The organism is Zhongshania aquimaris, from assembly GCF_019312595.1.
GTDB lineage: Bacteria > Pseudomonadota > Gammaproteobacteria > Pseudomonadales > Spongiibacteraceae > Spongiibacter > Spongiibacter aquimaris.
Window position 1 is genome coordinate 230686 of sequence record NZ_JAHWDQ010000001.1, and the last position, 57671, is coordinate 288356.

Consider the following 57671-nt stretch of genomic DNA (forward strand, 5'->3'; position numbering starts at 1 on the left):
AACAGACTCTTGTTCTAACTGGAACTGATTGCGCAGCTCTTTGCCGTCGCCGTCCAATTGCTGACGGCGAGCCAAGACTTGTTCAACGCGCGCCTGCTGGGCACTTAGCTTGGCTTTCAGCTCACTGTATTGGCGATTAAATTGCTGCACTTCGCGGTTGAGGTTTTCCCGATCTTGCTCCTGTGTCTTTAGCAAGCCGCGATCGGCATCTAAGCCATCAACAATAGTTTGAATACGCAACTCAGCAGCGTCTATTGCTTCACGCAATTCCTGCAGGTCCTGCTGACGCTGCAATACGCCACCCTGCTCGGTGTTGCCGCGGCTAACACGCAGCCAATTTGCACCTAGCCATAAGCCCTCGGGGGTAATCACCGACTCGTGCGCTGCCAGTCCAGAGCGCATTGCCAGAGCTGCAACTAAATCATCTGCAACACGAACACTGCTGAGAACGCCAAGCAACGCTGCATTACCGCTAACCTTGTCAGCTAGAGTGACAGTAGAGGAAGTGGAGCTTGCCGCGCCTTCAACAAAGCAAACACTACCTTCTTTGAGTCCGTCTAAAATCCCACAAACACCGTCCAACGAATCGACGCACAGGGCTTGTAATTGATCACCTAGTACGGTCTCAACCGCCTGCTGCCAGCCATCGGCAACGTTGAGCTGCTCCGCCAAGCGCGGCGTGTTCGCCAGCCCCTGCTCCTCAAGCCACTTCGCGGTAGTTTTGTCACCCTGACCCAGCGCGGCCTGTTGCAAGGCTTCCAGTGATGCCATGCGACCACGCATACGCTGCAACTCACTGCGGCAACTGTCTAGCTCGTCGCTCGCAAGTTTAATCCGTTCCCGGCACTCGCTAATCTGCGGAATAATCTGCTCGTGACGCTCCTGCGCAGATGACGCCTCTAACTCAACCTCTGCCGTTTCCTGTTGAAGTAACTCGATATCATCGTCGCTTTCGTCGAGATTCAGGCCACGACGCTCTTGGTCCAGCTTTTCAATGCGCTCTTGCAAACGCTGCAAACTCAGCTCCAAATGCTGAATTCGAGATTGTTCGACTTCTGCGCGCTGACGAGGGCCGGCCGCCAATTGGTTAAACTCGTCCCAACGCTGCTGCCAAGACTGCATGGCATCTTCTGCATTAGCCAAGGCATCGGCCGCACTTTCTTCAGCGGCGTCGGTGATTTCCAACTCCGGCTCTATCTCGGTAATTTCCTCTTCCCAGAGGGCAATCTTTTCACGATCACTTTCCAAATGCCGCGTGGTTTCAAGCATGTTCACACTGAGCTGTTGCAGGTCTGCATCTAACTGCTGACGGCGTTGCTGCTGATGCTGAATACCCTGTTCTGCCCGCGCGATTTCTGCGCCAATACTGTAAAACCGGCCCTGCACTTCGTTAAACGCGTCATTCAACTGGCTGTGCTGGTCTCGCGCCTGCTCGATCCCGGTATTTAAGCCGACCTGCTCTGTAACAATCGCTTCACGTTCCAGCTCTAAGGCATTGATTTCCCTTTCTTTTAAACCAGCCTTATCGTCCAGCGCCTTCCACTGTAAAACCTGTAGCTGGGCTTTTAGTAAACGCTCTTCTTTCTTGTATTCTGTGTATTTTTCCGCCGCTGCCGCCTGTCTCTGCAAATGCTGCAACTGCCGTTCGAGTTCGTCGCGAAGGTCGGTCAAACGCTCCAAATTCTCTTGGGTTCGACGCATGCGGTTTTCAGTTTCGCGACGACGTTCCTTATACTTCGATATGCCCGCCGCTTCCTCAATAAATACCCGCAACTCCTCCGGCTTTGATTCAATCAAGCGCGAAATCATGCCCTGCTCGATAATGGCATAACTGCGAGGCCCTAGACCGGTGCCTAGAAATATATCGGTGATATCGCGACGACGGCATTTGGTGCCATTAAGATAGTATTCGGAGAGACCTTCACGGGTCACTTTGCGGCGGATAGCTATTTCGTCGTAAGCCGCGTATTCGCCGCCCAGCTTCTTATCGGTATTATCAAACACCAACTCAATACTGGCTTGACCAACAGGCTTGCGATTGACCGAGCCATTGAATATGACGTCTGTCATTGACTCGCCACGCAGGTTTTTAGCCGAGCTCTCCCCCATTACCCAACGCACGGCGTCGATAATATTTGATTTGCCGCAGCCATTCGGGCCAACCACCGCCGACAAATTTGTTGGGAAATGAGCTGTCGTCGGATCTACAAACGATTTAAAACCCGCTAATTTGATACTTTTAAGACGCATAAACCAATAACCAACACTTTATTGTGTCGCCACGCTGAGTTTTATTGTGTTCTCGAGGCAACAACAGGAAAAATTTGTGCAATGCGCGATTATAGCGATAGCAGCAAGGACTGACAGCAGAATTTGAGAATTTGTGAACAGAGAGCGCGTCTCACACTATTTTCCCTGCACTGCCGTAATCGACAAGGTCAATGGATCGGCCACGTTACTCACATCAACCTGAATTGACTCGCCAACCCAATCACCATCACGACGGATGGCTGTCCCTGACCTACTAATATGTGCCGACAGCGTAAGCTCTGAGAAATCGGCTAGCTGCTTACCCTGCCTAATCACGTCCGCATCTGTTAGCAGAAGATTAATCGGCCATTCCTGCTGGGTCAATAAAGGGACGCGCAAGGCAGCCACCGGCATCGGATTGCCGTCGCTACTTTTAGCGACAACAAACAAAACGCCCTCTGGCGATGCGCCTAGCTCAGCCGCCACACTCACATTCACTTGCAGCGTTTGCATATTACCCGCAGCGGTGGCTAGTCGCTTAGCTTCGGCAATACCGCCACTAATGACGCCTATCTCTGCTGAACCAGCTGGCAATTGCATCAGTAGTTTCTGCCAATACGATATCGCATCTACATACTGCTTATTAGCAAAGGAATCGATACCCAAAACGCCCAAGGCGGTTCCCTGTGTAGGATTAATCGCCAACGCCCTTTCGAGCAAGCTTCGGGTCTCTTGATCAACTTGTCGACCACCAACTAAATAACGTGCCTGTGCCAATTGCGCCAGGACATTAGGATCTTCAGGAAACAACAGCGCCAAACGCTGGTAATAAGGCAAGGCACCAGCAAAATCATTCTGCTGACGAAACAGCGTCGCCATCATCACCAAGTGCTCACCACTATCTGGCCGCAGCACCAGAATAGCGTCCACAATATCTTGATAGCGCTGCCAACGCTCGTCACTGAAGCCCTCGCTTAAAATTTCGGACTGCAACTCCCGCAACTGTAAATCTTGTCGATAGCCGAAATGCTCATACAGTGTTATCGCAAGGAGTGGGATGGATATCAATACTGCTAGAATATAGCCGCGCTTAGCACTTGAAGAAGTTGTGGTGCTATCGCCGCTGGACTCGGCGACTAACTGCCTATCCAATTCCCGCTCAAGCTCAGCAAGTTGCGCTTGATCAATTAAGCCTGACGCGAGATCGCTCGCTAATTCATTTTGACGCTGACGATAAAAATCACGCTGTGCCCGGCGATGTAGTTCCTGATCATTCTGAGATGGGCCGCGGTTACGCATTGATAACAGCACAAATATTGCGGCTATCAACAGCAAACAGCCAAAGCCAGTGTATAAACTTATCATCGCCGGTCCCCCGACTTTTCGCCGCTGGCATCATCACCCAGCAATTCATTTAGGCGCTGTTGCTCCGCCACTGACAGCGAAGAATCCACAGTCGATTTACTGCGCTTCCGACCGCTTGCCATACGCCACCAAACCAATAAGCCAAGTAATAGTAAGGCGATTGGGCTAAGCCACAACACCGCTGTTTGGCCATTAAACTGGGGGCGATATAAAATAAAATCGCCGTAGCGAGCGACCATATAATTAGTTATTTCTATATCTGATTTATCATCCATGATCATATGATGAATCTGACGACGTAAGTCTTTCGAAATTGCCGAATCCGAGCCCGAAAGATTTTGATTCTGGCACTTGGGACAGCGCAGTTCTTCGATAAAAGCCTGATAGCGCTGCTGTTGCAGTGGTGTGTCAAATTGGTAGGTTTCAATAACCGCCGACGCGACCGCACTGTATAGCATCAACACTATACATAGTATTAATCCCCTCATTGCACAGCGCCCCGAACGTTCAGTTCGGCAATTCGATGAGCAAACTCACGATCCCACACAGTTTGATCAAGTGCACCCTGATAGCGAAACCGGACAATGCCTTCAGCGTCAACCAAATAGGTTTCCGGCGCCCCAGTCACGCCAAGATCTAAACCGAGAGAGCCATCTTCATCGAACAAAGTTACTGTGTAAGGATCACCTTTCTCAGCCAACCAGCGTCGTCCGGCCTCGGCGTCATCCTTGTAATCTATACTGACAATTTTAACGCCCTGCGCGGCAAGCTTGACGAGAAATGGATGCTCATAATGGCAGGTCGGGCACCAGGTAGCCCAAACGTTAAGCAAGAAAACCTCGCCTATAATATGCGACTTATTGACTATGCGGCCGTCATCAAGAGCTGGTTCAGAAAACTCAGGCAGTGGCTTGTTTACTAGCGCCGACGGCAAATCAGTAGGCACATAGTCGCCGGTCAGTACACGACGTTCTACGCCGAAGAAAATAGCCGCCAAAATAGCAAAAATAATTAAGGGCAAAAATAATTTAAACCGTTGCACTGCGATCTCCATTCCCGTCGACTATCGCTCTTGGTTTTGGCCGGTAACGCTTGTCACAGATTGCAAGCAATCCGCCAAGCGCCATTAACAAAGCGCCTAACCAAATCCACCGAATAAAGGGTTTGACGTGAACTCTAACGGCCCAGGCATCTTTACCAACAGGCTCGCCCAGGGCAATAAAGACGTCGCGCATTAAACCCGCATCAATTGCCGCCTCAGTCATGACCTGACTACTTCTGGCGTGGTAGCGGCGCTTTTCAGGATGCATCTCAGCTATAAACTCGCCGTCCTTCCACAGCGAAAAAGTGCCGCGCTGCCCCTGATAATTTGGACCGGATATCGCTTGAATTGAGTCAAAACTTACCGAGTAAGAGAATGCACTCTCCGTGCGCTCCCCCACTGTCATACGAATATCTTGTTCGTGATTGAAACTAGTGACCATCGCCACGCCTAACACGCTACAGGCAAAACCAATATGCGCTGTTAACATGCCGTAATAAGAGGGCGTAAGTCGGCGCAACCCCTGCACAAGTGTTGCTGCATTGCGAACCTTGTCCCGTAGATTCACGACACTGCTCAACACAATCCACGCCGCCAGTAACACCCCGATAATCGCCCCGATGTGCAAGCCATCACCAAAGGTTTGCGGCAGTAGCAAACCCAAAATCACGCTGCTTACAAAGGCAATCAACACCGGTTTGAACCAAGACTCCGGCTTACTTCGCTTCCACTGTGATAGCGGACCAATACCAACCACCAAAGCCAGTAAACACATCAAGGGCACAAATATGGCGTTAAAATACGGGGGCCCCACCGAGTATTTACCTAAGCCGGCGAAATCCATTATCAGCGGGAATAATGTGCCGATCAAAACGGTCATTGCCGCGACCAGCAGCAAAATATTATTGACGAGTAACAAGGCCTCGCGAGATAGCCACGTGAATGAGGGTGCCGTCTGTGACGTTGGTGCGCGAAAAGCGTAAAGCGTTAGCGAGCCCCCCACCACCACGACCAAAAAGCCAAGAATAAACATCCCCCTGGTTGGGTCTGCGGCAAACGCGTGGACTGAGGTTAAAACCCCCGACCTGACCAAAAAGGTACCGAGCAAGCTCAGTGAGAATGCAAAAATTGCCAGCAGCAAGGTCCAGCTCTTAAATACGCCCCGCTTTTCAGTGACAGCCAGTGAATGAATTAAGGCGGTGCCAACTAGCCAAGGCATGAAAGACGCGTTTTCAACCGGATCCCAAAACCACCAGCCGCCCCAACCCAGTTCGTAATAGGCCCACCAGCTGCCCAAGGCGATACCTACGGTCAAAAACAGCCAGGCAATGTTAGTCCAGGGCCGCGACCACCGCGCCCAGCTTGCGTCCATTCGGCCACTCATTAACGCCGCTATCGCAAAGGCAAAAGCCACCGAAAATCCCACGTAGCCGACATACAGCATGGGCGGATGAATCACCATACCCGGGTCTTGTAGCAAGGGATTCAAATCTTGACCGTCAGCTGGTGTATTCAATAAATGACGGGTGAAGGGGTTGGATGTGAAGAGCGAAAAGCCGAAGAAGCCCACCGCAATCATCCCCATTACAGATAACACACGGGCTAGAATATCGAGGGGTAACTGCTTTGAAAAAATCGCGACAGCAACCGTCCAAAGCGCGAGTATTTCCAGCCACAGTAATAGCGAACCTTCGTGACCACCCCACAAGGCACTGAATTTATAGGCCGTTGGTAACAGGGTATTCGATTGAGCGGCAACAATATCGACGGAGAAATCATCGCTTAAGAAAGCATAAAACAAGCTGGCAATGGCGACTGTCGTGAACAGGAATTGCGCAAAACTTAAATAGCGACTCGCGCGCATAGCCAAATGATCGCCGCGAAACACGCCCCACAATGGCAGGATCGCCAGCGAAAGGGCAAAACAAAAGCCTAGTATTAAAGCAAAATGGCCAATTTCAACTATCACTGGCTACCCTTCTCTTGTTGCGCAGCTCGACTAGCAGCAGACTTTTCCAAAGCATCGCTAACCTCGGGAGGCATATAGGTTTCATCGTGCTTTGCCAGCACTTCGCTGGCATAAAAAATGCCGTCCTCGCCTAACTTACCCGACGCGACAACTCCTTCCCCCTCGGCGAATAAATCCGGCAGAATGCCCTCGTACTCCACCGTCACTACCGCACTAAAATCGGTGACCACAAACCGAACCTTTAAGCTGTCGCTGGCCCGCTCTACGCTTCCTTCCTGCACCATCCCGCCCGCTCGCATAAACTTGCCCACCGGCGCTTTACCAGAGGCAATTTCCGCCGGGGGATAAAACAAGTTAATATTTTCTTTTAGGGCGTAACCCAACAACCCAGCGGCAAGCCCCGCGACCAGCAAAATAAATACAACAATCAATAAGCGCTGTTTGCGCTGTGGATGCATCGCCATAACACTCTCTTAAACAGTACCGCTAGCGCTGAGCACAAACGGAGAAATTTTCAATCAATTTGATGTCGTCGCGTCTTTGCGTCTAACTAGAGCGCGAATATGTTGTTCAGCCGCGGCACGTCTACGCCGTGCAATAATGACTAAAGTCGCTAAAACCAAAGCCGACACGCCGTAACTAAACCAAACATAGCTACCGTGACCACTCATAGAGAACAATTCGCTAACGCTATTGAAATACATTTAGCGTGACTCCCCGCAAATAAGATCTTGTACCCAGCGCGTGTTTTTTTCTCGTTCTAAAATTTCGATTCGGGTATACAGCAAAAGCAACCATCCGAAAAACAGATACATACCGCATAGCGTTGCCATGAGGGGGCGAAGCATACTCGGGTGAATTGTCGACTCGCCAGTAAAACTAATACTCGCTGGTTGATGCAGGCTGTACCACCACTCTACTGACCAATAAATAATGGGTATGTTCACTGCACCGACAATTGCCAAAACCGCGCAGGCTTTCGCCGCCGCGTCTCGATTTTCAAAGGCTTGATGCAGGGCAATCACACCGAGATATAAAAAGAATAAAATTAAAACCGACGTGATACGCGCATCCCACACCCACCATGTGCCCCAGGTCGGTTTACCCCACACCGCGCCTGTGAGTAGCGACAGGAACGTTAGGGAAGCGCCGATGGGTGCGATGGCTTTCATCACCATGGCCGCCAACTTCATCCGCCAAATCAAATGGATTGCGCCGGCAGTCGCCATCGTCATGTAAGCGCCCATCGCCACCGCAGCCGCGGGCACGTGAATATACATAATGCGAAAACTATTACCCTGCTTGTAATCAGCCGGCACAAAGGCCAAGCCCCAAACGGCACCGCCCACCAACAACAATAGCGATAAGATCGCCAGCCACGGTAGTAAACGACCGCTAAACTGGTAAAACCAGCGCGGAGAGCCCCATTTATGAAAGGTTGAGCTAATCGACAAAGCAATAATCTCTTTTAAAATTCAATTCAAACGCCAATCTGCTCAACGTAAAAGTCGAGCAGTATACCGCAGCCTCGCGGCAAGTTATAAAGCATTGGCACACGGCTATTGATCAACACTAATTCGCAGCGCTCCGCATATCGCTAAAGGCGCAAACGCCAAGGCCCCGAGAAAAAACACGCCCAACATAGCGAGCTGCGGTAAATAGGCGGCACCTTCTATTGCCGCTTTCACCGCGCTGCTGCCAAAAATAAGCACGGGAATATATAGCGGCAATACGATTAGCGACAAAAGCAGGCCGCCTTTGCGCAGGCCCACCGTTAATGCCGCACCAATAGCACCGATAAAACTGAGCACACTTGTGCCCAGTACCAAACTCAACATCAACGGCACCGTCCCCTCACCGGGCAAATGTAATAGCAAGCCCAACATTGGCGACAGCAGGCTCAGGGGCAAACCTGTCACTAGCCAGTGCGCCAGTGTTTTAGCTAGTACTTGCGGATAAAGGGACTGATGAGTTAACAGCATTTGCTCTAGGGTAGCATCGTCAAAATCCCCACGGAACAAACTGTCTGTGGCAAGCAGGGAGGCCAGTAACGCCACCACCCACAAAATACCGGGTGCCAAGTCGGCGAGGCGGTCTGGCTGCGGGCCAATACCGAGGGGGAACAAGGCGCACACCATGACAAAAAATACCAGTGGATTCGACCACTCGCTACCACGTCGCAGTGAAGCGACAATGTCGCGATGCAAGACGGCTATGACTAGCTTTAGCAGTTTGGGCTCAGACATTGCTGGCCCCCAGCGCAATAACACTAAAATCTTGAGAGACACTAAGTTTGTGATGCGTGGTTAGCAACACTGAACCGCCGCCACTCACAAATTCGCTAAGCCACTGTTCTATCTCGCACACACCACCTTGATCTATCGCGGTAAAGGGTTCATCGAGAATCCAAAGCTGCGCCGGAATACAGAATAAACGCGCCAAATTTACTCGGCGCTGCTGCCCCGCCGATAGTGAGAAACACGGCTGTTCTTCAAAGCCACGCAGACCAACTTTATTTAAAGCGTCAAGAAGCACGACATCGCTATTTTCCGCACCGCGCAGGGCACATGACCATCGCAAATTTTCAAGTGGGCTAAGTACTGCTTTGATACCAGCGCCGTGACCGATATAAAGCAATTGCTGTAAATAGTCATGACGGTTCTTTTGTAGGGATTTTCCCTGCCATAAAACCTCACCACTGTAGCGGCTCGATAAGCCAGCCAAAATACGCAATAAACTGGTTTTACCGCTGCCGTTGGGACCGGCAATTTGTAACAGCTGGCCTGCATTGAGCTGAAAGCTCAAATCGGAAAACAGCACCCGATCATCACGATCAGTGTATAGCTGTTTAACTTCCAAGCCCGAATTTAGCAAAATCGCTCCCGTCTATTCACCCGCCAGCACGCATATGACATGCGTAAAAATGGCGCTAAGTATATACGAAACAGAAGAAATTAAGTGCGAAAAACGCGCGGTCGTACGCTAAGCACAAGCTCAATAGCGTTGCTTAGGTCCGGCTTAAACGAGCGCAAAAGCAGGGTTAACGGCAGTAAATACGCCATTTTCGACGTTAACGCTGACGTGGTAAGCATAATTGTTACGCTGAACCCCTAGACCAAGGTAGCAGCATTTAGGTACCTAGGGACAATAGGTGGCGGGATCAATTCGGTTTGGTATCGCCGTCACTGCTTCGATCATGCGCCCAAGCTTCAAAGTCCTGAGTCACCAAATCGAGATACGTCAGCGCTTTGTCTAGCTCTTCAGAATATCCCTTGGCATGAAACTTCATTAACCGCTGCCTCACCCAACTCAACTCGCGCACTAAATTAAGGGCATCGCCCTCTGCCGTTCCGGGCGTATCGCTGAGCCCGCTCAAGGTAGCCAAGGACTCACGGGTAAGCGTAGCGACCGCACTATCTATCGACTCGAATCCTTTCGGTGAGTCCAGCGGAAAGTTATCCGCAGTGCCTTGCTCAAACTGCCGGGTTGCAAGCACATCAGTGCCTTGCTTTGCTTGCAGGGGTTCAAAACGCGTCTTTTCATAATGTAAAACTGAGGGGGCTATGCTCGCGAGCTGATTGTCGCGAGGCTGTAAACGACCATCAAAAAAGACACCCATGGTATCAAGTGATGATTCCACTGGGTTATTAGCCGCTGCTTCATTATTGTTGCGCTCCGCTGCTCGCAATAAACGCGCTTTTAATTCTTTATCGACTGGCCGCGGCGGCTGATGGTTTATACGACGCGCCAACATCAATTCCAGGCTACCAATTGCCGCCACTAATAATGACACTAAACTCGGTGTTATTGACACACGGCGAGTCCGCACTCGCTCCATTACTCGTTCCGTCAACTGAGCGCATTCAGCCAATTCGGGCATATTCAACACGGTTGCACCACCGTGCAGAGTATGAAATCCACGATGAATATCATCGAGTATGCGCTGACCGTCGTAACCGTAATGCAATTCCGCCAACTGTTCCGACAGGCGTTGAACAATCTCCTCCGCTTCCGCAAGGAAAATCGCCAAAATACCTTCGTGTTCGTGCTCGTTCACACAGGGGCCTATTTAAAATGGTGTCGCCGAAAATCCGAGTTGGCGATGTCAGACATCAATGTCACTCAGGGTAGGTACGCCCTTCGTCCAATCGGTATTAATACTAATTATCCACATTTAATTGGCGCTAGGCTGCAAGGTCGGTCACATTCCAGCATTTTCGGCCAGACAATTTGAGCTAGGAGTCATGTTTCTAGATAGAAGCTTGCTTATTGCTTGGAAAAGGCACTGCCAAGACTTACGCTTGCCGATCAATAATCGAAAGTATTTTGCTTTCCAACGTCGCGGCAGTAAAAGGTTTCACCATATAAGCGTTCACACCAGCTAGCGCAGCTTCAATAATTTGTTCGCGCTTGGCATCGGCGGTGATCATCAACACGGGGATATGACTTAAGTTTGCATCGGCCCGAATCGCTCGCAGCAAATCTAATCCAGACATTCTTGGCATGATTAAATCGGTAATCACAAAGTCAAAACGCTGATTATGAAGCATAGGTAGTGCCGACAGGCCGTCCTCTGCCTCGCTAATATAGCGATAGCCTAGGTCGGTAAGTAAGTTGCAAATAATACGTCGCATAGTCGAGAAGCTCTCCACCACCAAGATACGCATCTCAGCCGGTGAGGAAAACACCGAATTAATTGGATCACTCTCGTCACTACCTATGCCAAATGGATTCGGCGATAAGTTGTCTAGATCTTCATCGCTCATTTGCTATTTGCCAACGCGCCACCGGAACGCGAGCTTGCCGCTAGCAGTTGCTCAACAAAAAACACCAAATGACCTTCCGCCTTGGCAGGTAGCGGCCACCGCTTAGCCTGCTTTGCAAAATCGCGCAGCGCTCTCGCCGAAATACTACTTGGCGCAGCCAGAACAACCGCCGTCTGCTGGCGCACCGAGTCTCGCAATTTAGTATCGAAGGGTACGGCGCCAGCGTAGATCAAACCCACATCCAGAAACTGGCCGCAAACCTGATTTAAACTGTCAAAAAGTTGCCGACCTTCTTGTTCGTCTGCAACCATATTTGCCAAAATTCGGAATCGGCTGCGGCCAAAGTCGCGGCTAAGCAGCTTAATCAGTGCATAGGCGTCAGTAATGGAACTCGGCTCATTGCAAACCACCATGACCACTTCGTGTGCAGCGCTGAGAAAATTCACTACCGAATCTGAGATTCCTGCGGCGGTATCAATTACCAGCACATCTAATTGATTGGCGATATCGCTAAAGGCGCGAATCAATCCAGCGTGCTCAAGCGAACTCAGCATACTTAAACGCCTTGTACCCGACGATGCTGGAATAATTTTGATGCCCGCGGGGCCATCTAACAATACTTCTTCGAGTGTGCACTGGCCATCAAGCACCTGCTCAATAGTATTGCTCGCCTTTAAACCAAGTAAGACATCCACATTAGCCAAGCCAAAGTCGGCATCCAATAACACCACGCGCGCGCCACCTTCAGCCAGCGCGACGCTAAGATTTATAGCGACATTGCTTTTACCAACGCCGCCTTTGCCACCACTTACCGCTATGACTTGGATTTGGCGTGTCATGAGGGCTCCGCAGTAGATTTAGGTTTGCTGTAAATATTTTCTCGCCAGGGAAAACCCCACATCCTGTGAGTGTGCTCGCCAATTTGCTCCACTTTACACATCGCCATAATCTTCTTTAACAGACGCTGATCTACTTCTTGAACATCAATTAAAAGCACGAACAAATTATTTTCTGCATATGGCCGGTAGTCATCTAGCGCTGAATTTTCTTGCATTAACCCTAACAAGCCCCCCTCCCACGCACCAAAAAACAGTAGGGTCAGGGGTAGCGAATACAGAACAATATCGCGAGCTATGCCTGCATCAATTTGAAACAGCGCAAACGAAATCACCACCAGCAGCCACCCTAAACAAAGCCCCCAAAAGCCACCACGCCATGCGCCACCAAGCATATTGGTCAACAGAAGCGGGCTTGCCAATGGCAGCCCGAGACGCTGAACCTCTGCCCTTGCTTCAGTAAATATTCGCCACCGCCAACCCTGTAAATGGGGTTGATTTAACATTTCCACAATCTCGCAGAGATTTGCTGTATCACGACTCAAAAACACCAGCCTACGCCTCATTATTTTTGTTCTCCCACCTATGGCCATTTGGTATTCGCCACCCACATCTAACTATGCGGACATATCATCATCGCAAGGATTGTAAACGCTCCGCTTGACTGACCACCTCTGTAAGCCGAATGCCCAATTTATCTTCAATCACTACCACTTCTCCGCGAGCGATAAGCGTGCCATTTGCCATCACATCCAAAGGCTCGCCCGCCATACGATCAAGCTCCACAATAGCGCCTTGATGCAGCTGCAGTAGATCTCGAATCGGCATATCACTCCCCCCTACCTCCAAGGTAAGTCTCACGGGAATATCCATCACCATTGATAAATCTGGACCGGGCGAATTTCGATCGCGAAGTCTCGCTGCGGGGCCGTCGACCTCCACCTGCCTCTTACGCCCAGCCTCGCCTGCGTGTTGAATACCGGCTCGGTCGGCCGCTTCCATTTCCTCTTTCAAATTTTGTCGCTGACGACGAAGCTCGTCTTGCTTATCCATAATATTTCAATCTCTTGGTAACCATTTAACAATCAAGGTCCGGATCACTATACAACCGTTTTACGTATACTTAGGCAGTACATACAAGGCAACTTACTCAGCAATTTTGAGGGCTAAAAAACCATTTACCACGCCCAGCTGTGCCCGTGCCATTGGCACCCCAGACACTTTTATCACCGATAATTCACGACTACTAAAGGGGATCACATCGCCAACCTGCAGGGCAGCTATCTGCCCTAAACTCATCACTGGCTCCGCCAATGTGCAGCGGGTAGGCACACTCATATCCATCACAGATTGGCTCAAGTTGGTATGCCACAGCGAGTTGCCACCGAGCTGCTCAGCAGATTCAGTCTTACTTAATGATTCCAACACAGGTTCTAGCATCGCCAACGGCAGGGCAATATTAAATTCACCGCCACCGCCACTATCCAGCTCAATCTGAAAACGGCTAACAACGACAATTTCAGACTGACCAGCAATTGACGCCATGGCCGGATTCACCTCCATTGCCAGCGACTCGCAGCTGATCGCACTCACCAAGCGCCAAGCGCGGTCATAGTCTTGATGGGCGCGGTCGATTAACCTGCTAATAACTCGACGTTCTACCTTACTAAAATCCCTGCCGTCAGCATGACCCTGAGTACCGTTGCCGCCGAAAAACATATCCACCAAACGAAATACCAAGCGCGCGTCAAAAACCACCATCGCCGTCCCGTTTAAAGGATGTAAACGCATGAGGTTTAGCGATGTGGGAACATACAATGAATGCAGGTATTCGCTGTAGGGTAAAAACTGAAGGTCAATAGCGGCGACATCTAGGCTTTGCCCTAAAACTTCGGAAATACTATCGCGGAAATATTCTGAAAATCTTTTATTGATGTGCTCTAAGCCCGGTAAGCGGCGTTTTTTCAAGCGTCGCCGGCTAGCTAAATCAAAAGAGCGGGCATCGACAGAGGATAAAGTACTAGCCTCGGCTCGCGGCGTTTGCGCCTGCACATTCGCCAACAACGCATCGATTTCTGCTTGGGAGAGTAAATCCTTCACCATTACGCCTATACCGCACTTTCTAGGAGAGTACAGCGTATTTAGCAAGACTCACGCCAATTATTTATTATGTAAATCAATGACTTAAAAAATCGGAATGCGTCAAAAAATTGACTCTCCTATTTGACGCCCTCTAACCAGCGGCGAATTGAGAGCATCGCTTCCGCAAAGCTACGCTGGGTATTACTGAAATCCTGCTGAATATCACAAAAGCTCGCATCTCGGCCACGCAACTCCAATCCACGGAAATGTTGAGATAGATTTTCTGCGCCCAAGGACGCGGCACCGCCTTTCATGGTATGTGCCATTGTTCGCAGCGTCTCTGCATCTTGATCTTGAATTGCTTTCTCGACCAGGCTTAAGCGCTCTTGAGTATCAATTTCAAACTCATCAATGAGGGTAAAAACATCTTCTTCCATAAAATCACGGAGCTCTTCGAGTACCGCAAAATTCAAAGTAGGCATATGCTTAAACGTCCTTGTTTAACTCTGTTTATTTAAAATATTAATAGGTGTTACAAAAAGCGTTATTGTGGAGGAAAATTCTGTATTTTAGTATTCAAAACTAACCTCTCATGACATTTCGTCAATACAATCCGATAGCGAGACTAAAACACATCTATTTTACGTGCGTCTAGAATGATTTCCCCCACCGCGGCCATTTGTCTCGCCACACTGACAACCTCCGCTTGCGCAGCATGAGCTTCTGCCTGTGTAAATCGACGAGACAAGGCCATGATTTCATGTTTTTTATCGTCACTTACCGCACTTAAAAATCGACGGCGGAGCAGCGCGCCGGCTTCTGCTAAGGCTGGCGCCATTATCTCTGGGGCAAGCTGCTTTGCGAGAATCACGATATCCTGCTCTGCCATATTCGCAATTTGGGCAAAGCCGAACATTAACTCTTCGACTCTCGCAGCCTGCTCAGGCTGGCTCGCTCGCAAACCATTGAGCAAATTACTTTCCGCACCAACGTCCATTTCATTGAGGAGAGCCGCCGCCAAAGAGTCGCCTGTCATTGCCCGACCAAGTGGCCTACCCACATCACTAAAATAGTGCTCCAACAACCAATCCAACTCTTCAAGTGCAGCCGGAGTTAAATTTCTTAAACTTGATAAGCGACCCAGCAAGTCTAAGCGTCGCGACTCCTCGAAAGCGAGCAACACCTCGCTGCCCTGCCTCGGCGCCAAACAGGCGATCACAACCGCCTGAATTTGTGGATGCTCGCGACGAATGATATCCACAATGGTATTGGGTTCTAACCATTTTAGTTTTGTGATCTGCCGAGACTGGCTGTGCAAAGCCAAGCGATCTCCCAGCAGAGCTGCCCGCTCCTCGCCCAATGCTTCCTCTAACAAGCTAAGCACCGCATCACTGGCACTGGGTTTTACGCCGGAAAAGCTTTTAACATCAAGATGAAAACGAGCAAGAACCTGCTTAAACTCACCACTACTGGGCGCATCCATGCCACTCATTGCTGCCGCGATACGATGGACATCGGCGGGTGGTAAAGCCCGCATGATTGAAGCGGCATGGCTTTTATCTAGCGACATAATTAACGCTGCCACTTGTTCAACATCAGATAGGTGAGTAGACGTGGTCATTTAAGCGGAGTCCCATTCAGCCACCCGCTCAATACACTCGCAACACGCGCGGGCTCTTCTTGGGCTATCGACTTAAATCGCAGCAACTGATCTCGATAATCGTTTTCTAATTGCAAGGTTTTTGCCCTGATCTTACGGTAATGGTGGAAAAGCAAAACCGAACCGATTAGGCCAAGTAAAGAGATACCAACGCCGAGTAACATCCGTTGTGACGTGCTAAGTCCAAACTTTTCATAGGCTGCGTCATTGATGCTGGGAAAGGGATGAAACCGCACCACTAATTGGTCCCCGCGGGCTGAATTCATCGCCAAACCCGCACTTACCAAGCTTGAAAGTGGCTCTTCAATGCGATTATCTGGCTGCGCGCGGTCAATGATTAACAATACGGATTTGAGCTCCGCTGCTTGGTCAATCGCGCTGGCACTTTCAACCTGAACTGATACCTTAATATCAGTTGCGGGCAGCAGTGAGGTCGCCAAAGCAAGTACTTTGCGCTCAAGACTCGCTTCACGCTGGCTGCGCGGATCATTTGCGATAAGCTCATCTCCAGTACTCCCGTTAAAGCGCCATTGCTGCAAAGCCGCTTCAAATAACACACTGCCGCCAAGAGCTAAGCACAGCGTGACCGACACCAAGGCGCACAGTGTTGCCGCAGAAAATGACCTCAGCCCTACCTCTTCTTCGTCCACCTGCTTCCCTCTTGATGCGCGATGTCATCAGCACTCTATTCAAGTCACTACACAACCACACTTACTGAGTTACATCGCCGTTAACTATTCAGACAGGCATCGGTTTTATTGCGAGCGAAGCCCAGCCCAATGTCAAAATATTGACAGATATTTAAATCATACCCACCGCAACACCTGTCAATATTTTGACATAAAGAACCCGAAGCCCAGACAAACTACCGTAACCATCACCAGTAAATTGTTAATCTGTATGGATAAAGCAGTAATTGGGCCACTATTGGCAACGCGGAAGAAGGGTCAACAAAACAAGTGGAGATAAGGACAGGGGCAGCCGCGGGCAAGCTATGCAGGAATGGCAGAATTACGCAAAATAATAGCGGTTACAGAAACCCCGAAACCGCCCAAGATATTTATCTCAATTCAGTCAGCTCTATGAAATTACTGCGCTCGGCGGGCTGAGATGACGACGGCAGACCACCCGCATCAATCGTTTGAGTGGAGTCGAACTCATACTCTTTGCGCTCACCTGTGCGATCTATCGTCAGCGAGGCAAAATCAAACAAATTGGAATCAGCCATCTGCGAAGGAGCGATATTTTGCATGGAAGAAAAGATCTTCTCTATGCGGCTGCCATCCATCCTCTCCCAGTCCATCAACATTTTGCGAATATTCTGACGCTGGAGATTTTCCTGAGAACCACAGAGATTGCAGGGAATAATCGGAAACTCCTTGTGCGCGGCAAATGCCTCGATATCGGTTTCTCGACAATACGCCAGCGGTCGAATAACAATATTGCGCTTGTCATCAGAGAGGAGTTTTGGCGGCATTCCCGACAAGCGTGAACCGTAGAACATATTTAAAAATAGGGTCTGCACGATATCGTCTTTGTGATGACCCAGAGCTATTTTTGTGGCGCCAATTTCTTCCGCAAAGGCGTATAGCGTGCCGCGGCGAAGACGTGAACACAGTCCGCAAGTTGTCTTACCCTCTGGGATTTTCTGCTTAACTATAGAGTAGGTGTCTTTGTTAACGATGTAGTATTCAATACCCAAGGCATCTAAATAATCTGGCAGCACGTGCTCCGGGTATCCCGGCTGCTTCTGATCCATATTGACCGCAATCAGCTCGAATTTTACCGGCGCGCTTTTTTGCAAGTTCATCAGAATATCGAGCATGGTATAGCTGTCTTTGCCACCAGACAGGCAGACCATCACGCGGTCGCCCTCTTCGATCATTTTATAATCTTCAATCGCCTGCCCGGTATGGCGGCGTAAACGCTTTTGAAGTTTATTGAATTCAAGTTTTGGCAAACTAGACATAGCGGAAAATCAAATAGAGAGTTGGGTCGCGCATTATATAGAAACGTGTACGCAGCGGCCACAATCACGCGCTCAGCGGCGCTAACAACCGCCTCCTGAGTCCGGTATTTGGCCTTATCGGCCTCAAGCGCTGGCAATCCGCGACGGAGATGACTATCATTAGCCCGCCAAAATCTGCTGGCATGAGGTGTCTTGTACACGGCCAGACCCCGGCACGGGTGCATGTCGGACTGTGTAATCCACGTCCGATCGCACCCGCTCAAAAATCAGACCACCACCAGAAAGGGAATCGCCCAATGAAACAACCAGTTCGCGTCACCGTTACCGGTGCAGCCGGCCAAATTGGCTACGCACTTCTTTTCCGTATCGCATCCGGCGCTATGCTGGGCGACGATCAGCCCGTTATTCTGCACCTGTTAGACATCACCCCAGCAATGGATGCCCTGCAAGGCGTTCGCATGGAGCTTGAAGACTGCGCATTCCCATTATTGGCTGGCGTAGTGTGCACCGACGATCCTAATGTCGGCTTTAAAGACGCTGATTACGCACTGCTTGTTGGCGCACGTCCACGTGGCCCAGGCATGGAGCGTAAAGATCTACTGGAAGCAAACGCTGCCATTTTCTCTGTTCAAGGCAAAGCTATTGACCAGAATGCCAGCAAAAACATTAAAGTGTTGGTTGTCGGCAACCCAGCCAATACTAACGCCCTGATCACTCAACGCAATGCGCCGTCAATTCCTGCGCGCAACTTCACGGCGATGACCCGTTTGGATCACAACCGCGCCATGACTCAAATTGCTATCAAAACTGGCAAGACAGTCAACGACGTGACCAATATGACAATCTGGGGCAACCACTCAGCAACTCAATACCCTGATCTGTTCAACGCCAAAGTATCTGGCCAAAACGCCAGTGGCCTCGTTGATCAAGCGTGGCTCGAAGGCGACTTCATCCCAACCGTTCAACAACGCGGCGCAGCCATTATTAAAGCGCGCGGCGCATCTTCTGCAGCCTCTGCAGCAAACGCCGCTAGCGGTCATATGCGCAGCTGGGCATTAGGCACTGCTGGCGACGACTGGGTTTCTATGGGTGTTTACAGCGACGGTAGCTACGGCATTCAAGAAGGTCTGATCTACTCTTTCCCTTGCCGCTGTAAAGATGGCGAGTGGGAAATTGTTCAAGGCCTTGAAATCAATGATTTTAGCCGTGGCAAAATGCAAGCCACTGAGCAAGAACTTGCCGAAGAGCGCGATGGTGTAAAACACTTACTGCCATAATATCTTCGCCTTTTGCACTAAATAAAAAAGCGGCCCTCGGCCGCTTTTTTATTGCCCGCCAAAAACGTCTGCGCGCGCCAAATAGATAGCTTTTACCACCGCGATCAATGACTCAGTGCTAAAAATCGTTTACCGTTTTAGCTCTTTTAAAAATCACTAGGGAATTCCCAGATGAACGTCTCCGATGCCGTAAAAGCCCGCCGATCAATACGCGGTTTTAAACCCGACCCCGTTCCACCGGAGCTTCTTGAGAAAATTTTCGATCAGGCCCGCTTCGCCCCGTCGAACTGCAACACCCAACCCTGTCATACCGTGGTGGTGTCTGGTCAAGCGAGAAAAGATTTGCAGGCTGCCATTTTTGCCGAAATGAGTGCGGGCAAGGCGCCGTCTTCCGCGTTCACCCCAGGGGACCAAAACCTGACAGGGGTCTATAAAGACCGCCAATATCAATGCGCAATGGACTACTATGGCACCATGGGTATTGCGCGCCACGAGAAAGACAAGCGCTTTGCTCTGATGATGAAAAACTGGGAGTTTTTTGATGCCCCGCATGTCGCCTTTATATCAATGCCAACCAGTATGGGGCCGGTCAACGCCGTAGACGTGGGTATTTATCTGCAAACATTGATGCTAATTCTGGTGGAGCACGGTCTAGCCAGTTGCCCCCAAGGCGCATTGGCGTTTTATCCAGACGAAGTCTTTAAAATCGCCAATATTCCGGAAGGCAACGGTATTATCTGCGGATTGTCCTTTGGCTACGAAGACATTGGAACGCAAATCAACCAAGTCATTATGGATCGCGCGCCGCTCTCCGACTTAGTGCAGTTCGTCGACTAAACCGTCTCCTAAATTGATTGACCTTATTAGCGTTCAATAGGGTCAATCACCTCAACGACTTTCGCTTCGCCGTCTGACTTCTCTTCCTGCTCACCACCCGCTGCCTGCGCGACATCTGCGTCTTCTGTTCGCGGATCCAGCTCAAAAATCATTGGCGAGGTAACCGAGACCGGAACAAAAGGTTCCGTTGAATCAACAAGAGGCAGAACATGGGATTTTCGACGAATCGAAATTCCCAAGGTAAACCCCAGCAAACATACCGCCGAAAAAACAAATAGCCCCGGTGGACCAAGTAGTGACATAAAGATCGAGGCCAATGGCGCCCCCAATGCTGAACTACAACCAAACAAAAATAAAATGCCGCTGCCTATTAAGACAAAGTCACTGGCCTCGGCGTTGTCAGACGTATGCGCCAAGCAAATTGAATACATGGTCATCACCGCCCCACCCCACAGCACCGACAACAGTAACAACAAGTTGCCGATAACTGGGACAAAGACCAAAACCATCGACACAGCCGCGCCCGCGAGACAGTTAAAATACAATACCAAGCGCCGGTCATAACGATCGGATAAGCGCCCCAAGGGCAATTGAAACAAAGCGCCGCCAAGTACGGCACCGCTCATAAACAGGGTTAACTCGGAGGTATTTAAACCTAGACCGCGTGCATACACCGGCCCCAATGCCCAAAAGGCACCAGTGACAAGACCACTGGTAATCGCCCCCTCCATACCGACATGAGACAACTGCCAAAGCCGCCGAAAATTGAGTTTTACAACAGGCATCGGCGTTGGCGCCAAGGTCGCGGTTAAGCAGACTGGCACTATGGCGAGTGACAATAATATCGCTGCCAAACCAAACAATAAGGGTCCCGATGGGTCAGCAAAATTCAGCATTTGCTGACCGACAATGATCATGCTTAAGTTGATGACGGTATACAGCGACAGTATCGTACCCCGTGTCTCGCGAGTAGCGCGGTCATTGAGCCAGCTTTCTATTACCATGTACAAACCGGAAATACAGAAACCAACCACAAAGCGCAGCACCAACCAGGCAACAAAACTGGGTAAGCCGTGAAACAGCAAAACCACTGCAGAAAATATCGTCGCTAATACCGCAAAACTGCGTATATGCCCTACCCGACGCACGATATGCGGCGTGACCAAACAGCTAATAACAAAACCAACAAAATAGGTAGATGCGGTCAAACCTGTTTGGGTTGCGGTAAATTGCTCAATTTCGGCGCGCAGAGGCAGCAAGGTGAGCATTAACCCATGCCCCACCAACAGCAATGCATCAGATAAAAGTAACGCCGTCAGTGGCAACAACAACCGCCTCATATACTCCTACGCCCTATAAAATATAGTGATTTAAACCCGTAACCGTTCGCCATCGCTTTCTAGCCGCAAACCTAACAATCATTCTAGCAGCTGTATCCTTGTAAATATCTCCTTCAATAGACCCACTTTTCAACTTTAAAGTAGCTAGCGAAAATCTAGCAAGGCATAATCGAAGCCTCATTCACGCCGTCACACACATACTGGATTTATGTCAAAACGGGTAAAGCGCCTCACAGCAATACTTCTTTGTTGTACCTGCGGACAAGTTACGGCAAACGATAACGCCACCCTTGTTATTCATGGCGGCAAGAACACGCTGCAAGACAACATTCGCGCCCATCTTGCGCTAAACGATATCGCCTGCGACTTATCCGAAGCTAAGCTCCGCGGCCAACTTCGGGGCAGCGACGACAAAATCTCTGAGGCACTTCGCGCGCTAGGCTACTACCACGGTAAATGGACGCTCACCAAACGCAGAGAAAAAAGGCTCGCACAAGACACCGAAAAAAGCGGCTTATCGACGGTGACAAAGCCACTACAACGACTAAAAAAGAACGACGAGATCGAGTGCTGGCAATTGGAATTAGCACTTCAACCGGGTCCGGTCACTAAAATAGCTACTCTCGACGTAGCCATTGAAGGTCCAGGTAAAAACGATGCTGTATTCCTCGACTATTTGCAGAAGTTACCCATTAAAGCTGGGAATAATTTGCGACACAGTGACTACGAAGACATTAAAAAGGAAATAAGCCAGCGAGCGCGCAATGCCGGCTATTTTGACGGTAAATTTAGCCAACACAATTTAGACATCAACACCGACACCAACACCGCCGCCATTACCATTACTTACCAAAGCGGCGCTCGCTATCTTTTCGGCGACATCACGTTTGGGCCGTCTTTATTAAATGACTCGCTGTTAGTGCGGTATTTGCCCTTTCAAAGCAACACACCGTTTGAAGCAGACAAACTCATTACCTTGCAGAACAATTTGGTCAGCAGTAATTATTTCGCGTCAGTGAGTGTTGATCAAGACAACCCCGACGCTAGCAGCGGCAAAGTAGCAACTTATATCAGCACCACGCCAAAGAAAGAGTACGAAACCACCGCCGGTATCGGTGCGTCTACCGACACGGGGCCAAGGCTTAGCTATGGACTCAGCAACCGGCGCGTCAACGCCGACGGCGACACTTACCAAATCAGCAGCCAGTATTCACCGGTTTTATCTAACATCGGCTATCAATACTCACAACCCGGCACCAAGCCACTTACTGACAAAACGGTGTGGTCTACCGGTGTTCAACAGAAAGACACCGACACCTCCGAAAGTACTAGCTATCGCGCGGAAGTCGCGCTGATTTCACTCATTGACTCCGGCTGGGTTCAGACCTTAAGTTTGAAATTTCTCCGCGAGAACTTTGAAATTGCCAATGTCGACAACACATCGACACTACTCATGCCGGGGCTCGCCTACGCGCGAAGCAAAGCGAATGACCGCCGCTACCCCACACAGGGTTGGCGAATCACAACAGCGGTGCGCGGTGCTTTAGATGGTGTGGTCTCAAATGTCAGCCTCGCACAATTTGAGCTGGACGGAAAAATCATCTTCCCGCTACTTGGTGGACGTGTCATCAGTCGCGGCGGACTCGGCATCACCGCCCTCGACGATTTTTCTGAACTGCCCGCATCGCTGAGATTCTTTGCCGGCGGCGACAATAGCGTCCGCGGCTTTGCCTACGAATCACTCGGACCAGAAGACAGTGCTGGCGAAGTTATTGGCGGCAAACACCGACTAACCGGTAGCATCGAATATGACCATCGGGTGTGGGGCGACTTCGCGCTCGCCACTTTTTACGATGCTGGCAACGCTTTCGATACCAGCGATTTCACTTTTTACAGCAGCGTGGGCATCGGTCTACGCTGGTTTTCACCGATTGGGCCGATACGCGTGGACTTTGGCTTCCCATTAAAAGACGGCGGTTTTCGCTTTCACTTATCAATGGGGCCAGATTTATGAAGCCCATAACAAATTCATCGAAGACGCCGCGCTTAAAGCAGATTTATACAATCGTCGCGACTTGGCTTATTCGCGGCATTCTAAGTTGTGCGCTGTTAGTTATTACACTCTTAGCCGCGGTATATCTTATATTGGATACTCAGCGTGGCAGTGACTGGTTACTCTCAAAAAGTCTTCAGTATATTTCACCGCAGGCGACGTTCTCCTCGTATAGCGGCACCCTCGCCAGTGGCATCCAGGTAAAAGATTTACACCTGCCACTCGCTGCGGCAGATATCGATATCGCCAGCATCGACAGCGCATGGAATCTGTGGGGAATACTCAGCGGTGAACTCACTATCCATAAATTACATATTGATCAGCTTGATATTGCGCTCAATACCGACACGGAAGCGCCAATCGATAAGTCACCCAGCGCATGGCCGAACTTGGGACTGCCGATCCCGATTAGTGTGAAAGACGCAAAGATTGAAAATATAAGCATACGCAATCAAGGCAATATCCAAACTATTGAGCGCATTTCGCTGCGCGCTCACAACGGGCTATTAAGTACTTCCATTAAGGAATTGGCAGTCAAAAGTAAGCTGTACTCAGCGACTCTCAAGGGCAGACTACGCAATCACGCGCCCTATAAAATGCATTTCAATCTGAGTTGGCTCTTAAACCTTGAGCAACAAGCGGAGTTCAGCGGGAATGGCGAATTGTCTGGCGACCTTCAGCAGCTGCGCTTTAAACACACTCTTACGCAACCCAGCGAAATCATAAGTGATATAGCTATATCTGATTGGTATAAAGCCAGCGAAGCAATTGTCGATATTAATAAAATCGTGCTTGATGCGAAATTTCATTGGACGAATCTCGCTCTGCCACCGCAATTTAATGAAGTCAGCGATGGACAAAGTAGCACGCGGATTTTAAGTAGCGACAAAGGCCATCTAAGTCTGCATGGCAAATGGGACAATTACTCTATGGATTTTGCAAGTGAGCTCACTGCAATTTCCCCCAGCGAAAACGTAAGTGGCGGAATACCGCCTTTACAAGATAATACATCCCCAGCAGCGATTATCAGTAGCGCACTGGGAAAACCTGGCTCAGTTAAATTAGCGCTGAACGGTAATAAACTCGCCTTCGATCTTGCGACGCTAAAACTGCAAACCGAAGTCGGCAATCTTGAAATGGCAGGTAAGATCGACGCCAACGGCATTTTAGAAACCGCCATTCAGCAGCAGCCCTCTTCGCCAGTTCGCTGGCAGCTTAATCTGGACGCCAATCAGATTGACATCGGCGACATACTGCCAGAGTGGCCGATAACACTCGCGGCAAATATCGACAGTACGGGTTCGTGGACTGAAAAAGCCTACCAGGCAGAAGTGACTATTAATCAGCTGGCGGGCGATCTTGCGAACAAAACCATCGCTGGCAGCGGCACGGTAAGTATCAGCAATCTAGGCCAAGAATTTAAACAACTGGCTCTGCAACTAGGTGACAACAGCCTTCGCGCGGATGGCAAACTAACGACAAAAAGCGACTTAAACTGGGACATCAACGCACCGAATCTCCAGCAAATTTTGCCTCAGCTAAGCGGCTCTCTAAAATCTAAAGGTAGCCTGCATGGCGACGCCATAAAACAACTAGTCGACAAGGGCCAAACCCCCGTCGTCAATGCCGACTTGCAGATCAGTGAGTTCCAATACCAGCAATACGCTGTTAGGAGTGCGAATTTAAACCTGAATACCACGGCCAACGCGAGCGCTAATATTGATCTGACCAGCAGCGGTATTTCAGCCTCCATACTAAACGACGCGACATTAAAACTGAGTGGCCGCGGTACGATGCAGCAACACCAACTATCGCTGGCCTTAGATGACAAGGACAAACACCTGGAACTCGATATGAGCGCCTCGTTAACGCAACTTAAGTCGCAGTATCGATGGATCAGTAACATTCAAAATATTGTCTTAGATAGCAAAGCCAGTGGCGCTTGGCGGCTTGCTAACACGAGTAAACTTGAGCTCGCCGCCGGCAATGTATTACTCGACACCCTGTGCTTGACGCAAGACCAGACCAAGGTGTGCGCCGACGGCAAGCTTCAAGACGATCAACTTAGCACTACTGGACTTATCGATTCGTTTCCACTTGCATACTTTAATGCCAGCTTACCCCCCGGCACAGCCCTCGCCGGCACAGTTAATAGCCGCTTCTCCATCACCGGCAAGACTGACGATCTCAGTGGCAATTTAGATTTAAGTAGCCAAGACGCCATCATTCGCTATCAAGAAAACGAAGATCAAGCAGCCATCGACTATCGCGCCGTGCTCAACACCAAGGTCGATATCCAACACAACCAATTAACAAGTAAGACGGCCTTTAGTATTGATGATGTTGGCAGCATCACGGCCAATATCCACACCGACGGCCTGCAGAGCGACAGTCAACTTAATGGTGATATCAACGGTGGCTTCAGCAATCTGTTGTGGCTAGGTGGACTCTTCCCACAACTTGAAAAATTGAACGGCGTCCTCGCTGCCAATGTGATCGCAACTGGACAGCTCGCCGCGCCGAAAGCAGAGGGCAGCGTTAAGCTAACTGAGCTGGCAATGGGTTTACCCGACCTGGGGATTTCATTGAAAAATGCGTATGCAACACTGTCATTCGACAGCGAAGGCCCCTGGCAAATTGACAGTAAAATTCAATCTGGCAAAGGGTTTCTTAGTATTGTCGGTAACCGCAAATTGGGCGACAGCGGCGGACCTAGCGGCCAAATTCAGCTACGCGGCGAAGATTTTACCGCACTGAATATCGCCGATGGTTTAGTCCTGATATCGCCAAGTATTAATGTTGATCTCACCCCAGAATTAATAAAGATTCGAGGTAGCTTAGATATACCCAAAGGTAACTTCACGCTCAAAACACTGCCCGAGCAAGCTGCTGGGGTATCCGTAGACGAACGCATCGTCAACAAACAGTCAAATAAGAGCCTTTCTCAGTCACGAGCGATCGACACCCGCATCGACATTAGCTTGAATGACAGTTTCGAATTTAAGGGTTATGGCTTAAGCACTAGGCTAGGCGGCAAATTAAAAGTGACCCAAAAACCGGAGGGGCTACTGCAGGCCTTTGGCTCACTTTCTTTATATGACGGCGTCTATCAAGCCTACGGACAAAAATTAAATGTCGAGCGCGGCTTACTTATTTTTCAGGGGCCACTGGACAACCCAGGCTTGAATATCACCGCGGTTAGAGAAACCAAAACCGTCAAGGTCGGCGTCAATATTGGCGGTTTTGCACAGGACATACGCAGCGAATTGTTCTCTAACCCAGCGCTTCCGCCCACCGATGTGTTAGCGATCCTTATCACCGGGAAAGCCCCATCTGACTTGAATAAATCCGACGCGAATCAGGTAATGAACGCCGCCACCGCCTTGGGTATTTCGCAGAGCCGCGGTATTACGAATACTCTGCAAAATACCTTTGGCGTCGATGTCATAACCTTACAAGGTGGTGATACCTACGAAGACAGCTCGCTTGTGGTTGGAAAATATCTTACGCCAGAGTTATTTATCAGCTATGTTCAAAACCTGTTCACCCCAGCTGGCAGTGTGCAGTTAGACTACAGCCTCAGTAAAAACCTAGGTTTGAAAGCCCAGTCTGGAAAGGCGCAAAGTATTGACCTTCTCTACAAAATTGAGCACGGTCAGCATTAAACTGCGTATACAAAATGCGATTACCAGACCGTTTTCATCGTGCCGCCGTCGGCGACCAACGTCGCACCGGTGATATAGCTAGCGGCATCCGACAATAGAAATGCCCCTGCTTTGCCAAATTCGCTCGGATCGCCATACCTGCCAATCGGGATCGATGCCTGACTGGCAGCTCGCTGTTCGTCGAAACTGATCCCTTTTGCCTTAGCCTGCGCGGTATCGAGATTCACCATACGATCAGTTGCTATTAAGCCTGGAACCAAATTATTTACACGGATATTTTCGGGCGCCAACTGCTTAGACAAGCTTTTGGCCAAGCTTGTAACGCCCGAGCGCATGACATTCGACAGCAATAGAAAATCAATGGGCTCTTTAACCGACGAAGAGGTCAAGGTCAGAATCGATCCTCCACCCGCCGCGCGTAAATGTGGCAGCGTCGCGCGAATCATGCGCACCGCACTCATCAGAGTCAGGTCAAACGCCGCCTGCCAGTCTTCATCACTAAACACATCAAACTGCCCTGGCGGTGGGCCACCGGCGTTGACGACTAAGCCATCCACCCTGCCGAAATCGGCGCTGGCTTGGGCTACCCAATCCGCAATACTTACTCCGCTACTCGCATCCATCGTGTAGCCGCGAACATCAGCGCCAGTTGCCTCACTCAGTGCGCGGGCTGAGGCTTTAATTGCACTTTCACTGCGGCTGGCGATCGCTACCGATGCACCGTTGAGCGCAAGCTGCTCAGCAATGGCGTAACCCAGGCCCTTGCTAGCACCAGCCACCAAATACACTTTATTCTCGACATGTAATTCCATTCGTCCCCCAAGTACATATTCAATATTGGCATCGTTAAAGCCGAGCCAACAACATTTGTCACATTAAAATAGCCAAAGCAATTAAGCGACTAAAGCATAGAAATTCGTTAGAATTGCGCAACTTTGCCGTCATAATGGCAAAAATCAAAAAAAAACACATGACACCGGATATAATCACTGTCAACATCGCACTGAATGACAGACGACAAAGCAATGACTATGACCACCACAACTACCAGCTACCACCACGGCAATCTGCGTCAGGAATTAATGGCACTGGCGGAAAAGCATCTCATAACTGATGGTATCGCAGAGCTTAGTTTACGAGCCCTAGCGCGAGAAATAGGCGTGTCTCAAACTGCGCCCTATCGACATTTCAAAGACAAAAACGCCCTGCTCGCCGCTCTGGCTACTGAGGGATTCCGTCGCTTTTTTGAGTTCTGCTTACCCAGTGAACGCGAACCTCGCGCTGATATTAGCCTGCTCTATTTTGGCCTTGGCTATGTTCAATTTGCAAAGACCCACACAGAAATGTTCCATCTCATGTTTGGTCCAGTGTTGCAGCCGCGAAATGATTATCCCGAGCTATTTGCTGCGGGGCGTGAAGCGATATACAAGGTGAGAGCTGGAGTTGAACGCGGTTACAAAACCGGCGTTCTGAGGGAATTGGATGACGTTGCCTCGATGGCTCACACAGTGTGGGCAGCGGTGCACGGCGTTGCGACACTCATGCTCGACCACGGTGACACCTACGGTTACCACCGCGACCTGGACCTGCAAGCAGAAAAATCATTGCGAATGATGATTGCTGGCCTCTGCAGCGACCCAAGCGAGATTTCGAAACTTCCCGACGCACTAACTCCCTACCCGCCGGAAAACGCCTAGTACTCGCTGTCACTACTAGCGCGTTTGGCGGAGAACCACGAGCGGAGGTTGGGTAACAAGTTGACGGCATAACAGCCACGCCAAAGAGCACATTGTCAGCACCCCGATCACTGGCGCAAAAACAAATACAATCGCGTGCAGCGTCACATCCATATCAAGCACCCAGTACTGCAAAACGCTCAGCGCAATATTACTGCCCGCTGCGGCAATGAGACCCGACAACAAACCCACCGCTGCAAACTCAAGCATTAGCCCTCTTATTATTAATTTTTTACTGGCACCAAGGGTCCGTAGAATTGCGTTTTCGTGTAAGCGACTATCGAGACTCGCCAACACATTCGCCACACCAACCAACAAAGCACACACTACGATAAGTACCAACACCAAGCCAATGGCGGTACTGACTTGGCTCACCACGGCTTTCATCTGCAGAATAACGCCATCAATTTCAATGAGTGTCAGGGTCGGGAACTGGCGTAGCAGATCGCTGAGTAAGGCTTTTTTATCAGCTGGCAAATAAAAGCTTGTGATATAGCTGCCGGCATACACCTCTAAACTTTGTGGCGGAAACATAAAGTAAAAATTAGGCCGCATACTCGACCAATCCAGCCGGCGAATGCTACTCACCTGGGCCTCAAGCTCTTGCCCACCAATATTAAAAGACAGCGCGCTACCCAATTTAAGGTGGAGTTTTTCAGCGAGCTCTAATTCAACTGACACTGGGACTATATCACCACCAGCGGAGTTACTTGGCGCAAGATCTTGCCACCAACTGCCTGACACCAGTGAATTATCATCAGGTAAATCCTTTGCCCAACTTAAATTGAGCTCTCGATTTATACCGCCACTACTGGCCTCAATGTCTTTAATATCGCTAACATTTTGACCATCAATATGCGTTAAGCGACCTCGAACCATAGGAAATAAGCCGGCGTCCTTCAATGCATTTTGTTTAAAGAAACTTTCCAGTGCCGCAATTTCTGAGGACTGGATATTAATTAAAAAATGATTCGGGGCGTCTGCGGGTAGCTGCAATTGCCAGTCCTCTAGCAAAGAGGTTCGCAGCAAGCCGAGGGAGCTAAGCACCATTAGCGACAATGCAAAACTCGCCACTTGAAAGGCATTGCCAACACGACGCCGATATATCGCTGCCAAAGCGATCCGCAACGCGCCAGCCGCACGCTCAAGAAAACTGCGCCTAGCGAACGAAATGGCAAATAGAACTAATGCACTAGCTAAAACTCCTGTTGCCAAGGTGGCAAGCAATACTGCGGCGCTCATAAACACGTCATCGCTATACCACCACATCAGCAAGCCGAGACCACCAACACCGATCAAAGCACTAGCCAGCAAGCCCGCACTGCTATCTTCATCACTGCGGCGCAGCACTCTCAGGGGAGAGACTTTACTCAGGGCAAACACCGGCGGCATCGCAAACACGGCTGTGCAGGCGAAAGCCGTGACTGCACCGACAATGAGCGGACGCCAACTTGCGACGGGAATATCGACTGAAATAAATTCTTTCAAGCTTGCAAACAATGCCCATTGCAACCCATAACCGGCAGTTCCACCGACTAAAATCGCTGCTGCGCACAATAGAGTAAGTTGCGTAACATAGTGGCTAAGCACCTGCCTCCTGCTCGCGCCGAGGGCTTTCATAATCGCCACATTATCGGTATTTCTTTCACCGTAACGACGAGCCGCCAAGGCAATAGCGGCGCCAGCTAAAGCAACACCAAGACTTGCCGCCAATAGCAAAAATCCCTCAGCGCGTTTCAGAGTTGCCGCCATCGCAGGCTGACCATCGCGGACATCCTGCCAACGCTGCCCCTCTTCTAATTGCGGTTCCAGCCATTGTTCAAATCGAGCAAGTTGCTCTTCCGTGCCGGCAAATAAATAGCGGTATTGAACCAAGCTACCGGGCTGCACTACACCAGTCGCTGCTAAATCAGCGAAATTAATCATGCCGCGTGGCGCCAACATTTCATTCATATTGCCCTGATCAGGCTCACTAATAAGGGCTTGCGTCGCCACAAAACTTTTTTCGCCCACCGCAGCCTCGCCACCCACCGGCAAATCAAGCAATGCATATAGCCGCGAGTCCATCCAGAGCTCGCCTGACTTCGGACCGGATGAGCGCATATCCGCTGCGCCGAAAAGTTCGACACTGACACCAACGTTTCCTAGCAGCGGATAGTCGTCTGAGACCGCTTTTATCGATGCTAACTGCATTGCGTCGTCGCCGGCATAGACCATCGATTGAAAACTGGCTAGCTTCGCAGTGCGCAGTCCGAAGTCCTTAGCGGTACTCAGCCAGACATCAGGCACTGTTCGCGACGTTTTTAACACCCGGTCTGCCGCTAGAAAATGGTGACTTTGCTGCTCCATACCACGACTCAAACGGTCTGAAAATCCGGCAATACCGCTTACAATCGCAACCGCTAAGGCAAGTGAAAATCCCAAAAGGCCGAGCTCACCGCCGCGCCACGCTCTAATTAAATGGCGCATACCCCGAACAATCATATTGCCGAGCTCACAACGGATTCTTCGCGCAGCTGACCATCGTGCATGATCAGAATCCGATCGCAGCGTTCGGCCAAATTCATTTCGTGGGTAACCAGAACCAAAGTCGTTTGGCTTTGGCTGTTTAGCGCAAAGAGCAAATCAACAATACGCTGACCTGTGTGTTCATCTAAGTTACCCGTCGGCTCGTCGGCAAACAGAATATCCGGCTCAACGGCAAATGCTCTAGCTAAGGCAACTCGTTGCTGCTCACCACCAGACAGCACGCGCGGATAGTGGCCGCCGCGCTCAGCCAGGCCGACTTTGTCTAAATACTGCTTTGCCTCGCCGACTGGATCAGGGCGCCCAGCTAGCTCAAGGGGTAACATCACGTTTTCAAGAGCTGTCATTCCAGGTAAGAGTTGAAAGGATTGGAATACAAAACCAACATGGCGCGCTCGCAGCGCGGCGCGCCGATCTTCATCCATCACACTAATATTTTTTCCGTGCAGATAAATATCACCGCTGCTGGCGTTATCGAGACCGGCAAGCAAGCCAAGCAAGGTCGACTTACCCGCACCGGAGGCACCAACAATGGCAACACTCTCACCCGCCTTGATTTCAAAGCTGATCCCTTTCAGTATGTCTAATTGCTGGCCGCCAGTGACAACCGTTTTACAGAGATTATTGACACGAATCATGATGAAATTTATTTCCCTAATATACTCACGCGGTATTAATCGACTGCTGCGAACCACTCTTCTTACTAGCCTAATTAGCCTAGTAATATGTGTACCGGCCGCCTATGCCGATGATCCAAGCCAACATAAAATATTAATTCTTGGCGACAGCATTAGTGCCGCGTATGGCATGCGCCAGCAAGAAGGCTGGGTACAACTCTTGCAAAATGATTTAGAAGATAGCGTCACCATCATTAATGCTAGCGTTAGCGGTGAAACAACGGCTGGCGGATTACAGCGATTGCCACCGTTACTTAAAGAGCACAAGCCCAGCATTGTCATCATTGAACTGGGTGGCAATGACGGCCTGCGCGGTTACCCCATCCTTAGCATACGTAAAAACTTACACGCATTGATCACCCAAAGCGCTAATACTGGTGCTCAAGTGCTATTACTGGGTATGAAAATCCCACCAAATTACGGCAAACGCTATACTGACGCCTTTGAGCAAAATTATGTTCAACTCGCCGACAAACTCAAGGTGCCGCTGGTGCCCTTTATACTTGAGTCCATTGCAGGCCGCCGCAAGCTAATGCAAAGCGACGGCATTCATCCGACAGCTGATGCACAAGCCCTGATAGTACAGAACGTATTACCCTCACTGCGAGACATGCTGGATTAAGTTTTTGTAAGCCACCGATTCGCCAGTCATTAAAAGCGAGAATGCAATGCGCTCCGTAAAAGAAAGAAGCTTACTCCAAACCGCAGATAAGGTGATTTTGTTTTTGATGGCGTATGCAAGCTTTGTCATGCTTGGAGCCGTTTTATCATTCGGTACGACAAGGCCAAGCAATTCAAACTCGCATCAGTACAATCCAGAGAAGGCGTTTTACTGATGGATCACTATCAGCTGCGAATCGATGAACCAGAGGGTGAGTACAAGACCATGTACTATCTGGACAGTGGCCAAATTTACCAAAAGAGTACGGCGTTCCTACGTATTATGGCTACCATGCCCTACCCCTGGCGCCTACTTGTCATTTTCAAGTTAATCCCCCGTGGGGCGAGGGATTTTTGCTACGATTTCATTGCCTCAAATCGCTATGCCATTTTCGGCAAATATTCGACCTGTACGCTGCCACACTCGGACCACGAATTGCGTTTTTTAAACATCCACAATCAGTAAATTTATCTCCTACAAGCGGCGTCTTTAAACACTACTCATACCAATTTTAGCGGGTCCAACAATTCGCTAAGCTGTTCTCGGGTCAAATCAGTCATTTCTTCAGCAACGTCTAATATCGGACGCTTTTCTGCATAGGCTTTTTTTGCAATTTCAGCGGCGGCCAAGTAACCAATAACAGGGTTTAAAGCTGTCACTAATATCGGGTTCTTGGCAACGCTCTCAGCCAACACCTCATTATTTACCTCGAAGCCTGAGATGGCCTGATCAGCCAAGGCCAGACTGGAATTACTCATTAACTGAATACTCTGCAACAGGTTGTAGGCGATCAGCGGGAGCATCACGTTTAGCTGAAAATTCCCTGACTGGCCGGCGACGGTGATGCAACTATCATTGCCAATCACCTGCGCACATGCCATCGCCACCGCCTCGGGAATAACCGGATTGACCTTACCCGGCATAATACTGCTCCCAGGCTGCAATGCACTTAGGCGAATTTCGGATAAACCTGCTAGTGGCCCGCTATTCATCCATCGCAGATCATTACTCATCTTAAGCAGTGCGACCGCGAGCACCTTAAGCTGCCCAGACACTGCCACCGCGGTATCTTGCGAGGACAAGGCCTCAAACAAAGACGGATTAGGAGAAAATCCGATGCCGGTATCAATGCTTATAGCCGCACAAAATTTTTCTGCAAACAGATCCGGTGCATTTACACCGGTGCCGACGGCTGTGCCTCCCTGCGCGAGCTGGCTTAGGTATTTCAGCCCATCCTGCAGACGCTCCCTGGATTTGCGCACTTGCTCCGCCCACCCATTTAACTCTTGCCCCAACGTTAACGGCATGGCGTCCATTAAATGGGTACGTCCAGTCTTAATCACCGTGTCCAGACTGCGTGCCTTATCGCGAATCGCCAGCTCTAAATGCTCAAGGGCAGGCAGCAAGCGATCACGCATTGCCAGCGCCGCACTGATATGGATAGCGCTAGGAATCACATCATTACTGCTCTGACTCATATTAATATGGTCGTTTGCACTAATTGCCAAGCCGCTTTGCTCGGCCGCCAAGGTTGCGAGAACCTCATTTACATTCATATTAGTGCTAGTACCCGACCCCGTCTGAAAGATGTCTACGGAGAATTGATCGCCACACTCACCGGCTAACACCCTGTCTGCGGCATTGCTAATGGCTTGAAATATCGGCTCAGGCAATAATTCCTCTTCCCGGTTTACCATCGCCGCACAGCGCTTTATGCGGACTATTGCTGAAATAAAGTCACTGGGCAGGGTGAGATCGCTAATCGAAAAATTATTCAGCGCACGCTGGGTCTGGGCACCGTACTTCGCATTCTTCGGCACCTGTACGTCACCCATACTGTCGCGTTCAATCCGGTATTCGCTCATACTCGCTCCGTCCTATTCACTCTAAACACTGTCATTGTCACTCACTGATAGTGACAACTTTATATGCGTTCCGTTAGCAAAATCCTAGCGCTAAACAAGCGTGCAATTATTACCTTAGCGCACAAATGATGCCGAATCCTTCACAGAATATCGGCGCACTCGTGTTATCTCGTCTAAATGCTTAAAATAACGACAATTCACAGGGGGACAATAATGACCGACTACCACAATGCCAGCACCGAACAATGGCTTCAATGGGACAAAGACCACATCTGGCATCCCTATTCATCGATGCTAAATCCCGCAAAAATGGTCCCGGTCGTTTCCGCAAAAGGGGTGCGACTGACACTCGCAAATGGCACAGAGCTGATTGACGGGATGTCATCCTGGTGGTCCGCCATCCACGGCTACAATCACCCCAAACTCAATGCGGCGGCAAATACACAGCTCAATGATATGTCCCACGTTATGTTTGGCGGCATCACTCACCCTGCGGCAGCTGCACTGGGAAAACGCTTGGTCGACATAACGCCCCAGCCCCTAAGCAAAGTATTCATCTCAGACTCGGGTTCAGTAGCCGTTGAAGTCGCCATTAAAATGGCCCTGCAATACTGGTACTCCATTGGCAAACAACACAAAACCCGATTACTCGCTCTGCGCAGTGGCTATCATGGCGACACGTTCGGCGCGATGGCGACGTGTGACCCCGTCACCGGTATGCACCACTTATTTACGAAAGTGCTGCCACAGCACCTGTTTGTTGAATCACCACGAACGGCTTTCGGTGAAGCCGCCAATGACGGCGACCTCGCAGAAATGACGGCCGTCCTAGCAGAACATCATCATGAACTCGCTGCCGTCATTGTCGAACCGATAGTCCAAGGTGCTGGCGGCATGCGCTTTTACAGTGGCGACTATTTGAAACAACTCCGCGCACTCTGTGACGAATACGACGTCCTGCTAATACACGATGAAATCGCCACCGGCTTTGGTCGCACAGGAAAATTATTTGCCTGCGAACATGCTGGCATCAGCCCCGACATTATGTGCGTAGGTAAGGCCTTAACAGGTGGTTATCTCTCACTGGCCGCAACGCTTTGCAGTGATCGTATTGCCGAAGGTATCTGCAATGGCGAAGCGGGTGTCTTTATGCACGGCCCAACATTCATGGGGAATCCCCTCGCCTGCAGTATTGCCAATGCCAGCATTGATCTTTTACTAGCCGATGACTGGCAAACGAATATACAAAGAATTGAGCGTATACTCTGCGAGGAGCTCGCCAACGCCCTACCTTTGTCATCAGTGGCTGCAGTGCGATGCCTTGGCGCTATCGGTGTTATCGAGCTAAAAGAAGCGGTTGATATGACCAGCATTCAAGCTCGCTTCATCGAAAAAGGTATTTGGATGCGCCCCTTCGGCAAACTGGTTTACACCATGCCTCCGTATATTATTAGCGATCAAGATTTGACCTATCTCTGCAGACAAATTGTGGCTGCTGTGGCGGAAGAGGAATAGTAACCCATGCCAAAAGCAAGTTTTAAGGCACGGCTAAACGAGATTATTTTTGGCACTGAGCCAGGCGCGGGACGCAATTTCGATATATTCTTAATGGTCGTTATTTTAATCAGTGTTGCCGCACTGTTCGTCGACTCTATTTCCGAAATAAATCAAAAATACGGTGAATATTTATTTGCCGCTGAAGTTCTGTTCACTCTGTTATTCACTCTGGAGTACGCAGCACGGATTTATTGCTCGCCAAACCGCAAAGCCTATATCCTTAGCTTTTACGGTTTGGTGGATCTGTTGGCCACAATACCGACTTACCTCTCGTTTTTCATACCTGGCGCTCAACATCTATTGGTTATTCGAATATTTCGGGTACTACGCGTATTTCGGGTATTTAAATTATTACACTATATGAGCGAAGCAAATGTCTTAATTCGTTCATTGAATTCATCTCGCCGAAAAATATCGGTATTTCTAATCTCCGTGCTGACGGTCATCGTTGTGTTTGGCTCTTTAATGTACCTTGTCGAAGGTCCTAAAAATGGTTTCACCAGTCTACCGCGAAGTATGTATTGGGCCATTGTCACCGTTACCACTGTCGGATACGGCGATATTTCACCCCGCACCCCACTCGGTCAGTTTATTGCCTCTATTGCAATGATTACCAGTTACGCAATCATAGCGATCCCAACTGGTATTCTCAGCGCCGAATTAATTCAAGAAAGCCAGCGTGCTATGAGCAGCCGGAAATGTGATAGCTGTCAAAAATTTGGTCACGAAAAGGAATCTAACTATTGCAAGCATTGCGGTGAAAAACTCACACCACCGTATGGATAATAAAAAAGGCCAGCCGCAAAGATGAGGGGAAAATCGCGACTGGCTGAGGGAACTGCCTCACCCCAACAAAGAGGGGAGAGAAATTCAAGATTGTGCTTCAGACAAAATCTGACTTATTAAACAGCGTGCTTAATAAGTCAGGCTTCTGTCTTAGACCGGCTAAAGTCCTAGACAAGCTGAAGTTTTAGAACAGAAACCGCGCACCGAGCTTGACAGTATCCATGTCGCCTTCCCAATTTGACGCGGGTGCCGGCAAAGTAGAGTCTTCTAAATCGATTTCATAGCGATCGTATTCCAAGGCCACCACGAAGTGCTCACTCACCTTAATATCTGCACCGACACCATAAAACGGCTCGTCGCCATCATAACTTTGCTTCAATCCTGCAACCCGAACATCCGCGTCCCAGAATAACTGACCGCCTTTAATGTAAATGCCAAGCTGTTCTGTGATGGGCAAACGACCGACGATCGCCAAGCCATAACCGTCAATATCCGCCTTGCCGACATCGCCACCGAAGGACCCGAAATCAATATAGCTCGCTTCCAAACCCAGAAACTGATTTAACTGAGCGCCCACTATCGCCTCTTTAAAATCATCATCCTCATCAAAGTCGCCACCACGATCTTTATAACCACCGTAGTTTGCACCGATATAAGCATGTGGACCGGCTGTCGGGTTTGCAAAAACGGTAGACGCACCTGTGACACCAGAAAAAAGTACAGCTGCTACAATCAAATCCTTTGTATTTAATATTCGCATAATTCTTCCTCTGTAGTTCTTCAAATAATAGCGCGGGCCAAAGGCCCGCTAAGATCACAAATTACTCTGCTTCTTCTTCATGATCCTGAATTGCTTGACGACGTGACATATACTCATCACGACTAACGGCGCCGTCAGCGTTACTGTCTACGACAGCGAAATGTTGGCTAAGTGCCTGCTCGGATTTCGCTTCCTTCTCATCTAGCGAACCATCACCATTTTGATCAAGTGCAGTAAAAATAGCGCTACTAGCATCATTACTACCTTGAACACCGCCTTGCATTTGGGTTTGCGTACCTATACTCGAACTACCCATACCTCCATTTTGTTGGGTATCTTGTTGCACATTGGTATCCACACCACCTTGTGAAGAGCCCACACCAGAATCTTCTACTGCGCCCGACAGTGGTGCCGCAATACAAAATGAGCTAAATGCTACGCCGGCAAAAACTGCTGCTATTTTATTCATCATAATTCTCCTTAACAAATACCAATCTGATATAAAAATCAGAACAAGTTGTGATTTAAAAAAAATAAATTGAACAACCTAGTAAATCGACACCCCAATACTTAGCTATTAAAAACTGACTTCATGGTCTGTCAATCAGGTACAGAGCAACCCTCATGCCAAAATTATTTATACTTTAAATTCAATAACTTAATATATTGATAAGAACTAAACATAGAAAGTGACGGTCAAACCGTTGGCATTATGCAACACAAGATGATTATTATTTTTTTTTACTCATAAATTTCAACAACTTAGATAGTCTGCTTTTAGAAACACACGATTTACAAGCCAAGAAAAGGTGAACTTTATATTCCTTAGTAAAAATAGAAGCCTTACTCAGCAATGGATAGGAACAGCTCTCTTTTCCATGTTACCGCTGATTGTCGCGGTGACTTACGCTGTGTGGGAGATGAGCTCACAAGCTCGAGCGCAGCAGCGTTTAGTCATGCAGCAAGCTCAAATTTCACACTTGAGCATTTCCGTTCAGGAGCTAAGTAAGGAAATTGAACGCGCCGCAAGGCAATTCCAGCTTCTCCAAGAATCGAGCTTTTTAGAAATTTTAAATATTAAACAGTCTCAGCTAGAAGAAAGTATCAAAAACATAAAATCCCAATTACCAGAGTTTAAAAATAACAAAACTATTAAAACCATATCCGAAACCAGCTCAGAGATAGGGAACGCAGCAAAGAATGCTGAAGGCGATCATGCAAAGCAACTTGAATCACTATACAAGGAACTGAAAGACAATAGCGCGATGTTAAGCGAGCAACTAACGACTGCAATCCAAAGCGCATTGAGCAATTCCGAGAAAGAACTAAACAACGTGCTTTGGCGAGTTCTTGTAACCGGTTTACTGGCCCTGCCCGCTAGCCTCTTTCTACTAGGGGCAAGCTCTATGATCGTAAATAGATCAATTAGTAAATTATCACTCGCAATTCATCATCTTGGACAGCGCAAGTGGGATACAAAAATTAGTATTAAGGGCCCATCTGACTTGATCGAACTTGGCCATAGGCTTGAATGGATGCGCATCCAATTACTCACCACAGAGCAGCAGAAAGCACAATTTACACAACATATAACCCATGAGCTAAAAAGCCCTCTCGCTGCAATTATGGACGCACAGTCGCTGCTAGCTGAGCAAATACCTGGTTCTATAAACGAGCAACAAATGGCAGTACTAGACATACTTCGAATACAGGCCAGAAATCTACAAGAGCTAATTCAACAGTTATTAAATTTCAACGCGATCTCTCAAGGGGTCGACGCCCACAGCGAGCAAATCGATCTCAGTGCAATGTGCACAAAATTAATCGCTCGCTACCGAAGCTTCTTACCTGAATCTGACTTTAAATTTCTATGTAGCAAAGAGCTTGTGCCAGTAACCGGCAACACCCAATTAGTCGAAATGATTTTAAGCAACTTACTATCTAATGCCATCCATTTTAGTCCAACCGGTGGCACTATTACGGTCACATGGGGGTTATGTGACATTGACAGATTCGGCATGCCTGACCTCAGCATTCAAAATGATGGGCAGCTCAGTCATTGGTGGCTAAAGGTCTGCGACGACGGACCAGGAATAGATATCGATGAACAAGAGGCAATCTTCCGTCCGTTCTACCAGGGCAAAACCAAACGGCAAGGCTCGCTAAAAGGCAGCGGCATTGGCCTTGCCATAGTAAAGGCCTGCGTAACACAAGCGCACGCCACCTTAACACTAAAATCAAAAAAGGATGAAGGTACAGAGTTCACACTCTACTTCCCAAACATATGATGAAATATACAATAAGGCCAACATTAACAATCGCATTTTTTGCATTGATAAGTGCCTGTTCAACACCGAGCAACAATATTAATCAAAAAGAACCAACACCCTCAAAAAATCGGGTGATCAGTAACACTAGCGAAAAACCACAACGTAGCGCTAATATCGCGCCAGTCGTGGCACTCTTGGAAAAGCGTCTCGCCTGGTGCCTATTGCCCGAGAACGAGCGCACACAAATTGACAAGATCCTTGCCAATCAAGGTAGTAATGACAGTATTCTTCAGCGAATTATATTAAGCAGCTGCGAACCGCAGCAGAATGCCGAAAAGAGTCAGGAGTTAATCCAATCCGTTAATAGTCAATTGTTAAGCGAAGCTGAGCACTCGCTGCTAATGCTGATAGATGCCGATAATAAGAGCACGCTCCAATTGCAAAAAGATCGAGATGTATTCAAAGAAAAACTCCGTCAAACGATAGACGGAATCAGCGACATAGAAACTCAGATCAATAACGACGCCACATCACCATCGGGGAGCCAGCAATGAAGACAGACGGTATAAATGTATTACTCGTCGATGACGATCCGGGCGTTTTGCAATTACTCTCTATACGCTTGAATGCACTCGGCTTTAATGTCAGCTGCGCTGACGGTGGCGAGAGTGCATTAAAAAAACTAGGGTCTGAACGTGTGAATATCGTTATTTCTGATTTGCGAATGGACGGTATGAATGGCATTGAGCTTTTTGAAAACATTCAACAACACTACCCCAGTATCCCCGTGATTGTATTGACAGCCCACGGTTCAATTAAAGAAGCCGTCAGTGCGACCCAAAAAGGTGTATTTAGCTTTCTGACCAAGCCAGTTGATAAGGATGAGTTGCTAAGCAGTATTCAACAAGCCTTGCGGCTTAGTGACCATGATACAACGCCAGAAACAAAGACAAGCAAAATTATTACCTGCAGCGCAAATATGTTGCAGCTCCTTGAACAGGCAAAACTGCTTGCGCAAAGTGATATCAACATTTTAATTCGCGGAGAAAGCGGCACCGGCAAGGAGCTTCTAGCAAGTACACTACAGGCATTTAGTCCACGTGCTGACAAGCCATTTATCGCTATCAATTGCAGCGCGATTCCGGCAGATTTATTAGAATCTGAACTATTTGGCCACGTAAAAGGCGCGTTCACCGGCGCCAGTCGCGACAATAAGGGACTGTTTGCCAGTGCCGACGGTGGCACAGTGTTTCTTGACGAAATTGGCGATATGCCAGCACAGCTTCAGGTTAAATTGCTTCGCGTTCTGCAGGAACAGAAAATAAGACCTGTGGGAAGTCACGACGATATCGCTATCAATGTTCGTGTTCTATCGGCGACACATCAGAATCTCGAAACCGCGATAACTGATGGCAAGTTCAGAGAGGATTTGTACTACCGCCTCAATGTAGCATCTCTAAACCTACCTGCGCTGCGCGATCGGGTCGCTGACATTCAATTATTGGCTAGGCACTTTTTAAATTGCATTGCTCAGCGAAACGGCGGTGTATGTAAAAAATTCTCGCCAGCTGCGTTAGAAGCGCTGATGGCATATCACTGGCCGGGAAATATTCGCCAGCTTAACAATGTCGTAGAACAAACCGCTGCATTGGCGCCCTCGCCTATTATTGGCGAAGCGCAGATACTTGCTACCCTGCCGCAAGTGAAAGCGTCTCCAGTTGATAATCTTTCACTAACCGAAGCGCGCAAAAATTTTGAGCGTGAATATTTACAGAAGCTACTGTTTCAAACGAAGGGTAATGTTAGCGATGCAGCTAGACACGCCGGTCGCAACCGCTCGGACTTTCATAAACTGATAAAAAAGCATCAGCTTGATCCCGATGTTCAACGCTCAGCTAAAAGGGCCGGCAAGTAATAACAAGTGGACATTACCATGATCGAACAACTCACCTTTTTCGTCTCTCGCCAAGGCTTACACAGTATTACCACCACGGTGAATGAAACCATTTCACGTTTATTCAATAAGCAAAATGGCTTGTGCACCCTATTTATACAGCACACGTCGGCAAGCTTACTTATTCAAGAAAACTATGACGACAGTGCACGCAAAGACTTAGAACACTGGTTAAACCGCCTCGTCCCAGAACACGATCCAATTTACACTCACACGCTAGAGGGCAGTGATGATATGCCTGCGCATATCAAGGCGTCGCTAACCGCGTCTTCACTATCAATTCCAATTATTAACGGCAAACTAGCATTGGGAACCTGGCAGGGAATTTACCTATGGGAACATCGCCATGCACCATCAAATCGCAATGTCATTCTGCATATTGGCAGTTAACTAAAGATCTATTCAGTTAAGGTTAAGCTGCTGGTCTTAAACTCTGTCCGTGAGATATCAATTATGAACTAAGCGTCATCTTTGTGTTTCAAACGCTGTGGTATTCTCACCCAAATTTATTCGCAAATAACATATCAGGGAAGCGCGACATGATAAGTTTTAAAAACATTGTATTGAGTCTATCACTTGTTACTAGTACCGCCCTTTGCAATGCAATCGAGATCGGTGGCACCTTGCCGGACTTCAGCGTACCGACAAAAGGTGAATTGATCATTGATGGAAGCAAAATACAACACAAGCCTTGGTCGACTCAGCAAATCACCGAAGGTACACCAGCGCTTGTTTTCCATGTTGCCGCAAGAATGTCTTCCGACGCAATTATTGCTCCACTGAAAGAACGTCTAAATGCAAAAGACTATGAGCCAGGCAGTTTTCAATCCATTAGCGTCATCAATCTAAATGATGCGCTATGGGGAACTGCTGGATTTGTCGGAAGTGAATTAGAGAAGAACAAACGCGAACACCCTAAAGCCATACTTGTCGCCGACGACAAAGGCAGTGGCATTGCAGCTTGGGAACTACAAAAGGGAACCGTTGCTTTTATACTTGTAGATAGCAAAGGAGTAATTCGTTATCTAAAACAAGGCAAACTTACGCAGAGTGACATTGATACCATTATTACAATGCTGGACGAGGAAATTGCAAAGAGTAAAAGCTGATCCTCAGCGGGGCCGCGTCAAGCTAAAAGCAGCGGCGGCCCTCAACTAAACGCGCAAACTTGCGGAGCATTACCTTAACCCCAAGGTGCATAGCGGGACTGAATACGGGTAAAAAATACTTACTAAAGCCCTTTGGCTTCATTGCCATTGTCCAGCGCACGCGACAGCACTGCTCATTTACCGCATCGACCTCGTAGCGCTCAGCAAATGACTCAATATTGTCCTTGCTGCCATGGGTAAAACAAAAAGCCATTTCCCGCCCACGCTCCCACGCGATAAACTCCTCGTAGCCGACAAGACCGCCAATCATGCTAACTGTGCGTGTTGTGCCAATACCAAAGGGCTTTGGCGCTGTCCATTCCACTTTTTGGATAGGCATAGCCCACCGCGGCCAATCATCGGCATTTTCAAATGATGCGAATACGTCAGCGGCGCTGACATTCACCTCTACCTCAGCCACATAGCGAAAGGGGGCCGTATCGAAAAATGTCATGTCGACGGTTTTACAAGGGTACTTGACTACCACGCGAGTTCTCCAAAAGCGTTCTTTCACCGATTTGGGTGAAATGCCTATAGGCGGGAATCTAACACTGCCGGTAATTCTCAAACAAGGTAAGAACGTGAAAATGACAAAGTCTTCATCTAAGGTTCCACTGTAAATGCAAGAAAACAACCCAGTTCGGCCGGCATCGGACATCCTCGACATTCTGTATCAAGATGAACATATCGTCGCGATTAATAAGCCCAGTGGACTCTTAGTACACCGCAGCCCTATTGATCGTCACGAGACTCGGTTTGCCATTCAAATACTCCGCGACCAGATTGGTCAGTACGTTTACCCAGCCCACCGCTTAGACAAACCAACATCAGGCGTCCTGCTATTCGGCCTTAACGCGGAGGTGGCGAGAGATTTAGGTCAAATTTTCACTGAGCAACAGATTAAGAAGTCGTATATCGCTGTAGTCCGAGGTCACTGCCCCGATGCTGGCCATATCAATCACGCCTTGACTGAAGTGACTGATCAGCGCATCGCCAAGAGCAAAACAGCCGAAGCGCAAGCTGCTATCACCGACTTTCGCTTACTCGGCAAACACCAAATCGACATTGAAATAGAAACCTATCCCCAATCACGATATTCGCTGGTGGAGTTGCAGCCCCATACTGGGCGTCGCCATCAATTGCGACGGCACCTCAAGCACATTTCACACCCTATTATTGGCGATGCCAAATATGGCCGCGGACGGCACAATCGGTATTTCGCCGAGCAGCTCGACTGCCCTCGCCTGCTGCTTCACGCCGCGCAGCAATGCTTTCTACACCCGGTTACGGGGCATCCAATCAAAATAAACGCAAGCATTGACCACCACTTTGCAGGCTTAATCACCCGCTTTGGATGGCGGGACTCACTGCCAAAAGAGTGGCTCCAACAAAAGGTTACAAAATTATAACTTACATCTGCAATTAGCTAATCGTATGGTAGTGGCAATAACAATATATTCGTAATCAACCTCTCTGAGTTGCGACCAGTTACAGCGGAATAAAATCATGCTCACTCATTACGATTACATCATTGTCGGTGCGGGATCCGCCGGCTGCGCCTTGGCAAATCGCCTGTCTGCCAGCGGCGAGCACACTGTGTTGTTGTTGGAGGCTGGAGGAAAAGACAGTCATCCCATGGTGCATATCCCTCTCGGGTTTGCATTCACCATGAAGAATCCCGAGTTTAGCTGGTGCTACAAAAGCGAACCCGAACCCCATATGAATAATCGACGAATAGATCAGCCCAGAGGAAAGCTCTTGGGCGGCTCCAGTTCAATCAACGGTATGGTTTACATCCGTGGCCAGCGAGAGGACTACGATTACTGGGCGGAACTAGGCAACAAAAATTGGAGCTACGACGATTTACTCCCAATATTTAAACGCTGCGAGCATAACACCGACGGCGCCAGCAAATTCCACGGCAGCGACGGCAAGCTGTGGGTAGATAACGTTGGCGACAAATATGCCCTTGCCGACATGTATATACAGGCGGCTACTGAATCAGGCATACCTGCAAACGACGATTTTAACGGTGCAAATCAAGAAGGCGCCGGCTTTTACCAAGTGAATATCCGCAATGGTTTGCGCCAAAGTACCGCGAAAACATACTTAAAACCCGCAATGGAACGCGAGAATCTGACCGTCATCACGGGAGCCTTGGCGAGCCGTATTACATTTAAAGACAGGCAGGCAAACGGACTGCAGTATACCCATAACGGCAAGTCGCAATACGTTCGTTGCCACCGCGAGGTCATTCTGTGCGGAGGCACCGTCAATTCGCCGCAATTGTTAGAACTCTCAGGTGTCGGCAACCCGGCTATTCTGCAGCAACACGGCATCAAGGTTCACACTGCGCTTAATGGCGTCGGTGAAAATTTACAAGACCACCTCACTGTGAACACCCAGCGCTCCTTCATGGGATTAAAGACATTTTATGAAGACTCTCGCCCCCTAGCAATGCTGGTTACGTTTGCCAAACTCGCATTTCAACGCAAAGGGATGCTTGTGCACCCCGCCTCGCAGGTTGGGGTTTTCTTTAAAACAGATAGCGCTGAATCACGGCCTGATGCACAAATTCACTTCACCCCAGCTGCAGGCACCCAAGATGAAAATGGTCGAATGATAACAGTGCCTGGCACCACTGCGACGGTGTGCTATCTTCGCCCTAAAAGTCGCGGCAGCGTACATATTCGCAGCAATAACCCCAATGATGCCCCAGCACTGCTTCACAATTACTTGGCTGAAGAACACGACCGTAAAAAAATGATTGCAGCGGTACGCAAGACCCGCGCTATTTTCGAAGCCCCCGTCTTTAACGAACACCGCCGTGAAGAACTCGTTCCTGGACCGGAAGTACAGAGCGACGAGGAAATTCTCGAATTTATACGAAATACTGGAGAATCGGTCTATCACCCAGTCGGTACCTGCAAAATGGGGAACGACCCGATGGCTGTCGTCGACGACAAGCTTAAAGTACATGGAATCGATGGCCTTCGGGTAGCCGACGCCTCGATAATGCCAACGATACCGTCCGGCAATACCAATGCGACGGCCGTTCTTATTGGAGAGCGCTGCGCAGACTTTATTTTGGGTGAAAACGGCGCCGCTTAATGAGGCGTTGTTAATTTTGACGATAGGGAATTTGGCAGTATTCGATACCGTTCGCTGGTCGAATACCATGCTTGGCAAGACACATTTTCATTGAGTTCATCGACAAGCTGATATTGGGAGTGGGGCCTAAATACACATGATCTAAATCCACTGCGTCAGTGTCGTCAGCCACTAAAGAAAAGCTAATATAAGGTACCAACATGCTGCGGCCTTCGCGGAAATTAACCGCAGCCTGCCGGTAATCTGACACCACAGGCGACACCAGGCGCCACTCTTGCTCTTCCTCAAAAGAAGGATGCTTCAGAATCGCAGCCAAGCGCAACAAATCGCTTTCTAAATGTTCAAACAACTGGTGATAAACTTCTCGCTCAACGCCATCTTCAATACCATCTGCCAACACTTCCACCGCGTCAACGACCTGAGCGATCAACACCTGCTGCTCCAATCGATCGTATATACAGCGCCCCATACGAAAATGTTGTTTTGCCGCGCAACTTGCTACCGTCGCTGGATTAAATCCCAAACTGGCCCCTTTGCCGACAGCGCTGTATCCGCGCCACTGACTTAATAAATTGCCGTTTGCGCGGAAGGATGCGCCGAATAAGATGTGGCCATTGGTTATGCGGTGCTTAACCCAATCGAGAAAGCTCGTTAATAAATGGGGTCGCCGATGACTTGCATCGATTCGACTAGCCACTTCATTAGCAACCAGGTCTGCAGTATGACGCAGCTCGGCAGAGTCATTCATATAACGAATATCGCTAGCCCACAAACTTTGACTGCCGATGATACCCAGCACACCACTCAATGAGGTGTAATGGTATAGCGTTTCTTGTGGCGGCTCGGAAAACAAAGTTTCGGTGATCGTACTTATCATATTAGCTCCTCGCCTCGACATTCGCCTTTTTTACCACAGCAAGATGACACCCACTCTTAAGCACCGATAATAAAAGTCGACTACGCCGCCTCGTCTGCCCGTAAAAACTCATTAACTAAGCCATTGAATATAAGCGGATACTCGGCGTGCAGCCAATGACCGGCATTGGCGATGGTTTCAAAGTACATATTCGGAAATTGACGCATCATTGGCGCACGATTTTCGTCACGAATGTAACCAGACAGCTCACCGCGAATAAACAAGGTTGGCCCGTCAAAAGGTTCGGCTGAGGGTGCGTCGCGCAAATTATCGTACAGCTCCGCGATAACAGGTAAATTCATCCGCCACGCCCAACCGTCTTTGCCGTCGCGCATTAAGTTTTTGAGTAAGAATTGGCGTATCGCGACTTCTGGCACCGACTTCGTCAACAGCTGATCAGCCTGCTCACGATTTTTAAGTGACCGCAATTCCAAAGCTAGCAAGCTAGTAATAATTGCATCGTGCCCACGTCCGTAGCGCACAGGCGCGATATCAGCGACTATGAGACGCTTCACCCGTTCTGGATGAGTTATTGCCACTTGCATTGCAACTTTGCCACCGAGGGAATGTCCCAAGAAATGCGCACGTGGCATTTCCAGCACATCCATTGCAGCAATAACGTCTTCCGCCATCGCCGGAATATCCATTTGATCGCTGTGGGCAGATTTACCATGGTTGCGCAGATCCATGCGAACAACCGTAAAATGACTTTCAAGGCTGCGAGCAACAGACATTAAATTACTCGCTGAACCAAACAAACCGTGTAGTAAAACAACGCTAACTGGCCCACTTCCACTTACTTCGGTATGTAACTGCACTGCTCTGGGCATATGTTCGCTTCTCATCGTCTTTCGCCATTGCTAGAATGCGCAGGCATTTTTAATAAAAAAGGGCTTATTGTGCGACTATATCTACTTATCTTGACGCTTATCGGCGCGGTTATGGCCACAGGCTGTAGTTCAACTGATTTTAATCCTACCGCCTACGACTATTTTATCAGTCGTGAAGACATTCAACAAAAACCACTTAAGAAAGTCATTCTTGCAACAGTAAACATCAGCGGGGAACCGACCCGTTCAGTATTGCGTGACAGTGTCGACAAAGTAGACGGCCGAGTTGAAGACTACCTAAAAGCAAATGGCATGACACTTGCTCCTAGCCACCTATTCGACAATGCATGGCAGCAAGCCTTACTTAGCTACGGAAACTTTTACGACCCAACCACCGGTAAAGTAGACACCGTCGGTTGGCAACGAGTAATGGCTGCAACGCTAGAGAGCCTGCAATCACAAAAGGACATTGATGCAGTAATATTTACCGACCTTATTGAGCACGATGTGCAACACAGTCCAGGCATGAAGCATTATGCGCGTTGGTACGGCGTAACACGGGAACCGGCTACCGAAGGAGCCACATCCAGTGTTCCGACAGACTTCAATTGGACTCAGGTGATTAAGGGTGCATCCTTGGTTGTGACGATTTACACCACTGAAGGCAAACCGTTATTTTCCAGCCGCGGCGGCATAGATACCCTGCACGGCATCGACTCCCGCAAATCTGACAAGGGATTTGTGCGACGCAAAAAGATTCTCAGTCGCAGTAACAATATCGACGAAGGCATAGAACTGGCCTTCCACCCGCTCATTCAAATGAAAAATTATCCCGGCAAACCACCTGCGGCGAAGACAGCGAATGACGTCGACGCGACACAGAAGCCGTAATACCTTTCAACCACTCTAATAAATGCTGCGAAACGTGGCCTCAAACAAACTGAGGCCACGGTCAATCATCCAGAACACCGCCACCGACCCCATCACGTATATTGTCGCCGTCCGAGCGACAGACAATAGCGCCACACGCCGTAACGGCATAGTAGCCAGAGTCCACCGAACGGCGAGTAAGAGCGCCGCAACCATGGCAATAAAAAAGATCTGACCCATCTCGATACCGATATTAAAGCCCAGCAATGCCGGCAATATATCAGTGCTAGACACCGTAAGTTCGTCTAAGACCGACGCAAATCCTAATCCATGCAACAAGCCAAAAGCGCCTACCAAAACGATAAACCATTTACCACCTCGCTTAGTATTGCTAATAGCTACCGATTTACCAGCGTACAGCGCCATCACTAAAACACTCGCCGCAATAAGCCACTCGGCTAAGTCTGGCCAATGGGGGATCAAACCAATACTAACCAAAAACAAGGTGATGCTATGGCCCACCGTAAAAGCGCTGATCCAGGCCAAAAGCTGATAACGCTTACTCGCAATTAACAGCAAACCCAATACGAATAGCAGATGATCAAGCCCAATAAGAATATGTTTAAACCCTAAACTGGTGAACTGGAATATTGCCGAGCCACCACTGCCCTGCATAGCGGGTGAAAAGCGATCTTCATCAGAGCTAAGCAAGGCTTGCTGCTCGTCTCCACCGATACTATACCAACGCAATAAAGCCGCAGAACGGGATGCAGTAAGCCCTTCGATTGCAAACTCGAGTGATGCGGTCGCCTTATGGCATAACATTGAATACCGCTGCTCAATTGCACCTTCACTCACAGTCTGATCCTGACGGTCGATAACTTGACAAGACTCAGGTAAAACTACCGTCGGCACCTTCGCTGCCAACACCGGCGTTTTCCACCAAAGGCCTATCAATCCGCCAGGCAGCTCCCTCATCTCAAGAAGCGATGGCGCCAGCTTGTGGGCATTCACATTACTCATCAGGCATAGAAGTACTAAAAGCACACTAAATTGCCGCATGACAATCCGCCTTGTAGTTGTCACGCAATTCCTCGACGTAGGCATTCCAAGCCTGCGCTTGACGTTCTCGTCGCCATATTTCCTCAAGCTCAGGCGCTAGCTCATCAAAAGACAGGCGGTAAGCTTCATTCCTATTTTTAATGCGAACCAGGTGAAATCCGTAGGCCGATTGCAGTGGGCCAAACCAGGAGCCAATCGGCTTCGCCGAACTGGCCAGCGCGAGACTAAAATCCTCACCAAATTTTGAGGTGATAGCTACGCGGTTTAGATTAGAAAAATGATTCCCATCTAAAAACACATCGCCGCGCACGCTATCTTGCGTGTTCTCACGCAAGATCTGCTCAGCGCGTGCGCGCGCGTTGCTGTGACTAGAATCAAAGAAGACATGCTCAAAACTTAGCCGCAGAGGAACCACCCCAAGATCTGGCCTCTGGCTATAAATCGTATCCAGCTCGTCTTTTGATGGTGCAAGTCCCGATAAATTAAGCGCACTTGCATGCTGCATAAGTTGTATCAATCTGCGGCGTACAACTTCGTCGCCAGCCGCGACACCCGTAGCCAACACCGCATCAATTTTGTCTTGGCTATCACCTTTAATACCCAGGAAATCCGCATCCCGCAGCAGCCGTTGAATAATAACCTGGTCAGATTTATGCAAGCCCTGCAACATCGCCTCGCTTACCAGCATTTGCTCATCTAAGGCGACATTTACTAGTTGCGACAATTCATTCGCGGTTGGCGCGCGACCAACAACCTGAGCCCAATCAGCCGTTAATACCGCCCTCTGCGATGGTGTCAGACACGTCAATACGCGTTGATTTTGACGCTCAAAATGGCCATTAACGACATATAAAACGAAACCAACAATAGTAAAATGCAGCAGCCGTGACCGTATTAGCTGTCTCAAGGTTGGACCTCGGCCGTGACATTCTCATTATTTACGCCGGCCTTACTAACCACCTCACTCAAGTCTCCACTCGGCGAATACCATATTGGCGATGACCACGCCCTCTCCTGAATAACAGGTCGATGCGCCGCCGAACAGCACTGCTCATATCCCGGCTTTATCGTGTCGGGATTTTTACAATCAACTTTTGCCGCAATACATATTTGCTGGCTCCAGCGACAGGTCGGATTCTCTAGCACTCTCGCATAATAGTAAGCATTTTCTGTTGGATCAAACTGAGGGTCTTGCCAGCGACCACAAAGCTGGGCATGCCCGCTACCTTGCGTTTCGCAACTTTGCAAATCAACACCTGCGCTACTGTCGGTATCACCAGCAATATCGATCACAACTTCGTCGCGTTGGCCTTCTTTATTGACGCTGCCCTTTATAATTTGAATTCGCTGCAACGGCGTGCCAGAACGGCCAGTGCGACCTGCATCCATTTTTGCAAAGACCGTAAACACCGGCGCTTCAGCGCTTTCGTCCAAAAGTAAATCACCGCCCATTGCAACACCGTGATCATAGCCCTGAGCGACATAATCACTGCGCTCGCAAATATCCTCTGGCAGTGAGGCATCGCCGCCAAAAAACCGTAAGCTGATGCGTGGACCGCTGGTTCCATATGTCTCCCTGCGCTGCATGGCCTCAAACAACGACGAGCGACTATTTTCTTCAGCCCACACCGCCGCGAGACCACCTGGATTAAACTCTAAATCGTCGGGCAAGCCTTCTGGTACCGTATCGCCAACGGGCACACCGGCACCGCCGTGGCCCAAAAAGCCCTTTTCAGCAACCGCGCCAGGCGCGCCAATATGCGTATCCGAGCTGGCAATAAACCCCAGTTTAAATGGGTTTACCCCTAATCGCTGCTCTTGCTCAAGCCCATCGCGCAGTACTTCGCGAATGAAGCCCCCATTTGGCTGCGGTGCCTTACTCACGAACGGTAGAATTTTACCAATAAATTTATCGGAAAAGCTGCTGTATGGTAGTTGCTCAAAAGCGCAAAGTTCATCAGCACTGTTGAAGGGGTCGTAATAACATTCCGAGCTACCCTTATGCTGCATTACTTCAACCAAGCGCTCCAAACGCGCCCGTTGCTTTGCATCGGCAACGGTAATTGGCTTACCGTCATCGCGCGCCAAACTAAACATATAGCCATCGCTCAGGTTTGAGTTGTGCGGAATAACGAGCACCTCACAGCCTGTTCCGGCATTGACACATTCACGGTCAAGCGCATCCCACAACAACGGTGCAGATGGCGTATCAACAAAGCTTAGGGGTAACACTGGGACCTGCTTATTTTTAAAGAGAATATTGCGATGTAAATTTGCAAGATTTGCCGAAGCACCGGTCCATTCATAGGCGACGAAACTGGTAAATTCACAATTCTCGCTTCTATCATATGCATCCTCAGCGGCTTGTTGAATCTCCTGCCAAGGCCTCAGCCCCGCATCTCGGCATAAGTCACCATTCTCCCCACACATACCAAGTCGTTTACCGCGAGAAGACTGGGTATTAAAAAGGAAAAAGGCTAGCCGAGGAGCCTCTCGATAAATTTTGCATTGCCAACTGCTGTAAGCCTCAAAGCTGGGAACCTGACAAATTTCAACTTCACCAAATAACTCTGCATGATCGGTGACAACGGCAAAATCCAAAGGTCGGTCCAAACGCAAACGACGCAGCGCTTTGCCGTCCGCAGTCCACGGTTGCACTCCAATCTCTGCGCCGCGAGCAAAGCGATAGGCATCAGCCGGTGATGTACGGGTACCTTGTGTGCCGGCATCTAACGAATATTTGGTATGGACGTGGGTGTCCCCAAAAAAAACCTGACGCTGAGGATCACTATTCAAGCAGGGTTGGCGAACTTCGCCACGGTTAAGATCACTATCAGATATTTTTACAGAAGAAGGAACTTCTGCCTGCGCAGCACCGAAAACGCCAACAACAAGAAAAAGACCAACTCTCATAAAAGCCGCCACTTCAAGCGAGGCAAAAATTGGCATCAGCTACCCTTCCCTGTTGTATAATATCATTTTTATAGCAGCACTATTATTATGTAGAAACACCGTATTTACAATACGGCCATTATTAAGGAATCGTTCAGGCAAGCTATGTGACTATGACCCTGTATTCATTCACAGGAGCGTCATTATGAAACTGACAAAAGCCTTAATTCTTATTGCTAGCTTAGGCCTCGCAGCAAATAGTGCTTTCGCTGATCATCGCAGTGGCGCCCACGTTGACGCACGCTATCAGTATCACGGCAAAGCACCACATCACGGCCACATCAAACACTACAAAAAATACGGCTATCATCACGGCGATAGATACTACAATGACCGTCATCACTACTACCACGGCAGACACTACAACCAGCATTACTATTCGCGACACGTGCATAGTAGGCATTGTGGCCACCACTATGAGCCCGCGTTCAATACGCGAGTGAAAGTATTTTTTGGCTTATAAGGGCAACATAGATAAGGCGGAACGTTGGTTTCGCCTTATCTCTATTTATTCACCAAAAAACGCTTTTTTAGCGTCATACCAGCCTTGAAGCTCAGGGCAATTTTCCGGAATTTTACGCCGTACCCAGCCACAAAAGCCCAGCACAACATAGAGATCAATATCGGCCTGAGTCAATGAATCACCCACCAAATAACTTCGATTACTTACTTCATCATTCATTGCTTCAAAGAAGGCTGAAATACGCAGATTTCCACGCTCAACCAGCTCAACAATTTGAGGTATTTTTAAAGGCCCAGGTAGAGCACTATCTTTAAAGGCATCACCTTTATTTCTCAGTACTTCTGCTACGGCGGAAAAACCTTCAAAAAAGATGCGGTGGCACCAACCAATAACTTGCGCTCGCTCTAAACTCGATTGACCAAACACAGAGGCTCCAGGATAGACCTCATCCAAATACAGGCAAATCGCGATTGTGTCGGATATGATCGTGCCATTGTCAAAAACCAAGCTAGGCAAAGTTAAGCGCGGGTTTACCGCACTAAACTCCGGCGAAAACTGCTCCTTCGCCGCTAAATCAATCTCTTGGGTCTCTAATTCGATGCCCTTGTATTTCATCATTAAACCCACTCGGCGCGGATTTGGTGCTAAAGCATAGGTATATAGTTTCACCGACTTCTCCTAAATATTATTAAAATGCACATGGGGTGTATATGGTTCAGCTTTAGTTAAGCCAAAGGGCTCTATGCTGGATACTACCAATAGTTCTCGAGTATATGCCATGTTCAAGCATACCGTTATCCCGCTTATTCTCGTCTGCTCCACCTCGGTTTTAGCTGATCACCGCAGAGACAGTGTACGACATACACAGTATGCACAAGTTACCCATGTGCAAGCGATCTACGAACGGATCTCATACACCAGACCGACGGAGCAATGTTGGCGCGAAGAAACCGTCATCCACGACCGCAGCAGCTCTGCACCGATCTTTGGCGCTATCATCGGTGGTGCACTCGGCAACGAGCTCGGGCATCATAAAAGTAACAAGCGGGTGGGCACCGTCGTCGGCGCGGTTCTTGGCGCAACAGTCGCAGCAGACATCTCTAGAGGCCGCAGTAACAGTCACTACGAAACCATCGATCGCTGTGAAACACAGCATCACCAAGAGTGGCGAGAAGAAGTTGTTGGCTATGATGTAAGCTATCGCTACCAAGGCGAGATTTATCACACCCGCTTGCCCTATAATCCGGGTAGGGAGATCGAAATCGAGGTGAACATCACACCCCGTGGTTAATGTAGATGTTTGGGAGTTCTATGAACCTTACTTCGCAACGTAAACTACCAATGCGAATATCCATTTTTCTCATTGCAGCCGTAATCGCGGTGCACAGCAATGCCAATCCGCTCGGTAACTTAGGTGGTCGCTTAGGTCTGCCCGACCGGGGCAAAGTCGAGCGCTTGGATGATCGCGGCCGCAGCAGACTAAGCGTGAATGAGGCAATTTCAATTGCCGAGCAACGCTATGGTGGCCGCGCCGTCGGAGCCAAAAAAATTAACAGCGGTAACGGTACGGCCTACAGTGTTCGCATACTGCAGGATAACGGCAAGATTAAAAATGTCATTATTAATGATTGAGCGAATTGAACCATGCGTATTCTGCTAGTCGAAGATGAAAGTTTACTGCTAGAGCAACTACACCGTAATTTTGAGCGTGCAGGCTATGCCTGTGATACGGCGGCAGATGGCAACGAGGGTTTATTTCTCGGCCAAGAAAACCCCTACGACCTAGCGGTGGTAGACCTGGGACTTCCCGGCATTGATGGCATAAGTATTATTAAGCAGTGGCGCAAAGAGGGTCGCAAATTCCCGGTTTTAATCCTCACCGCCAGAGATCGCTGGCAAGACAAGGTCGAGGGTCTAGAAGCCGGAGCGGACGACTACGTGGCAAAACCGTTCCAAATAGAAGAAGTGATGGCCAGAGCCAATGCCCTGATCCGTCGCTCAGCGGGTTTTGCCAGCCCACAATTACAATTTGGTTGCATCACTATCGATACCGGTGCAAAGCGTGCGCTGCTAAACAATACCGCCGTCGAACTAACGGCGTACGAGTACAATGCCCTTGAATATCTTGCAATGCGCAGCGGGCAAGTCGTTTCAAAAACCGATTTAACAGAACACTTATACGATCAGGATTTTGATCGCGACAGCAATGTGATCGAAGTATTTATTGCGCGCTTGCGGAAAAAAATTGACCCGGATAACGCGCTTAAGCCCATTTCGACCCTACGCGGTCGCGGCTATCGCTTTGAGCTAAGTGAAACCCAGCACTAAATGTGGGAGCGGCGCGGCAAGTCAATTACCAGGCGACTAATTGTTGCCAGCCTTAGCCTCATGGCACTGCTGTTGGGAGCAACTGGTATCGCAATAGATCGCGCGCATACCGTGAGCTTAATCAGCGCCGAACAAGATCAGCTCAGACTCCAATTCTTCGGTCTACTCGGCGCAATCGAGTGGCAAGACGGCACCATTGATATGGGTGACCGATTGAAAGACCCAAGATTTTGGCAGTTTCGCTCCGGCCTCTATGCGCAAATTCGACTTCGCAATGGCACGCCACTATGGCAGTCGGTATCCAGCGAAACAATTCCCCTACCAGCGCCCGAAAGCACACCACGTAGCGGTCAGGAATTATTTAGTGAGGCCAGCGTAGACAAGGAACCCTTCTTTGTATTTCAGTACCACGCTATTTGGGAGACCGAAGATGATCGCGAAGTCCCCTTACTTTTTTCACTCTACTCAAGCCAAAGCCCACTCATCAACGAACGTAGAAAATTCCAACATCAATTAAGTCTGTGGCTCGGCTTAGTACTGACAATATCCCTGATAGTCACTGCGCTCATTTTATACTGGGGACTGCGGCCACTGCGTGAATTAGCAATTGATCTAAAATTATTAGAGCGTGGCGACTCCACAAAACTCCGACCAAACTATCCACGCGAACTACAGGGCATTACCCATAACTTAAACCAATTGCTCGACAAAGAAAGGAAGCAGCGAGAGCGCTATAGAAATACCCTTGCAGATCTTGCCCACAGCCTTAAAACACCGCTTGCCATACTAAAAGGCAGTGGCGCAAAAGACCCCGCCACAGTGGAACAAATCGACCGCATGGACAATATTATCAATTACCAACTCAAACGCGCGGTAAGCAGTGGTAAACAAAACCTAAGTAGACGCATACAACTGCGTCCATTAATTGAGCGCCTGTGTAATACCCTCGCTAAAGTTCATCGAGATAAATCGCCACAATTTGAAATAACGTTAGACCCGTCATTGCTAATCGCAGTTGACGAACAAGACGCAATGGAAATGTTCGGCAACCTTCTCGACAATGCGAGCAAAGCCTGCACTGCTGCTATCGCCATACATTCCCATACCATCGACGGGTACACAGTAATCTGTATTGACGACGACGGTCCGGGTATCTCTAAGGAATATCGGGAGGAATTATTGCAACGAGGCAGCCGCGGCGATCAATACGGGCAAGGCCAAGGTCTCGGGCTAGCGATTGTTAGCGATATTATTCAGAGTTACGACGGCGAGATCAGCTTCAAAGATTCACGGCTTGGTGGCGTCTGCGCAGAAATCAAATTGCCTCGATAAACATTTGCAAAATCATGTGCAAAAAAAAGCCAGAGCATAGCTCTGGCTTTTTTTGCCGAGTAAAGAATTTACAGTGGAATAATCGCTAGAATATCGACAGGCAAAGCATCTAAACCGGGTATGCTTCCATTGCCGACCACACCGAGAATATCAATTGGAATGATATCTAACCCGGGCAAGCCGCCGGCTCCACCCAACAAACTCAGCGGATCAATGGGTAAGGCACCCAAAGACGGTAAACTAGGTAAGCCACCTGCTCCACCAAGAAGTGCAAGTGGATTAACAGGCAATGCGTCTAATCCAGGTAATCCACCACCAAGCAATGTTGTCGGATCAATCGGCAGAGCGTCTAAGCCGGGTAAGCCGCCACCCAAAACTGGCAAGTCGCCAAGCAAAGATAAAGGATCTACCGGTAGCGAACCCAGCCCCGGCAACCCACCAGCACCACCGGTCAAGCCACCAAGCTGATTATCGACTTGAGTTAAAATCCCAATGACTGGCGCCAAAGGGCCGGCCAAGCTAAAAGACGAAATTGACGCTAAGGCTACTGCTGCTGCAAGTTTTTTAGTATTGGTCATTATTATTTCCCTACATTGTCATACTACGAATTAAGCTTGAAGTTAACACAACCACTAAGCTCTTCTGTTGTAACCACGCAATCATCGTACGTAATAACACCTATAGTAAGTCGTGACGGGCATCACAAATTTTTTGCGCTTTGATGATTAAAACACCCTCTAATTCACACTAGATCAA

Annotated in this window: 56 protein-coding genes and 1 pseudogene (1 of these 57 running past the window's edge); 22 read left to right on the forward strand and 35 right to left on the reverse strand. The window is 49.0% G+C overall.

Annotated elements, in window-relative coordinates; all coding sequences use genetic code 11:
• From smc to ttcA, 20 genes are all read right to left on the reverse strand, one after another.
• Positions 1 to 2250 carry the 5' portion of a chromosome segregation protein SMC gene (smc, locus tag KXJ70_RS01130; protein WP_219041624.1) on the reverse strand. It extends 1248 nt beyond the left edge of the window, so 2250 of the gene's 3498 nt are visible here — the first part of the coding sequence; its start codon is at positions 2248 to 2250; its stop codon lies off the left edge, out of view.
• 156 nt (positions 2251 to 2406) lie between these two features.
• Positions 2407 to 3615 (reverse strand): c-type cytochrome biogenesis protein CcmI, encoded by a 1209-nt coding sequence (gene ccmI / locus KXJ70_RS01135; protein ID WP_219041625.1) that lies wholly within the window; start codon positions 3613 to 3615, stop codon positions 2407 to 2409.
• On the reverse strand, positions 3612 to 4103 hold the full coding sequence (locus tag KXJ70_RS01140) for a cytochrome c-type biogenesis protein (RefSeq protein WP_219041626.1): 492 nt from the start codon (positions 4101 to 4103) through the stop codon (positions 3612 to 3614). The genes ccmI and KXJ70_RS01140 overlap by 4 nt, the downstream gene beginning before the upstream one ends.
• Positions 4100 to 4657 carry a DsbE family thiol:disulfide interchange protein gene (locus KXJ70_RS01145; RefSeq protein WP_219041627.1) on the reverse strand — a complete coding sequence of 186 codons (558 nt, stop codon included), beginning with the start codon at positions 4655 to 4657 and terminating at the stop codon, positions 4100 to 4102. The genes KXJ70_RS01140 and KXJ70_RS01145 overlap by 4 nt, the downstream gene beginning before the upstream one ends.
• Positions 4644 to 6626: a heme lyase CcmF/NrfE family subunit gene (locus KXJ70_RS01150; protein WP_219041628.1), complete on the reverse strand. Its 1983-nt coding sequence runs from the start codon at positions 6624 to 6626 to the stop codon at positions 4644 to 4646. The genes KXJ70_RS01145 and KXJ70_RS01150 overlap by 14 nt, the downstream gene beginning before the upstream one ends.
• Complete coding sequence (gene ccmE / locus KXJ70_RS01155; protein ID WP_219043050.1) at positions 6623 to 7084, reverse strand: cytochrome c maturation protein CcmE; 462 nt, start codon at positions 7082 to 7084, stop codon at positions 6623 to 6625. Before ccmE ends, KXJ70_RS01150 begins: the two co-directional genes overlap by 4 nt.
• Before the next feature lie 60 nt (positions 7085 to 7144).
• A complete protein-coding gene (gene ccmD / locus KXJ70_RS01160) occupies positions 7145 to 7330 on the reverse strand; it encodes a heme exporter protein CcmD (protein WP_219041629.1) in 186 nt (61 codons plus the stop codon).
• Entirely contained in the window at positions 7331 to 8080 is a 750-nt protein-coding gene (locus tag KXJ70_RS01165; protein WP_255558154.1) for a heme ABC transporter permease, read from the reverse strand.
• Between the two features lie 105 nt (positions 8081 to 8185).
• Positions 8186 to 8872: a heme exporter protein CcmB gene (ccmB, locus tag KXJ70_RS01170; protein WP_219041630.1), complete on the reverse strand. Its 687-nt coding sequence runs from the start codon at positions 8870 to 8872 to the stop codon at positions 8186 to 8188.
• On the reverse strand, positions 8865 to 9500 hold the full coding sequence (ccmA, locus tag KXJ70_RS01175; protein WP_219041631.1) for a cytochrome c biogenesis heme-transporting ATPase CcmA: 636 nt from the start codon (positions 9498 to 9500) through the stop codon (positions 8865 to 8867). Before ccmA ends, ccmB begins: the two co-directional genes overlap by 8 nt.
• A 286-nt stretch (positions 9501 to 9786) precedes the next feature.
• A complete protein-coding gene (locus KXJ70_RS01180; protein ID WP_219041632.1) occupies positions 9787 to 10683 on the reverse strand; it encodes an Hpt domain-containing protein in 897 nt (298 codons plus the stop codon).
• Positions 10684 to 10921: 238 nt separating this feature from the next.
• Positions 10922 to 11293: a response regulator gene (locus KXJ70_RS01185; protein ID WP_219043052.1), complete on the reverse strand. Its 372-nt coding sequence runs from the start codon at positions 11291 to 11293 to the stop codon at positions 10922 to 10924.
• Positions 11294 to 11388: 95 nt separating this feature from the next.
• Positions 11389 to 12231: a MinD/ParA family ATP-binding protein gene (locus KXJ70_RS01190; protein ID WP_219041633.1), complete on the reverse strand. Its 843-nt coding sequence runs from the start codon at positions 12229 to 12231 to the stop codon at positions 11389 to 11391.
• Positions 12228 to 12794 carry a hypothetical protein gene (locus KXJ70_RS01195; RefSeq protein ID WP_219041634.1) on the reverse strand — a complete coding sequence of 189 codons (567 nt, stop codon included), beginning with the start codon at positions 12792 to 12794 and terminating at the stop codon, positions 12228 to 12230. Before KXJ70_RS01195 ends, KXJ70_RS01190 begins: the two co-directional genes overlap by 4 nt.
• Positions 12795 to 12861: 67 nt before the next feature.
• Complete coding sequence (gene fliN, locus KXJ70_RS01200) at positions 12862 to 13281, reverse strand: flagellar motor switch protein FliN (RefSeq protein WP_219041635.1); 420 nt, start codon at positions 13279 to 13281, stop codon at positions 12862 to 12864.
• 93 nt (positions 13282 to 13374) lie between these two features.
• Positions 13375 to 14331 (reverse strand): flagellar motor switch protein FliM, encoded by a 957-nt coding sequence (gene fliM, locus KXJ70_RS01205; protein ID WP_219041636.1) that lies wholly within the window; start codon positions 14329 to 14331, stop codon positions 13375 to 13377.
• 116 nt (positions 14332 to 14447) lie between these two features.
• Complete coding sequence (locus KXJ70_RS01210; RefSeq protein ID WP_219041637.1) at positions 14448 to 14792, reverse strand: Hpt domain-containing protein; 345 nt, start codon at positions 14790 to 14792, stop codon at positions 14448 to 14450.
• Between the two features lie 143 nt (positions 14793 to 14935).
• Positions 14936 to 15931 carry a FliG C-terminal domain-containing protein gene (locus tag KXJ70_RS01215; protein WP_219041638.1) on the reverse strand — a complete coding sequence of 332 codons (996 nt, stop codon included), beginning with the start codon at positions 15929 to 15931 and terminating at the stop codon, positions 14936 to 14938.
• Complete coding sequence (locus tag KXJ70_RS01220) at positions 15928 to 16620, reverse strand: hypothetical protein (protein ID WP_219041639.1); 693 nt, start codon at positions 16618 to 16620, stop codon at positions 15928 to 15930. The genes KXJ70_RS01215 and KXJ70_RS01220 overlap by 4 nt, the downstream gene beginning before the upstream one ends.
• 410 nt (positions 16621 to 17030) lie before the next feature.
• Positions 17031 to 17939, reverse strand: coding sequence for a tRNA 2-thiocytidine(32) synthetase TtcA (gene ttcA, locus KXJ70_RS01225; RefSeq protein WP_219041640.1), 909 nt, complete (start codon positions 17937 to 17939; stop codon positions 17031 to 17033).
• A gap of 296 nt (positions 17940 to 18235) precedes the next feature.
• Between ttcA and KXJ70_RS01230 the strand changes: the two genes are divergently transcribed.
• Both KXJ70_RS01230 and KXJ70_RS01235 read left to right on the forward strand, forming a co-directional pair.
• A complete protein-coding gene (locus KXJ70_RS01230) occupies positions 18236 to 19216 on the forward strand; it encodes a malate dehydrogenase (protein WP_219041641.1) in 981 nt (326 codons plus the stop codon).
• A 171-nt stretch (positions 19217 to 19387) separates the two neighbouring features.
• The gene (locus KXJ70_RS01235) at positions 19388 to 20053 is read left to right on the forward strand and encodes a nitroreductase (RefSeq protein ID WP_219041642.1); all 666 of its coding nucleotides are present in this window, start codon (positions 19388 to 19390) and stop codon (positions 20051 to 20053) included.
• A gap of 26 nt (positions 20054 to 20079) precedes the next feature.
• Here the strand turns inward: KXJ70_RS01235 and KXJ70_RS01240 are convergent, their stop codons facing one another.
• Complete coding sequence (locus KXJ70_RS01240; RefSeq protein ID WP_219041643.1) at positions 20080 to 21393, reverse strand: MFS transporter; 1314 nt, start codon at positions 21391 to 21393, stop codon at positions 20080 to 20082.
• Between the two features lie 208 nt (positions 21394 to 21601).
• Between KXJ70_RS01240 and KXJ70_RS01245 the strand changes: the two genes are divergently transcribed.
• A complete protein-coding gene (locus tag KXJ70_RS01245) occupies positions 21602 to 23407 on the forward strand; it encodes an autotransporter assembly complex protein TamA (RefSeq protein WP_219041644.1) in 1806 nt (601 codons plus the stop codon).
• Positions 23404 to 27111 carry a translocation/assembly module TamB domain-containing protein gene (locus KXJ70_RS01250; RefSeq protein WP_219041645.1) on the forward strand — a complete coding sequence of 1236 codons (3708 nt, stop codon included), beginning with the start codon at positions 23404 to 23406 and terminating at the stop codon, positions 27109 to 27111. Before KXJ70_RS01245 ends, KXJ70_RS01250 begins: the two co-directional genes overlap by 4 nt.
• Before the next feature lie 20 nt (positions 27112 to 27131).
• Here KXJ70_RS01250 and KXJ70_RS01255 read toward each other — a convergent pair whose 3' ends face one another.
• On the reverse strand, positions 27132 to 27923 hold the full coding sequence (locus tag KXJ70_RS01255; RefSeq protein WP_219041646.1) for an SDR family oxidoreductase: 792 nt from the start codon (positions 27921 to 27923) through the stop codon (positions 27132 to 27134).
• Between the two features lie 219 nt (positions 27924 to 28142).
• Here KXJ70_RS01255 and KXJ70_RS01260 point away from each other — a divergent pair, with 219 nt between their 5' ends.
• Complete coding sequence (locus KXJ70_RS01260; RefSeq protein ID WP_255558155.1) at positions 28143 to 28808, forward strand: TetR/AcrR family transcriptional regulator; 666 nt, start codon at positions 28143 to 28145, stop codon at positions 28806 to 28808.
• Between the two features lie 15 nt (positions 28809 to 28823).
• Here the strand turns inward: KXJ70_RS01260 and KXJ70_RS01265 are convergent, their stop codons facing one another.
• Positions 28824 to 31331 (reverse strand): ABC transporter permease, encoded by a 2508-nt coding sequence (locus KXJ70_RS01265; protein ID WP_219041648.1) that lies wholly within the window; start codon positions 31329 to 31331, stop codon positions 28824 to 28826.
• Entirely contained in the window at positions 31328 to 32011 is a 684-nt protein-coding gene (locus KXJ70_RS01270) for an ABC transporter ATP-binding protein (RefSeq protein ID WP_219041649.1), read from the reverse strand. The genes KXJ70_RS01265 and KXJ70_RS01270 overlap by 4 nt, the downstream gene beginning before the upstream one ends.
• Between KXJ70_RS01270 and KXJ70_RS01275 the strand changes: the two genes are divergently transcribed.
• Positions 32010 to 32672 (forward strand): arylesterase, encoded by a 663-nt coding sequence (locus tag KXJ70_RS01275; protein WP_219041650.1) that lies wholly within the window; start codon positions 32010 to 32012, stop codon positions 32670 to 32672. The genes KXJ70_RS01270 and KXJ70_RS01275 overlap by 2 nt on opposite strands.
• Positions 32673 to 32783: 111 nt before the next feature.
• Positions 32784 to 33176 (forward strand): annotated as a pseudogene (locus KXJ70_RS01280) (thiol-disulfide oxidoreductase DCC family protein); the annotation flags it as partial.
• Between the two features lie 35 nt (positions 33177 to 33211).
• On the opposite strand, the gene KXJ70_RS01285 reads toward KXJ70_RS01280, so the two are convergent.
• Positions 33212 to 34576, reverse strand: a complete 1365-nt coding sequence (locus KXJ70_RS01285) for a class II fumarate hydratase (RefSeq protein ID WP_219041651.1) — start codon at positions 34574 to 34576, stop codon at positions 33212 to 33214.
• Between the two features lie 213 nt (positions 34577 to 34789).
• On the opposite strand from KXJ70_RS01285, the gene bioA reads away from it, so the two are divergent.
• Together bioA and KXJ70_RS01295 are read left to right on the forward strand one after the other, a co-directional pair.
• On the forward strand, positions 34790 to 36091 hold the full coding sequence (gene bioA, locus KXJ70_RS01290) for an adenosylmethionine--8-amino-7-oxononanoate transaminase (RefSeq protein WP_219041652.1): 1302 nt from the start codon (positions 34790 to 34792) through the stop codon (positions 36089 to 36091).
• Positions 36092 to 36097: 6 nt separating this feature from the next.
• On the forward strand, positions 36098 to 36919 hold the full coding sequence (locus KXJ70_RS01295; protein WP_219041653.1) for an ion transporter: 822 nt from the start codon (positions 36098 to 36100) through the stop codon (positions 36917 to 36919).
• Positions 36920 to 37103: 184 nt separating this feature from the next.
• On the opposite strand, the gene KXJ70_RS01300 is transcribed toward KXJ70_RS01295, so the two are convergent.
• Positions 37104 to 37679: an outer membrane beta-barrel protein gene (locus KXJ70_RS01300; RefSeq protein ID WP_219041654.1), complete on the reverse strand. Its 576-nt coding sequence runs from the start codon at positions 37677 to 37679 to the stop codon at positions 37104 to 37106.
• Positions 37680 to 37740: 61 nt separating this feature from the next.
• A complete protein-coding gene (locus KXJ70_RS01305; RefSeq protein WP_219041655.1) occupies positions 37741 to 38148 on the reverse strand; it encodes an EF-hand domain-containing protein in 408 nt (135 codons plus the stop codon).
• A gap of 451 nt (positions 38149 to 38599) precedes the next feature.
• Here KXJ70_RS01305 and KXJ70_RS01310 point away from each other — a divergent pair, with 451 nt between their 5' ends.
• The 5 genes from KXJ70_RS01310 to KXJ70_RS01330 all read left to right on the forward strand — a co-directional run bounded on the left by KXJ70_RS01310 (position 38600) and on the right by KXJ70_RS01330 (position 43012).
• Positions 38600 to 39967: a sensor histidine kinase gene (locus KXJ70_RS01310; RefSeq protein ID WP_219041656.1), complete on the forward strand. Its 1368-nt coding sequence runs from the start codon at positions 38600 to 38602 to the stop codon at positions 39965 to 39967.
• Between the two features lie 176 nt (positions 39968 to 40143).
• Positions 40144 to 40503, forward strand: coding sequence for a hypothetical protein (locus KXJ70_RS01315; protein ID WP_219041657.1), 360 nt, complete (start codon positions 40144 to 40146; stop codon positions 40501 to 40503).
• Positions 40500 to 41864 (forward strand): sigma 54-interacting transcriptional regulator, encoded by a 1365-nt coding sequence (locus KXJ70_RS01320; RefSeq protein ID WP_219041658.1) that lies wholly within the window; start codon positions 40500 to 40502, stop codon positions 41862 to 41864. The genes KXJ70_RS01315 and KXJ70_RS01320 overlap by 4 nt, the downstream gene beginning before the upstream one ends.
• A gap of 18 nt (positions 41865 to 41882) precedes the next feature.
• Positions 41883 to 42293, forward strand: coding sequence for a secondary thiamine-phosphate synthase enzyme YjbQ (locus KXJ70_RS01325; protein ID WP_219041659.1), 411 nt, complete (start codon positions 41883 to 41885; stop codon positions 42291 to 42293).
• A 149-nt stretch (positions 42294 to 42442) separates the two neighbouring features.
• Entirely contained in the window at positions 42443 to 43012 is a 570-nt protein-coding gene (locus KXJ70_RS01330; protein ID WP_219041660.1) for a YtfJ family protein, read from the forward strand.
• Between the two features lie 22 nt (positions 43013 to 43034).
• Here the strand turns inward: KXJ70_RS01330 and KXJ70_RS01335 are convergent, their stop codons facing one another.
• Entirely contained in the window at positions 43035 to 43538 is a 504-nt protein-coding gene (locus KXJ70_RS01335) for an SRPBCC family protein (protein WP_219041661.1), read from the reverse strand.
• A 133-nt stretch (positions 43539 to 43671) separates the two neighbouring features.
• Here KXJ70_RS01335 and KXJ70_RS01340 point away from each other — a divergent pair, with 133 nt between their 5' ends.
• Positions 43672 to 44460: a pseudouridine synthase gene (locus tag KXJ70_RS01340; RefSeq protein ID WP_255558156.1), complete on the forward strand. Its 789-nt coding sequence runs from the start codon at positions 43672 to 43674 to the stop codon at positions 44458 to 44460.
• Positions 44461 to 44557: 97 nt separating this feature from the next.
• Positions 44558 to 46162, forward strand: coding sequence for a GMC family oxidoreductase (locus KXJ70_RS01345; protein ID WP_219041662.1), 1605 nt, complete (start codon positions 44558 to 44560; stop codon positions 46160 to 46162).
• Between the two features lie 10 nt (positions 46163 to 46172).
• Here the strand turns inward: KXJ70_RS01345 and KXJ70_RS01350 are convergent, their stop codons facing one another.
• Together KXJ70_RS01350 and KXJ70_RS01355 are read right to left on the reverse strand one after the other, a co-directional pair.
• Positions 46173 to 47039, reverse strand: coding sequence for a DUF2971 domain-containing protein (locus KXJ70_RS01350; protein WP_219041663.1), 867 nt, complete (start codon positions 47037 to 47039; stop codon positions 46173 to 46175).
• Positions 47040 to 47119: 80 nt separating this feature from the next.
• Complete coding sequence (locus KXJ70_RS01355) at positions 47120 to 47923, reverse strand: alpha/beta fold hydrolase (protein ID WP_255558157.1); 804 nt, start codon at positions 47921 to 47923, stop codon at positions 47120 to 47122.
• Between the two features lie 96 nt (positions 47924 to 48019).
• Here KXJ70_RS01355 and KXJ70_RS01360 point away from each other — a divergent pair, with 96 nt between their 5' ends.
• Positions 48020 to 48799 (forward strand): hypothetical protein, encoded by a 780-nt coding sequence (locus KXJ70_RS01360; RefSeq protein ID WP_219041664.1) that lies wholly within the window; start codon positions 48020 to 48022, stop codon positions 48797 to 48799.
• 15 nt (positions 48800 to 48814) lie between these two features.
• Here the strand turns inward: KXJ70_RS01360 and KXJ70_RS01365 are convergent, their stop codons facing one another.
• From KXJ70_RS01365 to KXJ70_RS01375, 3 genes are read right to left on the reverse strand one after another with little or no spacing between them, the layout of a single operon-like run.
• Positions 48815 to 49840, reverse strand: a complete 1026-nt coding sequence (locus KXJ70_RS01365; protein ID WP_219041665.1) for a HupE/UreJ family protein — start codon at positions 49838 to 49840, stop codon at positions 48815 to 48817.
• Positions 49827 to 50747, reverse strand: coding sequence for a peptidylprolyl isomerase (locus KXJ70_RS01370; RefSeq protein ID WP_219041666.1), 921 nt, complete (start codon positions 50745 to 50747; stop codon positions 49827 to 49829). The genes KXJ70_RS01365 and KXJ70_RS01370 overlap by 14 nt, the downstream gene beginning before the upstream one ends.
• Positions 50744 to 52789 carry a DUF3604 domain-containing protein gene (locus KXJ70_RS01375; RefSeq protein WP_219041667.1) on the reverse strand — a complete coding sequence of 682 codons (2046 nt, stop codon included), beginning with the start codon at positions 52787 to 52789 and terminating at the stop codon, positions 50744 to 50746. The genes KXJ70_RS01370 and KXJ70_RS01375 overlap by 4 nt, the downstream gene beginning before the upstream one ends.
• A gap of 148 nt (positions 52790 to 52937) precedes the next feature.
• On the opposite strand from KXJ70_RS01375, the gene KXJ70_RS01380 reads away from it, so the two are divergent.
• On the forward strand, positions 52938 to 53255 hold the full coding sequence (locus KXJ70_RS01380; RefSeq protein ID WP_219041668.1) for a hypothetical protein: 318 nt from the start codon (positions 52938 to 52940) through the stop codon (positions 53253 to 53255).
• Between the two features lie 45 nt (positions 53256 to 53300).
• Here KXJ70_RS01380 and KXJ70_RS01385 read toward each other — a convergent pair whose 3' ends face one another.
• Positions 53301 to 53924: a glutathione S-transferase family protein gene (locus tag KXJ70_RS01385; RefSeq protein WP_219041669.1), complete on the reverse strand. Its 624-nt coding sequence runs from the start codon at positions 53922 to 53924 to the stop codon at positions 53301 to 53303.
• A gap of 109 nt (positions 53925 to 54033) precedes the next feature.
• Here KXJ70_RS01385 and KXJ70_RS01390 point away from each other — a divergent pair, with 109 nt between their 5' ends.
• The 4 genes from KXJ70_RS01390 to KXJ70_RS01405 are packed head-to-tail and all read left to right on the forward strand — an operon-like array spanning position 54034 to position 56915.
• A complete protein-coding gene (locus tag KXJ70_RS01390; protein WP_219041670.1) occupies positions 54034 to 54546 on the forward strand; it encodes a glycine zipper 2TM domain-containing protein in 513 nt (170 codons plus the stop codon).
• A 20-nt stretch (positions 54547 to 54566) separates the two neighbouring features.
• On the forward strand, positions 54567 to 54887 hold the full coding sequence (locus KXJ70_RS01395; RefSeq protein WP_219041671.1) for a PepSY domain-containing protein: 321 nt from the start codon (positions 54567 to 54569) through the stop codon (positions 54885 to 54887).
• 12 nt (positions 54888 to 54899) lie between these two features.
• Positions 54900 to 55583: a response regulator transcription factor gene (locus KXJ70_RS01400; RefSeq protein WP_219041672.1), complete on the forward strand. Its 684-nt coding sequence runs from the start codon at positions 54900 to 54902 to the stop codon at positions 55581 to 55583.
• A 60-nt stretch (positions 55584 to 55643) separates the two neighbouring features.
• Positions 55644 to 56915, forward strand: coding sequence for an ATP-binding protein (locus tag KXJ70_RS01405; protein ID WP_219041673.1), 1272 nt, complete (start codon positions 55644 to 55646; stop codon positions 56913 to 56915).
• 68 nt (positions 56916 to 56983) lie between these two features.
• Here the strand turns inward: KXJ70_RS01405 and KXJ70_RS01410 are convergent, their stop codons facing one another.
• On the reverse strand, positions 56984 to 57493 hold the full coding sequence (locus KXJ70_RS01410) for a hypothetical protein (protein WP_219041674.1): 510 nt from the start codon (positions 57491 to 57493) through the stop codon (positions 56984 to 56986).
• Positions 57494 to 57671: the final 178 nt, after the last annotated feature.

Bases quoted from the DNA above. Each gene is read 5' to 3' on its own strand.
- KXJ70_RS01260 (WP_255558155.1), top strand. From the start codon at position 28,143: ATGACCACCACAACTACCAGCTACCACCACGGCAATCTGCGTCAGGAA.
- KXJ70_RS01380 (WP_219041668.1), top strand. From the start codon at position 52,938: ATGAAACTGACAAAAGCCTTAATTCTTATTGCTAGCTTAGGCCTCGCA.
- KXJ70_RS01195 (WP_219041634.1), bottom strand. From the start codon at position 12,794: ATGAGGCGTAGGCTGGTGTTTTTGAGTCGTGATACAGCAAATCTCTGC.
- KXJ70_RS01245 (WP_219041644.1), top strand. From the start codon at position 21,602: ATGTCAAAACGGGTAAAGCGCCTCACAGCAATACTTCTTTGTTGTACC.
- KXJ70_RS01190 (WP_219041633.1), bottom strand. From the start codon at position 12,231: ATGACACGCCAAATCCAAGTCATAGCGGTAAGTGGTGGCAAAGGCGGC.
- ccmB (WP_219041630.1), bottom strand. From the start codon at position 8,872: ATGTCTGAGCCCAAACTGCTAAAGCTAGTCATAGCCGTCTTGCATCGC.
- KXJ70_RS01255 (WP_219041646.1), bottom strand. From the start codon at position 27,923: ATGGAATTACATGTCGAGAATAAAGTGTATTTGGTGGCTGGTGCTAGC.
- KXJ70_RS01330 (WP_219041660.1), top strand. From the start codon at position 42,443: ATGATAAGTTTTAAAAACATTGTATTGAGTCTATCACTTGTTACTAGT.
- KXJ70_RS01320 (WP_219041658.1), top strand. From the start codon at position 40,500: ATGAAGACAGACGGTATAAATGTATTACTCGTCGATGACGATCCGGGC.
- ccmI (WP_219041625.1), bottom strand. From the start codon at position 3,615: ATGATAAGTTTATACACTGGCTTTGGCTGTTTGCTGTTGATAGCCGCA.
- KXJ70_RS01270 (WP_219041649.1), bottom strand. From the start codon at position 32,011: ATGATTCGTGTCAATAATCTCTGTAAAACGGTTGTCACTGGCGGCCAG.
- KXJ70_RS01345 (WP_219041662.1), top strand. From the start codon at position 44,558: ATGCTCACTCATTACGATTACATCATTGTCGGTGCGGGATCCGCCGGC.
- ttcA (WP_219041640.1), bottom strand. From the start codon at position 17,939: ATGTCTAGTTTGCCAAAACTTGAATTCAATAAACTTCAAAAGCGTTTA.
- KXJ70_RS01275 (WP_219041650.1), top strand. From the start codon at position 32,010: ATGATGAAATTTATTTCCCTAATATACTCACGCGGTATTAATCGACTG.
- KXJ70_RS01305 (WP_219041655.1), bottom strand. From the start codon at position 38,148: ATGAATAAAATAGCAGCAGTTTTTGCCGGCGTAGCATTTAGCTCATTT.
- KXJ70_RS01400 (WP_219041672.1), top strand. From the start codon at position 54,900: ATGCGTATTCTGCTAGTCGAAGATGAAAGTTTACTGCTAGAGCAACTA.
- bioA (WP_219041652.1), top strand. From the start codon at position 34,790: ATGACCGACTACCACAATGCCAGCACCGAACAATGGCTTCAATGGGAC.
- KXJ70_RS01360 (WP_219041664.1), top strand. From the start codon at position 48,020: ATGGCCACAGGCTGTAGTTCAACTGATTTTAATCCTACCGCCTACGAC.
- fliN (WP_219041635.1), bottom strand. From the start codon at position 13,281: ATGGATAAGCAAGACGAGCTTCGTCGTCAGCGACAAAATTTGAAAGAG.
- KXJ70_RS01410 (WP_219041674.1), bottom strand. From the start codon at position 57,493: ATGACCAATACTAAAAAACTTGCAGCAGCAGTAGCCTTAGCGTCAATT.
- KXJ70_RS01295 (WP_219041653.1), top strand. From the start codon at position 36,098: ATGCCAAAAGCAAGTTTTAAGGCACGGCTAAACGAGATTATTTTTGGC.
- KXJ70_RS01310 (WP_219041656.1), top strand. From the start codon at position 38,600: ATGAGCTCACAAGCTCGAGCGCAGCAGCGTTTAGTCATGCAGCAAGCT.
- KXJ70_RS01235 (WP_219041642.1), top strand. From the start codon at position 19,388: ATGAACGTCTCCGATGCCGTAAAAGCCCGCCGATCAATACGCGGTTTT.
- KXJ70_RS01355 (WP_255558157.1), bottom strand. From the start codon at position 47,923: ATGAGAAGCGAACATATGCCCAGAGCAGTGCAGTTACATACCGAAGTA.
- KXJ70_RS01285 (WP_219041651.1), bottom strand. From the start codon at position 34,576: ATGAGCGAATACCGGATTGAACGCGACAGTATGGGTGACGTACAGGTG.
- ccmE (WP_219043050.1), bottom strand. From the start codon at position 7,084: ATGCATCCACAGCGCAAACAGCGCTTATTGATTGTTGTATTTATTTTG.
- KXJ70_RS01375 (WP_219041667.1), bottom strand. From the start codon at position 52,789: ATGCCAATTTTTGCCTCGCTTGAAGTGGCGGCTTTTATGAGAGTTGGT.
- KXJ70_RS01240 (WP_219041643.1), bottom strand. From the start codon at position 21,393: ATGAGGCGGTTGTTGTTGCCACTGACGGCGTTACTTTTATCTGATGCA.
- KXJ70_RS01365 (WP_219041665.1), bottom strand. From the start codon at position 49,840: ATGCGGCAATTTAGTGTGCTTTTAGTACTTCTATGCCTGATGAGTAAT.
- KXJ70_RS01265 (WP_219041648.1), bottom strand. From the start codon at position 31,331: ATGATTGTTCGGGGTATGCGCCATTTAATTAGAGCGTGGCGCGGCGGT.
- fliM (WP_219041636.1), bottom strand. From the start codon at position 14,331: ATGGTGAAGGATTTACTCTCCCAAGCAGAAATCGATGCGTTGTTGGCG.
- KXJ70_RS01230 (WP_219041641.1), top strand. From the start codon at position 18,236: ATGAAACAACCAGTTCGCGTCACCGTTACCGGTGCAGCCGGCCAAATT.
- KXJ70_RS01250 (WP_219041645.1), top strand. From the start codon at position 23,404: ATGAAGCCCATAACAAATTCATCGAAGACGCCGCGCTTAAAGCAGATT.
- KXJ70_RS01325 (WP_219041659.1), top strand. From the start codon at position 41,883: ATGATCGAACAACTCACCTTTTTCGTCTCTCGCCAAGGCTTACACAGT.
- KXJ70_RS01140 (WP_219041626.1), bottom strand. From the start codon at position 4,103: ATGAGGGGATTAATACTATGTATAGTGTTGATGCTATACAGTGCGGTC.
- KXJ70_RS01340 (WP_255558156.1), top strand. From the start codon at position 43,672: ATGCAAGAAAACAACCCAGTTCGGCCGGCATCGGACATCCTCGACATT.
- ccmD (WP_219041629.1), bottom strand. From the start codon at position 7,330: ATGTATTTCAATAGCGTTAGCGAATTGTTCTCTATGAGTGGTCACGGT.
- KXJ70_RS01350 (WP_219041663.1), bottom strand. From the start codon at position 47,039: ATGATAAGTACGATCACCGAAACTTTGTTTTCCGAGCCGCCACAAGAA.
- KXJ70_RS01395 (WP_219041671.1), top strand. From the start codon at position 54,567: ATGAACCTTACTTCGCAACGTAAACTACCAATGCGAATATCCATTTTT.
- KXJ70_RS01210 (WP_219041637.1), bottom strand. From the start codon at position 14,792: ATGCCTACTTTGAATTTTGCGGTACTCGAAGAGCTCCGTGATTTTATG.
- KXJ70_RS01390 (WP_219041670.1), top strand. From the start codon at position 54,034: ATGTTCAAGCATACCGTTATCCCGCTTATTCTCGTCTGCTCCACCTCG.
- KXJ70_RS01185 (WP_219043052.1), bottom strand. From the start codon at position 11,293: ATGCGTATCTTGGTGGTGGAGAGCTTCTCGACTATGCGACGTATTATT.
- KXJ70_RS01405 (WP_219041673.1), top strand. From the start codon at position 55,644: ATGGCACTGCTGTTGGGAGCAACTGGTATCGCAATAGATCGCGCGCAT.
- KXJ70_RS01300 (WP_219041654.1), bottom strand. From the start codon at position 37,679: ATGCGAATATTAAATACAAAGGATTTGATTGTAGCAGCTGTACTTTTT.
- KXJ70_RS01215 (WP_219041638.1), bottom strand. From the start codon at position 15,931: ATGACCACGTCTACTCACCTATCTGATGTTGAACAAGTGGCAGCGTTA.